The following is a 57,671-nucleotide window of genomic DNA, read 5'->3' as shown; positions in this document are numbered from 1 at the left end:
CTTTATCACGAATAGCAACAATTCCGTGCGAATTTAGGCTGCGAATATGACTACCAGCAATACCTGCATAAACAGTCCTCACCTCACATCCAGCCATAAGTTCCGCTTCTTGAACAGCGCGTTGGATGGAATTTACAGTAGCCTCTATATCAACCACAACCCCACGTTTTAGACCACGCGAAGGATGACGACCTATGCCAATAATTTCTATTGCGCCATCAGATGTCACTTCTCCAATTAATGCGATTATTTTTGAAGTTCCAATGTCCAATCCAGTGATAATATCTTTTTCTATTTTTTTTGCCATTATCGTTCCGTTTGTTGTTTCCACTGCACTGCCATACCACGTGGATAACGCAGGTCCACGCTAGACAATTGCTCAATTTTTTCAGCAAACACTGCAGGGTATGCTTTACAAAAACGCAGCAATCGTTCCTCTAACTCTTTCTTTCCTAAATATATTTTTATATCATTGCTCAAAAGCAATACCCAGGATTGGTTTTCTCGTAAATGCAGTCCAGTGGCGTTTACCCCATACATTGATAATATCTTACTCAATTTTTCGTAAACTTGTAAGACTTCTGTTTGTTGAGATAGAGGTCCTTTTAATTGAGGGATGTTTAAACCCGCTGGAACGGCACCCTCATTAAATAATCTACCATCCTCAGTCATCAATGCATTATCCCAAATTGCAACTGGTTTTTTTTCAACAAGTCTTATTTTCAATGTATCTGGCCAAACACGCTCCACGGTTGCAGTATCTATCCAGTTCATTTCGTTTAACTCTTTCTGTAACCCACTTACTGATATAGCAAAAAAACTAGCGCCTACATATTTCCCTAATACCGCTTCCAGCTCTTTATGGGTTACATGCTCGTAATTTGCAGCTACTTTGATTGTAGTAATTGGAAACCGTTCCGCATCAGATAAATAGTAATAACCCAGTCGAAAAGCTAAGAACACGGCACTTAAACTTAATACCAATAACCAAGAGATATAACGCAAATTTCCAGAGTCAACGTCCCTATTTTTATTCATGGCTCTCACAAATAATTGGTTACTAAATGTTGGCGGCAATGTTGATGTACCATCGCAATACGAATCAATTCATCCAATAATTCAGGATAGGATAAACCACTCGCCTGCCATAGCTTTGGATACATACTAATTGAAGTAAAACCAGGTAAGGTGTTTACTTCGTTAAAATAAATGATCTCGTCCTTGTCATTCACAAAAAAGTCTACGCGTGCCATACCCTTACATTTTAAGCGGATAAAAATATCTGCAGCCGCCTTTTTTAATTGCTCATACAACGTTTGACTCAGCGGAGCAGGTATAATCAGATCCGTTTGTCCGCTCTCTAAATATTTCGCTGAATAAGAATAAAAACCATCGGGATGATTAACACGTATTTCCCCAGCAATACTGACCCTAGGTTCTCCCGAAGGGACAACACTCTCCAGAACTGAGAGCTCAATTTCTCGTCCTGGAATAAATGATTCAACTAAAATCTCTTCGTCATAGCGTAAAGCATCATCCACAGCGACGAGCAGTTCAGCCATATTTTTTGCTTTATGGATACCTACACTCGATCCCATGGCACAAGGTTTGACAAATAATGGCCATCCAAACTCTTCTGCAACTTCCTGACAAAAGTGTTGTCTTTCAGATGCTGTGCTGTGCCAAGACAAGAGCTTGTAATTTGCTGACTTTAAACCATTGATACAAACTATGCGTCTTGCCATGTCTTTATCCATTCCAATGGATGAAGAAAGTACATCACAACCGACATAAGCAACACCTGATAATTCAAGCATTCCTTGCAAGCAACCGTCTTCATATAAAGGGCCATGAACTACAGGAAAAACCACATCTGCATCAACAGAGAACCGACCATTGATAAATAAACCTGCTAAAGGGGTGGCATGCTCCGTTACCACTGGAAGTTTTTCTTTATAAGCAAGTAAATCCTGATATTGATGAAGATAAAATAATCCATCTTTATCCATTGCTATAGGAATAATGTTATATTTTCCGGCATCTAAATGTGCAAGAACAGATGCAGCTGAAATCAACGAGATTTCATGCTCTCCAGATTTTCCACCATACAGAAGAACCAGGTTGAGAAGCTTGGACATTAACGGTCTCCGATTATATGAACTTCGCGCAACAACTCAATCGTTGTCTGCTCACGAACTTTAGTTTGTACCAAATGAATCAATGCTGCAATATCAGCTGCGGTTGCTGAACCTTGATGATTGATTATAAAATTTGCATGCTTTTGAGAAACCATCGGACCTCCTACACGCCAGGTAGTGTATTCAGCAAAAGGCTCATTATAAAGCAAAGTGCCCTGAATTTCACCGTCAAGATTGCAAGGATTCTCAGTTGGACTCATGTTGCTCTCACAATTCTTTCATCAGGTTCACAGCAATTTGACCAATACTCCCAGCACCTTGCATCAAGATTACATCACCATCTTTAACTAACTGATTCAGCTGTGCCTTAAGCGATTGCTCATTCACAAGCGTTACTTTTTTATCTTTATTTCTAATTTTTTGTGCCAGAGTCTCACTGGTTATCCCAGGAATCTCAGCTTCTCCTGCAGAGTAGATATCAAATAAAAACAATTCATCAGCAAGGCTCAATACATCCACAAATTGCTCTTGTAATGATTGAGTTCTTGTATAACGATGTGGTTGAAATACATGCACGAGTCGCTTGTTGGGCCAAACATGTCGAAAAGCATCGATAGTTGATAGGATTTCTTGAGGATGGTGGCCATAATCGTCAACAACAAGAGCGGAACCATTTTCAAATCTTTTCTCGCCCAGCATTTGAAAACGACGGCCAACACCTTGGAATTTTGCCAAAGCGCGTACAATAGAAGCATCGTCAACCCCTAATTGTGTCGCAATCGCAATGGCAGCCAATGCATTTAATACATTGTGACGCCCTGGATACTGAAATCGAATTCTTAATGCCGTATAAGGTACAGGACGAACCACAGTAAACTCACTAAGCAGTTCATTTTGCGTCCAATCAATCGCACGGTAGTGAGCCTCTTCGGCAAACCCATAAGTCAATGTAGGCCGTTCAATAGCTGGAATGATCTTACGTACTTCAGGGTCATCAATACAGACCACTGCTAAACCATAAAATGGCAAATGATGCAGAAACTCAAGGAAAGTTGTTCTTAATTTTTCAAAATCATTCTCATAGTTGTCCATATGATCTGCATCAATATTTGTCACTATGGCCATCATAGGTTTTAAGAATAGGAATGATGCATCACTTTCATCCGCTTCAACAACAAAATATGGGGATTGGCCGAGTTGCGCATTGATCCCCAGACTATTTAATTTTCCACCGATCACGAAACTTGGATCTAAGCCACCTTCCGCCAAGAGACTACTTACAAGACTTGTTGTGGTGGTTTTCCCGTGGGTACCAGCTACTGCAATACCATGGCGAAAGCGCATCAGTTCAGCAAGCATTGCAGCTCGTGGGATTACTGGAATCATTTGTTCACGAGCAGCCACAATTTCAGGATTATTCATGCCAACAGCCGAGGAACGAACTACAACATCTGCTCCTTTTATATGTTCTGCTTTATGTCCCATATAAACGGGAATGCCTAAGGATTTTAACCTTTGTACCGTACTTCCTTCACCCAAATCAGAACCAGTAATACGATACCCTTGGTAGTGTAATACCTCGGCGATACCACACATACCAACCCCACCAATTCCAACAAAATGTATTTGTTCTACACAGCCCATCCTTGAAGATATAAATTGTCCTGAATTACCCACAAATTCCCCCTTATGCTGACAGTGGCCTAATGGCCTGTCATAAAATAAACCTTACAGCGAGCGCCCGGATTAGCAAAGGGTTGCTCACTGTAAGGTTTATTTCGAGACAGGTCCTAATCCCAAAGCTTGCCAACGATTTTCATGATCGATGCGCAATAATAACGCAATTACAACACAATTGATAACCATACTTGCTCCGCCATAACTCATTAATGGTAAAGTTAACCCTTTTGTAGGTAGTAGACCCGAGTTAACCCCCATATTAATAGCGGCTTGCAGCCCTAACCAAAAAGTTAAACCATAAGCAGTATACGAAGCAAATAATCTTTCTTGTACATGGGCATTGTATGCAATAGTCAAACCTCTAATGACTAATATGGTGTATAAAACCATAACCATTAAAATACCGATTAAGCCCAACTCTTCAGCTAAAACAGCAAATAAAAAGTCAGTATGCGCTTCGGGTAAATATAATAATTTCTGAATACTCTCTCCCAAACCTGCACCAAACCAGCCTCCCCGTCCAAATGCAATCAAAGACTGAGTCAGTTGATAACCGCTATTATACTGATCTGCCCAAGGATCTAAAAACGCGGTTAAGCGAGCCACTCGATAAGGAGATGAAACCGCCAAAAAGGCGAGTGCGGCCATAACAACACACATCAAGCCTATATAATAGCGTAATTTTACACCAGCTAAAAATAGCATGGCCATAACTGTGCCCGAAATCACCACTGTAGCACCAAAATCAGGCTCAAGTAATAACAAAAAGGAAACAACCCCCAGAATCACCATAGGTTTAATAAAACCCAAGATGCTGTTACTGACCGCTTTTTGCTGACGTACTAAATATCCAGAGAGATAAAAAATCATAGTCAGTTTTGCCAGTTCGGATACTTGAATGCCTATCGGGCCCAAAGCTAACCATCGACGGCTGCCATTGACTGATCGACCTATTCCTGGAATTAATACAATAAGCAACATCAACAGGCAAATTAACAGCATTGGCATACTGATACGCTCCCAAACGCTGCTGTCGGTCCTGATCACAATCAGGGCAATCATTAAACCCGCAAATAAATAACATGCTTGGCGAATTAAGAAATGGAATGGTTGATGAAAATATTTTGTGGAGATCATGACCGAACTCGAAGCGACCATCATCAACCCAATGATTAGCAAACCAATAACTACGCTAATTAGCCATTTATCATAAAGTGAAATAGGCCGACTGACAGGTTTTCCCCTTTGATTTACATGTCTAGGCCGCATCGCTTATAATCCATTCACTAAAGCAGCAAACATTTCTCCGCGGTGATTAAAATCACGGAACATATCCAAACTAGCACACGCTGGAGACAACAAAACAACATCACCTGGTTTTGCCTTTGATTTAGCTACCTCTATGGCATTATCCAATGAAGAAGCACGTGCGATTGGAACTACATTAGCTAAAGCAGCTTCCATCTTATCTGCATCTTCACCAATTAAAATGATGGAGCGTACATAGTCAGCTATAGGTTGAGCCAATTCCCTAAAATCAGCACCCTTTCCTTGCCCACCTGCAATAAGTACAATTTTTCCTTGCATAGAACCTCCTATTCCATTAATCGCGGAGATGGTTGCACCAATATTTGTCCCTTTTGAATCATTAATCCAATCCACACCATCAAGAGTTCGTACCCATTGGCAACGGTGTGGTAAGCCCGCAAATGAGGTCAATACGCTCGTAATGTGGTGCTGCGAAATACCTGCCGCATCCGCCAAAGCAGAAGCCGCGAGCGCATTAAGCCAATTGTGAACTCCTTTGATCAATATAGAGTCAACAGCCAACATGCGGGTATCACCTTTTGCCAAGTATATTTTATCTTCTTGAGTGATCAAACCCCAGTTGTTTTTTTCAGGGGCATCAACACCAAAAGAAATACGGTTAACTTCAGTAGCTGGAACAGTAGAAGGATCATCACGATTGAATAGCGCAACCTGTGCTTGACGGTACACGCGTTGTTTGGCTTGGACATAAGCATCCATAGTATGATGGCGGTCTAAATGGTCAGGACTCACATTCAGAATAGTCGCAGCAATTGGCGCCAACGAATAAGTTAAGTCCAATTGAAAGCTAGATAATTCTAAAACCCATAAATCATACTGATGCTCATCATCAAGCATATCAAGAACAGGGGTTCCTATATTTCCGGCTACAGCAACCTTATACCCTGCAGCCTTCGCCATTTCGCCTACTAAAGTAGTCACTGTGGATTTTCCATTAGTTCCCGTAATTGCAATTACCGGAGCTTGAATCTCTCGAGCCAAACACTCAATATCACCATATACATCGACGCCCATCTGTATGGCTTTTTTTAAAAAAGGAGTATCTAACGGTAGGCCTGGACTTGCAATAATATCTGTCAACTGGGCAATGATTTCATCAGGAATATGTTGCGTATAAACAGGGACATCAGGAAACTCTTTCGTAAACTCAGCGACAGTTGGTACTTGGGCACGTGTATCAAAAGCAATAAATGGTTTCTTTTTTCTACGCAAATATCGTGCTACCGATACTCCTGTTTTACCCAAACCTGCAACTAAATACAAAGGAGGATTCATAAGTGTATCCTTTTATCGAAGTTTTAAAGTAGCTAACCCGCATAACACAAAAACAACCGTGATAATCCAGAATCGGACAATTATCTTAGGCTCAGACCATCCTTTTAATTCAAAATGATGATGTAAGGGTGCCATTCGGAATAAACGTTTACCATGGGTGTATTTAAAATAACCTACCTGTAAAATAACAGAAATCGTCTCAATAACAAATAAGCCGCCCATCATTAATAAAACCAATTCTTCTCGGATAACCACTGCAACAATACCCAAAGCAGCCCCTAAAGCTAAAGAGCCTACATCCCCCATAAATACCTGTGCGGGATAACTATTGTACCAAAGAAAGCCAAGGCCTGCGCCAACAATTGAGGAGCAAAAAATAGTTAATTCCCCTGTGTTAGGAACATAGGGTATTCCAAGGTACGGTGCATAGACTGAGTTACTGGAAGCATATGCAAAAATACCCAAGGCACCAGCAACCATGACTATAGGCATAATCGCTAAACCATCTAGACCATCGGTCAAGTTCACTGCATTGGAACTTCCAACAATAACGAAATAACCCAGAATAGGAAAGAGGATACCTAAACCTATAGTTAAGGATTTAAAAAAAGGTACTGTCAACTGTGTATGGACAGGTAGGTTAGCATGCATGTATAAATAAATTACCGCAATAAGCGCAATAAGTGACTGCCAAAAATATTTCCACCGGGCAGGTAATCCTTTACTGTTTTTTAATACTAATTTGCGGTAATCATCAACCCATCCGACTACTCCATTTGCGAGAGTCACTAAAAGAACAAGCCATAAGCTGGACTGTTGTAAATCCCCCCAAAGTAAACAGCTCACGGTTATAGCCAAGAGAATTAAGACCCCTCCCATGGTTGGAGTGCCTGCTTTTGATAAATGAGTTTGAGGGCCATCATCCCTTACCATCTGGCCAATTTGCAAACTACGTAACCAGCGAATCATCAAAGGACCACAGACTAATCCCACAATAAGGGCAGTCAATGAAGCTAAAATAGATCTAAAAGTTAGGTACTGAAAAACTCTTAACGCATGATACTGTCCTTGGAATAGCTGCGTTAGCCAGTAGAGCATAATTGTTCCTCTTGTTAACCCCAATTAAAGTTTGTTTACAATTCGACTGGCGCAAAGCCTGACGAGCGGTAGAATTATAAACAGGCCCCTATGGGTTTTGTGTTAAGTAACGCCCAACAGGATAATGGGCCAAAAAAGCGGCCAAGCATACCATAAACCTACATACCATTCAGCATCATATAAAAAAAATTTCTTGGATTCTTTAGCTTAATTGCTTGTTGTCAAGCGAGCCAGACATCACATGATCATTTAACCTAAATCAGTTGTTGCACAATCTTTTCCATTGCACTGGATCGGGACCCTTTTACCAAGACAACAGTATCTGGTGACAACTGCTCCACTAGGCTTTGTATTAATTGTTCTTGGGTAGTAAAATGCTCACCGCCAACGCCGAATGATTCAGCAGCTAATTTGCTGTGAGAGCCACAGCTGAGTAATTGATTAATACCCAACCGACGCGCTGCAAATCCGACTTCCTGATGATGCTGGGTGGCCCAAGTACCCAACTCACCCATATCCCCAAAAACGAAAATCTTTTTCCCTGGGCGTTCTGCCAAGACCTCTAAAGCAGCTAAGACAGAGCGTAAATTTGCATTATAAGTGTCATCGATTACAATGGATTGATTTTTCCCTTCAAGGACTGTCAAGCGTCCTTTTACACCACCAAATCGATTTAATCCCTGTTGAATTTCTTTTATGGAAATACCTACAGCATGGCAACACGCTGCAGCTGCTAGAGCATTACGAACATTATGCAGACCAGGAACTTGTAAATGAATATCTGCTTGTCCATTGGGTATGATCAAAGAAAAATGCCCACAACCTGAGGCATCCAGTTGCACATCTTGCGCATAAATATCAGCAGTGTGATCTAAAGAAAAACGGAGTACTTTTTTGTCATGCAATATTTCATCCCAAAAATGAGCATAAGCATCATCATCATTCACAACCGCTACACCAGCTAGAGACAAACCTTGATGTATTTCTCCTTTAGCACGGGCAACACCATCAATAGAACCAAAACCTTCTACATGTGCTGGGGCAATGTTATTAATTAATGTCACATCAGGATGAACAATGGCAACAGTATGTGCGATTTCACCTGGATGATTTGCACCTAATTCAAAAACTGCGTAATTGTGTTGGTTATTCAGTTGTAAAACGCTTAATGGTGCACCAATATGATTATTGAAGTTCCCTCGAGTAGCATGAGAGGGAGACGGTAAAATAGAAGCGATCATTTCTTTGGTTGTGGTTTTCCCATTGGATCCAGTCAACGCAATAACAGGGCAATGAATATCCTGTCGATGAGCAGCTGCTATTTTAGCCAAAGCTTGTATGGGATCCGGAACAACAAATTGTGGTATGCGCACGCCTTCTACAACATAATTAACTACCGCAGCTACTGCGCCACGCATTTCTGCATCCTTTATGAAATCATGCCCGTCAAAGCGTTCACCCCTTATGGCAATAAATAAACTTCCTGGTTTTAGTTCACGGCTATCAGTACTAATACCAGTAAGTTCAGCATTGATCTGACAGGGTTGGGCAAGTAATGCGGCAACAGTATTTAGGTTCATAATATTAAGGCTTGGCTAAAAGTCTAGTGTACTAACACTTGAGCGTAGAGTTCAAGGGGGTAACCACAGTAAAAGTAGTCTGAGCTCTTATTCTAGATAAATTGTAGCCTGTGTGCAGGACAGCGGAACACAAAATTTTTTGTTGTCTTCCCGGGCATTGCAGGGAGTCCCCCATCAAAACAAGGTGCTGTATTCTGGGAATCCCTCGCGTTGTTCAGAGGACGAGGAGCAGTATGCTGCTCCTTATCGATACATTTATACTGCAGCCGACTCCAAATGAGATGGATTGATGTGCAACAGACGATGATAACGAGCAATCCGTTCTTCCGTTAACGGCTTACGCTGATCATCAAGTAAATGAGCATCTAAGCCTTCGCTTAATTGGCGTGCAGTTTCCAGCATAACTGCAAATCGTTCTATATCGATACCAGGATTTTTTGACGAGTGCATGTATAAACAAAGGCCACGCACACTAAAAGCACCAATATTTTGCAAATCAAAAACTCCCGTCGCAGTTGCAGCAGCTAAACTGCACAAAACTGGACCTTGGCCGTTAGGAAATTGATGTCGATGAAATAAACTCCCTTCACCAAAACGTAAACCAGCCGCCAAAACAGTTTGTAATAACTCATATCCTGCAAATTGCCTGTTTTCTTTCGCAAGCAAAAACATCATTAAGGTCGTTGGAGTATCCATTTTTATTGAAGACTCTACCTCTACTTTTGGTGCGGATTTCGACTTCATCTCAACCTTTAATTCAATTTGCTCTTCATCATCCAGAGGCATTAGACGTGGTTGAGAGGTTTTTGGCGTATTTGTTTTAATTAGTTGTACCTCATTATCCCCTGCCATTTCATTATTGAAGTCCGTAGCATTGATTTTACGGACTGCGATAATGTCATCGTTATAATTCTGTGTGTTATCTGAACTTTTTCCTGATGTTCCCAGACTAGGTTGATAACGTTCTGGATTTAAGCTCTGTCTTCGAGCTTTCATTAAGCGCCCAATTGCTACAATAACGCCAATTAACAACAGGACATTAAGAATTAAGCTCCAATTTGCCTGCATCATTTACTCCATAGCCAAAGCTTGTGTTACATCAACCGCAACCAAGCGAGACACTCCAGGTTCACGCATAGTTACCCCAATCAAATGATCTGCTAATTCCATTGTAACTTTATTATGTGTAATAAAGAGAAACTGTACGAATTGTGACATTTCTTTCACCAAAGCGCAAAAACGCCCCACATTTACATCATCTAAAGGTGCATCCACTTCATCTAGCATACAAAATGGCGAAGGGTTTAACTGAAAAATAGCAAAAACCAATGCTACTGCAGTCATTGCCTTCTCTCCTCCGGATAACAAATGAATGGTACTATTTCGTTTTCCCGGGGGTTGTGCCATTACTACAATACCAGCTTCTAACAGATTATCACAAGTCAATTCGAGCTGTGCTCTTCCACCACCGAATAAACGTGGGAAAAGTGCCTTAAATGAAGAATTGACTTCGTTAAAAGTATTTTCCAGGCGTGAACGGGTTTCTTTATCCATTTTTTCAATGGCCGTTTCTAGAGTGGCCAATGCTTGAGTTAAATCATCATACTGCTCATCCAAATATACTTTACGTTGCTGTTCCGTAGTAAATTCTTCAATTGCAGCCAGGTTAATAGCTCCCAAACGTTTAATTTTTTCAGAAAGAGCAATTAATTCATCTTCACGCATCGCCTGAGTGACACCTGTAGGTATTTGCTCAAGTAATACTTGTGCCTGCAAGCCCGACTCATCAAGAGACTCTTGTACTGAACTGGCGCGTACCGCCAAAGCCTGCTCTTCCATGCGGGTATTGCTTATTTGCTCTTGGATACGCTTTACCTCAAAATCACAGTTTAAAATATTTTTCTCGCACTGTTCAAGCGCTATCCTCAGCTGTGATAATTGTTCTCTACTCAAAGTGAGCTGCAATTCTATTTCACCCTGTTTTTGCAATTGTTGGGCCAGTTGCTCTTTGAGTTCCTCTCCGGGACCTTCTGTTTGCAAACAAAGCATTGCGATATGTTCCAAACGCTCTTGCAATATATTTAAACGATCTTGTTCTCGCTCAATACGATCATTGAGTTGCTGTATTTTATTTTTTTCTCTATCGTATTCCAGTTCCGCATGATGCAGTAGTACTCGAGACTCTTCCAACTGCTTATTTTTTGATGCCAACGTTTGCACCCAGTTTTGCTTTTCTTGCAGGCAGCGTTCCTGTTGCTGCTCATACACTTGGCATTGCTCTTCTAAAAAATGTAATTTTTCTTTTATAGTACATTGTTCTGCTGCTGTTTCTTCCAAAGTAAGTTTCAATTCATCACATTCGAACGCTAAAGCAGTTGCCTGTTTTTCAGCCCGCACCATCGTTTGCTCGTTAGCACTCAATGCCACACTATTAGCTCTTAATGCTTCATTACTGGCATTGACATTCAACTGCTGTAATTCAATGTCTTTTAAACTTTTTTGTAACTGCTGATGTGTATCATCACGCTCCGTCCTGATGACCTCAATTTTCTCTTGTAACTCCTGAACCACACCAGCGAGTTCAGTAATTTTTTGTTGTCGAGCCAACAAACCCAACTCATCCTGAGTCTCTGGAGTAACAAATTTCACCCATCCTTGGCCTAACCAAAAGCCATCGGGCGTGATAATCGATTCATGCACCGCCAACGCAGGCAACCAGCTTAATGCTTCATCAAAATGTTCTGCAGCATAGATATGTTCCAATGGATGTGCATTTGCTGGAATGGTTCCTTTAATTTTATCAATAAGACGAGGATAAGAGCTGGGTTTAAGAGTGATGTTTCGGAGGGTAACTATATTTTCGCCTTGTCGTTCGCAAATGGCGCGTTGCGGCCATAATTCTTCAAAAGATTCCAGAACATACGCATGTAATGCTTCATTGAGTACCCGCTCACAAGCAGATTGCCATTTAGTTTCCACTTGTAGAATATCCATCAATCGAGGTTTTTCTGACCATTCTTTAATTACATTTTTGCTGCGTTGCATTCCTTGGCGCGCTGCCCGTTGTGCAGCCATTAATGCGGCATATTCGCTGTTTGCATGATGGAAATCATCCTGCAACCCATGCAGTTGTTGCTCGATATTCTGCAATTTACCACGTAATTGTTCTGTGTTTTCCTGACTTTGTTTGAGTTGCAACGCATCAAACTCATGATCAGCAATTAATTTAATGCGCTGTTCTTCTAAGTTATTTCGAGTCTGTTGTAAATCCGTTACTGAAATCGTTTCTTGCTCTAATTGAAGCTTTTCTAATCTTAAAAGTGTTTGTTGATATTTTTCTTCCAAATGGTGCGCATTAACCTCAGCCACCTGGAACTCTCTTTTCAAATTGCTTGTTTGAGTTTGGACTTCCTGCCAATGCAGATCCCATTCGGCCTGTTGCTTTTGGGTATCTTGCCAATCCACTTCCAGTTCTTTAAATTGAGCCCTTAATTGTTCAAGTCGCTTTTCGAGATCGTGCGCATTCTGCTGACAATGAAGTAACGCCTCTTTATCGTTTTTGAGTTGTTCTTCAGCAATCTGCCAATCATCTTGCATTTGCTGTTGATCCTGCTCCAAACGTTTCTTTTCACGCGTTTGCTGCTGTGTGGTTTCTTCCAAACGAGCAATTTCAGTGCCTAATTGATAGAAACTGGCCTGAATTTGCTGCGTTTGTTCTTCTACATCATGAAGGTTTTCATTCAATTCGACTCGTTCTTTATTGGCCTTAACGAGTGCGCTTTGTTGCTGTTCATAACTCACAGCTAATTCTTGTATTTGACGTTGTTTCACCTCTTGCTGAACAATAAAATCCTGCCATTTAAGTGCTAAAATTTCTGCTCGACACAATTGTTCTTCGTCTTTAAGAATGAGATAACGTTCAGCGGCTTTGGCTTGCCGTTCCAAACGTTGTAATTGTTTGTCCAACTCCTCTCGAATGTCAGCAACCCGAGTCAAATTTTCGCGTGTGTGATCAATGCGTTGCAAGGTCTCACGCCGACGTTCTTTGTATTTGGAAACACCTGCTGCCTCCTCAAGATATACCCTTAAGTCTTCCGGCCGGGCCTCAATAAGCTGCGAAATAGTACCCTGACCAATAATTGAATAACCACGAGCTCCAGCACCTGTCCCAAGAAAAATATCAGTGATGTCTTTACGTCGACAACGACTGCCATTCAAATAATAAGAAGAATCACCATCCCGAGTCACGACACGTTTTACTGCGATTTCACCATAACTCGCAAAAGGACCCGTGAGACGCCCAAGGCTGTTATCAAATACGAGTTCAACAGAAGCCTGGCCTACTGATTTACGATTAGAAGAGCCATTAAAAATGACATCGGTCATGGATTCACCACGCAAATTTCTTGCAGAGCTTTCCCCCATGACCCAACGTACTGCATCGATGATGTTCGATTTACCACAACCATTAGGTCCAACAACCGCAACCAACTGGCTAGGAAAATGAACGACGGTCGGATCAACAAACGATTTAAAACCGGCTAATTTTAATTGCTTCAAATGCATAGTATGGCAATTTTAAACAAAATAAGCAGGCATTATAACTGAGGATGGACAGGCTATCCACAGAACCGCTGATTAACAGAATGCTTGCGTAGAAATAAGATGGAGTTGAGGATTAATTTGACAAACAAATGAACAACGATATAATTCCCCCATTTAATAGAAAATGGATGGATAATGAAGCACTTATTCAATAAATCACTCAGCATAGTAACACTTAGTATCGCGTTTCTTTTTCCAAATCCTATTTTTTCAACACCACCGAACCTGACTTTAGTAAAAAACGAACTTAAAAATTATCATGACTCAGGACTTTATCAAAAAGAGTTAACCCAAGTTATTCAAAAAGCACAAAAATTTATCGATCAACAAGCCGAAATAAATCAAAAACAAAAACCACATAAAAAACTAGCGCTTGTTTTAGACATCGATGAAACCAGCCTCTCTAATTATAACTCCATGATTGAACGTGATTTTGGTGGAAATCGTAAACTATTTCACCAAGACATAATGGCTGCCAATGCTCCAGTAATTAAGCCCATGCTTCACTTATATCGTGATGCACGCAATCATGGCATCAAAGTGTTTTTTGTGACTGGAAGAAATGAATCGGAACGCAAAGCGACAGAGCTTAATTTGCATAAAGCAGGATATGATGGATGGTCTGGTCTCTACTTACGCCCTATGAATTATTCCTCTAAATCCATTATTCCATTTAAATCGCATGCACGAAAAATAATCACCCAAAAAGGCTATACCATTGTCGCATCGATAGGCGATCAATACAGTGACCTTAAGGGTGGATATGCCCAAAAAGTATTTAAATTGCCCAATCCTTTTTATTATCTACCCTAGGCTTTTTTAGGATCATCAGGAGCAGCTTCACTAACCGTTCAGGGGGATGAACTCTTACCCATTTGATGGGTATCCTGATGGACTAGATCGTTTAAAACAATGGACATCAACAATTCAATTTGTTGTTCATACATTTTGCGATCATATCCTCCTTCTAATCCCCAATAAATTTTTTCAATATGGTCTTTATTTTCTCGATACAGCTTAAAAATACTCTCATAAAAATAGGTTAAATCGGTGGTATTAAAGCGAGTTTTCCGTGCCTCAGTAGCCCCCATTAAATACCCATCAACATATTTCCCACAATAAGCGGTTTCTTCTTCATGGGAATCCCAACCCGTGGGTAAAAATAGAGCCACTTTCTGATGATTTATTTTGGCTTGTTGGATTTGCTCTTCCATTTTCTCGATTGCAAACACCAAAGCAGGATGTACTAAACCCGGTTTACGCGTTGTACGACTTAAATTGACGACAAAATATTCTAAGCCTCCTTGTTGCCAAGATTGAATGTTCTGTCCTGCATCTTTTCCACTCTTTTTAAATCGTTCAGTAATAAAATCTTCATCTTGGTGGGGATAAACTCTTGAATCAAAAACATCAATATGACATATATCCATATCTGAAGCAGAATTCATTAAAATATCACATAAACCATTGTCTCGATTTACATCAGTCCCAATAATAATATGTTTGAGCGGTTTAGTGTTTCGTTGCATGTGCTTCAGTAATACTGCTGATTTATTTAAAATACAAAAACCGCTGCCTTCATCTGCGAATGCATGATGAGTAGGTAATCCAAAAGAAAAATGCACTTTTTTAGAATGGAATAAAGTCATCGAAATATCTTTGATTAGCACTTCAAATGTACCTGGAGTAATAAGAATATCTGAGTTTAATTGCTTCCATCCTTTGGGGTGTGCTTGAATGCAATCACGAATAATTTGCTGCAAATATTTTGATGTATGTACCGCCAATAACGCTTGGAGAATCTGGTCTTTTTCAGGAAATTCAGCAAAGAGTGCTAAAGCAACGTCCTCATCCCCTTTTTTCATGGCAGCAAATAATTGATTCCAGTGCTCAGGTAATGCCACCCGATCAGTTGTAACAACAGGTAAGGAAGGATCTTTAGATTGAGTTGTCGTAATCACCTGAGTCATGTGCTTTAGACGCTCGAATTGGTCTTCATCAGCACCAGCCGGCATTCCATGCATTTGCTGTATGTCTTTGACTGAGGGAATTTGAATCAAACATTCTTGATTTTTTTCCTTGTGCGACTCGAGAGATGTCTTCTCTTTAAAGAAATATTTGTGCCTCATCTTCATTTCATCCTTGAAAGTAAAAGAGGAAAGGAGTTTTTTTGAAATCAAAAACTCCTGCCATTCTCTATTAGAGTATAAGGTATGGACACCTGATGCAATGAAGGCGGGATTAAATTAATTAATATACCACACCACTATAGGACGGTGGGGCATTGTAGTGTTCCAACTCTTCTTTAATATCCTTTAGTTCCAGGGCGAGGCCCTTACGTGCTCCCGATTCAATTGCTTTCGGTCCGGCAAAAAAGGTTAATCCAATACCCGTAACAGCCGCTAAAGAAGAGGCAACCCCGAAAACAAGCTCTGTTTCAAGCAAACCAAGTCCCAATGCAATACCCCACGCACTGAGTAGGGAACTCGAACCAAAAGTAGTAAAAAAACCAGCAACACTGGCACAAATCAGCAAGCAACCAGCTGCAATGAGAAGGCCGCCTAAAACTTTTTTACCAACAGCGTTGCTTCCTGATGCGTATTCAGCAATATCTCCTAAACATTTCGCAGCGTGCTGATCCGCAGGATTAACGAAAGCCGAGTTTAAAAGAGTCAGCATTCGTCCATAAAAGTGATAGTCAATTTTTTCTTTTCTTCGCTTTTTCATTTTAACTTCGGCGTCGATTAAATTGACTGTATTGAGGATGTGCTTTTGCAATGGTGTCTGCTGAGTGATTCTATTTTGTGTAATAAAAATCAATCCATTTTTAAAAATTTGCTCTTCTAGACTGGGTAAATCCTGTTCTTTGATTGCAAATAAACCTGGCATATTTTGTTTATTGCTTTCAAACCAAGCTTGCGCGCTATACCCCGTTTGCATGTGGTCGGGTAAATCGCCCTGCTGAACCATATGGGTACTTTCAACAAGATGTCCTAAAAGCTTTTCAAACTCAGGATCTTTCTTTTCTTGTTTTACCCTGGAATACATATCCCATAAGAAACCACACAAGCGCAGATAATTAGTCCGATGGAGTGAGTTCGTGTAAGCAGGATCGTATCCTTCAACGTAGGAAGTCAATGTATTTAGACCATATCGAGCAGTAAACAAGCTAATCCGTACTTGTGGAGCAAGATCGGTTAGATGAGTATCTTCGTAATGAGTGAATGCTTCCCAAATTTTATTTATCAAAGACTGCACGGACTCAAGAGGTCTTTCGTGCAAGGTCTGTAAAAATAGCTGTGCAGCTGGAATATGCTTTTGTAACCATTCTTGGCGAGAAAGCAATTGAGCCATACTCGCCTGAGCTTTATTAATTGCTTCTTCATAAGGCTTCATGCGTTTTTTGAGCGCTTCCCGTTGCTCTTGCAAACGATTTGACCTCCGTTCCGACGGAAAAGTTTCTACGGTATAGTTTCCATAATGACGAGGTCTTGAATCCATCATATCTTGGAAAGAAGCCATATTCACATCAAGCTGATAGCCTAGTGAATTTTGAGAAACCAACTCATTTTGCACTGATCTGAGGCGTTGCCTCTGGTCCTCAATGAATTGCAAATACTCTGTTATTTGCAGCTCAATTGCAGCTAATTCTGCTTGCCAAGATAGGAGACTCGTTCGATTATAAACAACAGGATTAACTGAGGGCATAATGATCCTTATCAGTAGATTACCTTAGAAATGTTCTCGATTATACATGGTGAAAACTATTGGTTCAATTATTGTATTTTATACTCAGAAATAAATATAAGTACCTGAATTAAAATATAAATTAGAGTCACCTCATTTTGCCCAAATCTAGCAAATTATCAAAGCCCCTCAAATACACATCAATACATAGATATGGCGCAGCACCTAAGCAAAGGGATACAATGGCCGCAGTTTCTAAAATTTTTTAAGGACAGGAGCCAATGACTACCAAGACAGCTTTTGAATCCTATTTTTTTCCAATTATTTTAATTGCAGCCATTCTGCTAGGCGGCCTAACGGGCTCCTTTTGGGGATCAATAACCCCATACTTAAAACCTTTTGGTGAGATTTTTCTCAACCTGATTTTTACCGCAATTGTGCCTTTGATTTTTTTTAGTATTACCTCGGCAATTGCACGGGTTGGTTCTATGGGTAAACTGGGTAAAATCGCTTTTTATATGACCCTTGTTTTTCTATTTACTGGTACAGTCGCAGCAGTGTACTCACTCTTGGTTGTCAGCCTTTTCCCTCCAGCCCAGGGTGTTATTTTACCGCTTAATGCCCCAGAAAAAACTTCAGCTATGAATGTTTTTAATCAAATTGCCGATATCTTTACGGTCCCAGAGTTTAGCAAACTGCTGTCGCATCAACATATTCTGGCACTCATTCTCTTTTCAATTCTGGTTGGAGTATCCGCATCAAAAGCCAATGAAAAAGGAAAAATATTCATCGATTTTTTACAGGCTGGAGAAGAAATTTTCATGCGTGTTTTTTCGTTGATTATGTATTATGCACCCATTGGTTTTTTTGCCTACTTCGCTGTTTTAGTTCATGATCTAGGCCCTCAATTAATGGCTAACTACCTGCGAGTCGGGGTTCTTTATTATACTTTTGGCGTCATTTATTTTATTCTAGTCTACACGCTGTTCGCTTATCTGGCTGGGAAAACCGAAGGTATAAAACGATTTTGGAGCAGCATTTTTCTCCCTGTAGTTACCTCACTTGCCACATGCAGCAGTGCTGCGACTATTCCTGCCAATTTAATGGCAGCAAAAAAAATGCAAGTCGCTCCTGAAATTTATGAAACAGTAATTCCTTTAGGTACTATTATTCATAAAGATGGTTCGGTAATAGGTGGCATGTTCAAGATTGCTTTTTTATTTGGAATCTTCCAATTAAATTTTTCCAGTCCCAGTGTACTGCTTACTGCTTTAGGAATTTCTATACTCGTTGGTACCGTAATGGGGGCAATCCCAAGTGGAGGAATGCTGGGTGAATTACTCATACTCAGCGCCTATGGATTTCCTCCTTCAGTCCTGATAATCATAGCCGCAATTAGTATTATCATTGATCCACTGGCGACTATGCTTAATGTGACATGCAACAGTGTAAGCAGTATGATGGTTGCCCGTCTTGTGGAAGGAAAAAAATGGTTAACACGCGCGTAATCTGTTGCTTAAGAGCAGCAATACGCTTTTATTGAAAAGGTAAATTATGAATAAACCTTATAAAAAATTATGGCGTTCCCGTAGAGATCGAAAAATCGCAGGAATATGTGGTGGTTTAGGCGTTTATTTTGGCGTAGATCCTGTATGGATAAGAATCATTTTTGTTGTTTTTTTCCTCCTTGGAGGCGCAGCATTTATTGCGTACATCCTGTTATGGCTGCTTATCCCTTTGGAGCCTGAAGACTGGCAAGATGCCTAAATGCATGGCATGCTCCGATTAACGCAGAAAGAAGTTGTGAGGATGCTATGTTTTCTGATTGGAACATTGTAAATTAGCTGACATACCCTAACGCGCCATCTGAGAGTGCTTTTTGAAATGAAACATTGAATAGTCTCCCGGGGCAAATCGTGCCCCAGATGACTAGCTACTGCTCTTTACTGTTCATCCTGTGATAGAACAAAAGACAATGCATTTAAAATTGCTGCTATTCTAAGCACTGATTGCACCGCGACTTTATTGACTTCATGTTCCAGCAATTGACTTACATGAGAATGGATGCACATTCCACAACCATTAATTGCAGACACTGCCAACGCGAATAATTCAAAGTCGACTTTAGGTACTCCAGGATTTAACATCCCATTCATGCGTAAATTTGCCGGCATTGACGCAAGTTCTTTATTTTCTGACAAATGAATTGCCCGATAATACACATTATTCATTGCCATCAAAGCAGCCGCTGTTTTTACCGCATCATCCAATTCAGCAGAGAGGTAGAGCGCTCCTTCCGTTTTAATCGCATCAATAATGCGCTTATTTTTCAAGGTGTACGCTACAGCCAATGCAGCCCCGTAAAATTGTGTTTCTGTTAACCCTGATTGTGGAATATTGCCAAATAAGCTACTGACATTAAGACGAATATCCTTAGCAAAATCAGGTATCGCTTGTTTCAATTGTTCTATAGACATAGGATTCTCCTGTTCAGAAGCCCCCATAAATACAGGAGCCTCCGCATTTTGCTGTAACTATAACGTTTCGCCACCAATAGGACGATTACATGGACATAATTCGTCAGTTTGCAAGGCATCCAAAATACGTAATATTTCTTGAGGATTACGACCCACATTTAAAGAATTGACACTGACATGTTGAATTACATTGTTTGGGTCAATAATAAAAGTTGCCCTTAGAGCACAACCACTTTCCTCTTCTCGAATGCCAAATCCATCAGTTAACTTCCCACGAACATCTGCAAAACTGTATTGATTTAACTTATCTAAGTCTTTGTGCTCTCTTCGCCATGCGAGTTTGACAAATTCATTATCAGTACTACCACCCAATACCACTGCATCCCTATCGTTAAATTCACCATTTAATTTTGCAAATTCAACAATTTCTGTTGGGCATACAAACGTAAAATCTTTAGGATAGAAAAAAAGTACTTTCCATTTTCCTGGAAAACTTTTTTCAGTAACTACTTCAAAAGCGCTCTCACCATGCTCTTCATGATGATTAAAACCAGGTTTTACTGCAATAACAGAAAATTCCGGAATTTTTTGACCAACAGTTAACATAAATTTCTCCTCAGTTCGTTTGTTTCAATTAAATTATAGTTATGGTGTATAATTATTTAAAATGAATAAAACAGATAACTTTAATCGGAAAAAACGATGAGCAGATTAGCAAGCCTTAAGCAGCTGCATTATTTGATTACACTCTACGACCATCAACATTTCGGGCGTGCTGCTGCGGCATGTTTTATTAGCCAATCAACCTTAAGTGCAGCGATTACAAACCTTGAAGAAACACTAGAGGCACAACTCCTCGAACGAGATCATAAAACATTTTTATTTACTCCGTTAGGAGAAGAAATTGTTCGACGCAGCCGATTGATTATTGAACAGAGCAACGACTTAGTAGATTATGCAAGAAATCAAGGAAAAGTAATGCAAGGGAATTTTTATCTGGGCGTGATCCCTACTATTGCACCATTTATAATCAGTGAATTACAAAATCTGTGTCAGAAGATTTATCCGAATCTTGCTTTATTTATTCGAGAGGACACCACAGACAATGTATTGCGTTATTTAGGGGAAGGTAAACTTGATCTGGTTATTTTGGCGCTTCCCTATCCAACCCAAGATTTTCAAACACAAATATTATGCAAAGATTATTTTAAACTGGTCCTACCTAAGACGTGGTTACATCAAGGTTTTGACAAAAAAATCAGTCAATTGCCCGAAAGCAGTATTTTTCTGCTTGAAAAAGAACACTGCTTGACCGGTCATGCATTACAAGCCTGTCAATTAAAAGAAAGCAAAAAAATCAATCACTTTTTTGCAACCAGTTTACATACTTTAATTCAAATGGTCAGTCATCAGCCTGGCATTACCTTCTTACCTAATCTTGCAATTAACAGCGGTATTCTTACAGGTACTGATTTAGTCTCCGTTCCTTTAAAAACCGATCATGCTTATCGAGAAATTGGTGTAGCTTGGCGAACTACCTCGCATAAGACTCAAAACTATACTTTATTAACTGAATTGATTCAGCAGATTGTTGTTGAGAAATGTGCCTAACTTATTTTGAAAAATAGAGGTGCTAAAAAAAGCGATCAAATTTTTTATTTCCCTTGGTCTGTATTCATCTTCGCCGATATATTATAGTGCTGCCAAAAATTCACGGAGAAAAACCATGAGGAAATGCACTACTTCAATCTTAGGTACTATTCTTTTTTTATCATCAATAAATTCTTACGCAGATGCCCAAAAAACCGTTCGAATTCCCCAACTATCAAATGAAAAAGTATCGGTCTGGACAACGGTAATTTATCCTAATAAAGAACACAGTTTAACAATGCATCGACATGAACAAGACCGAGTTGTTGTTGCTCTAGATAGTGGCTTACTCAAAGTGGTCAATAATAAAGGAAAAGAACATTTTTTAAAATTAGAAAAAGATAAGGCATATTATCTTAATAAAGATGTTCCCGGTGAACTCCACACCGATGAAAACATGAGTCAACACCCAATCCGGGTTGTTGTCATTGAATTGAAAAAATAAACGGTTTCGCAAAAAATGCGAAACCGTTCACAATGCCTTGTTTTATGATTTTTTTGCAAGATTTTTATTTTGAAAACGACAATGGTGACCGTGGTGAACAGGCAATAAAACACCCAATTTTTGATACGTTTGGAACTGGGTTTGTGTCCACAAAGTATTAATCTTCGCGTTCACCGCATTTCTTTTTTCCACCAAACGGGATATATCACTCCATTTTACATTAGGAGTGGCTAACTTACCTCTTATTTGCAGACTGAGCGCACGCTTTTCTTTCATTAAAGGAGCCATTTGCGCACGGAGGTTTTTCCTGATTTTTGCCAATTCAGAACGCTGTTCTGGAGTGAGTAACTTACCTACATGCTGGCGATACTGTCCCGTTTGATTGACAGAAGCTACTGTAGGCGTTGCTGAAGGTTGGGCTGTTGCAATAGAAGTACCTAAAACACCCAAGGCCAAGCTATTAATTAATAAAAAACGTTTCAAATTCATTTTATTTCTCCTATGAAGTTACCTTGTTAAGTGTAATCAGGCAATGTAATAGGAATATGACAAATGAACTGTTTATTGTAACAACACTGTTACAATGCTCAACATAGGACAGTTTATTGATATAATGTAGGAAGCATACCAACTTACGTCACCCCGACCACAGTGGGAGATGACGCGGTTGCACGCCAGCCACATTATTCTTATCAGGTGATTCATGAATACAAGAAAAAGTCACATATTGATTATTGATGATGACCAAGAAATTACGCACTTGATTAATGACTATTTAATCAAAAACGGTTTTCGAACCACTTGGACCTTGAATGGCTTAAACATCAAACAATTATTAAGAGAAAATAATTTTGATTTAATTATTTTAGATATTATGCTCCCGGGGATAGATGGACTTAATTTATGTCAAACAATTCGTCAATCCCATAGCATGCCTATTATTATGTTGAGCGCGGCGAACAGTATTGCTGATCGAGTGGCGGGATTAGAGCTCGGTGCAGATGATTATATTTCCAAACCTTTTAGTTCTCGTGAATTGCTCGCACGCATCAAAGCTCAATTAAGACGCACACAAGGCGAGCTAGAGCATGATCGTAAAAATCTTACTCCTTTACAACAAATTCATTTTGATAGTTGGATTCTCGATCGCAACACGCATTCGTTAATTGATAAAGAATCGGTTGCTATCCCTTTAAGCCAACGAGAATATGAATTGTTAGTTGTTTTTTTGGAACACCCTGGGCGCATTTTGAGCCGTGACCAATTAATGGATTTATTATATGACAAAGATTGCGACTCACAAGACAGAACCATTGATGTGCTTATTGGTCGTTTACGTAAAAAAATAGAGCTCGACCCACGTAATCCACGATTATTGTTAACGATTCGTGGTGGTGGCTATCAATTTAAAACCAAGGTTGACTTAGTATGAGTCAATTAACCAAAACAGCCAAAAAAACCTTAGTTGGATTAATACTAGGTAATTTATTAATCATTTTTTCACTCATGCAATTGGGGAAATATTATTATGAAAACATCCGCTCTCCATTGCCGCCTAAAGCCGTACGCTCATTGACTCATCTTGTGACCTTGTTACAGAAAAATCCGCAATCCATATGGCCTCTTATCCTAAGGAATCAAAGTATTTCCTGGGCGGAAATAACCCTATCACCCCAGCCTTTATACGATAAAAATGCACTACTCACTTTAAAAGCTCCCGTGCTCTTTAATTTAATAAAACAGAATAAAAAATTGGAATTTTCAGTTTTTATAAAGGAAAATAATTGGTTGAATATCAAAGTCATTTCCTTTTTTCCTAGACAAGCAAACTCCATAGTCAGCCTATTTGTTATCTTAATTGGCGCCTTGCTTTTTATTAATTATTGGGCAGTAAGAATGCTGAATCAACCAATACACACCTTAATTCAAAGTCTTCACTACAGTGAACATCAAGAAAATTGGTTACCCATCCCGCTCACTGGGAATCAGGATCAAAAAGCTATTTTTAAAAAAATTAATGATCTGCAGGAAAAAGTAAATAAGCTTTTAGCCAATCGAACCCGAGTAGTCACTGCGATTTCGCACGACTTACGCACCCCTTTAACTCGTTTAAAATTACGTGCCGAATATTTAGCAGAGGATCCCAATTACACTAAAATAATGGCCGACATCAACGAAATGGAACTGATGATCCGCGAGACTTTGGATTATTTCCGGGATGTGAATGTTGAAGAAAAACCCCAGCTCTTTGATTTAGTCGCTTTGCTTTCATCATTGAAGGATGACGCTGTCGAAATGAACTATGATGTTCGTTTTATCAGTGAAAGCTCGAAACTGGTTTATTACGGTACCGTCAATTTACTCAAACGGGCCTTTAATAATTTGATTAATAATGCGGTCCATTATGGCTATAAAGCCGTCATTCACCTAAATTGTTTGCAAAATAAGCTAGAAATTACAATTACCGATCAAGGCCCGGGATTACCAGAAGCCGATCTAGAACACGTTTTTTTACCTTTTTATCGAGGAGAAAATTCTCGTTCACGCAGTACAGGTGGCACCGGACTCGGATTAACCATAGCCAGAGAAATTATTCAAATGCATCAAGGTGATATCACATTGACAAATAATTTGCAGGGAGGGTTAAAAGTAATCATTACTTTACCCCTGAGGCCTTCTTAATGTAGAGAACTATGTAGGAGGCCAAAGATATAAATGTAGCCTACTCAAAGTTGAAGCTGAAAACAATTATTTAATCAGAATTTGATGCCGCAACTGTCTTGAAAATAAACATTCAAGACAGTTGCTAAGAGAGCGCTCATTGTCATACAACAAATCGCAGCCTTTAAAAGCAAGAACATTTTTTACGCCCCGTTGGTTCGGCCCACCTAAGTTTTTCCTGCAGTTCTGCAAGCTCTTCAGTTCTTACTTTATCAAGATGCATTAAGGCTTTCAAATCAATGTCTATGGCTTTTACTACCCTTAAAGGAGACAAGACATCAGGAGTGGAGCATCTGTCCGCAGCCACTCGTAGCAAAAAACATCTATCTGAGTTTTCATCAGTCCATGGAAACCAATATTTATACGGACCTCTTCTCATATCGTCAACATATAATTTTCGCGGCAAAGTCTCATCTTTAAATGTAGGGGTAGGGTAAAATGAACGATCAACGCGGCAATACTCATTCGCCACATGGACTGGTACATCACATTGTGCACGAACGACTGGAAGTTGATTTCTTTTTAAATTATTTAAGTTAAAGTCAAAGGCAAACTCATTCTGAAGATAATCCCTTAAATCTTTTAATGCATTTAGAAGTGGCGTGATGTCATAATGCTTTGAACCTTGAATAACGACCCCATGTCGTTCATAGGTCAATCCATTTTTTTCTATGGCTTCACAACGTTTGAGCATTGCCAATTTAGTCTCTCTATCCATATGTCGTTCCAGCATTCGACACATATGGGTGTCCTTTGCCCAATAGGCGTACTCATACGCCGTTATGTTTTTAAAGGTTCTACCCGAATAGTCTGTTATTGTACCGGGCTTCAGCTGCAACTCAGGATGCATATCGACTATCTTTTCTGCTTTATGTTGTTTGCCAGTTACCGTATTCCACAGCAACTGTGTGCTTAAATCACCAAGTCGTGTGGGTTGAAATAAAGTATGCATTCGTTTATGTGTCGCGACCAATGCGCTGATGGCTTTTTCTTCTTTGGCTCCATCCGTCTGGAGACGCAAGATTATTTCCTTAACAAGCTCTTCGGGAAGCTTATTAAAATAAGGAGTCCGACTCATCATATCAGAAAGTAAATAATAGAAACCCAACAGTTGTTTTTTAATTTTATTGGGTAAGGTGGAATCGGCATTGTTGTTAATCTGTTCGGCAGCAGTTTTAAAATGGGTATTAAGTGGTGAGCTTTCTATTTTTGATTCTGACATATCTCATAGGCTACAAGATTTAATTAATGCAGATTATACTGTATTTTCATCGATTTGGTCAAATTAAAGACAATTAACCAATGGATTTAAGCTGGGACTTCCTTGGATCTGGGTCAGACACAGAACCCTGTTTAATAAAAAATCCGGGTAATCTTTCATTCCATTTTATTTTATTTTATTTTATTTTATTTTATTAACTAAGATAGAGCCTTGGTCATAGCATTCAAGCGAAAACTGTCTTATCTAGTCTGAGATCGCTTTTATCTGTCCCCTAGTCATGGGGCTGCTGCGCAGGCTTCATTCTGTTACTACATTCGGGGTGCCGCGAGAATGTCGCGGCACTGAGTTAATCTAAACTTTAAATTAAATTTATCGAGCCTTCCAAACGAGTCTTAAGCAAGAAAAGAATCGCTTTTTTCTTCTCAGAAGCAAGATTATTTTCTTGAGCCCAATTCAAACAATATTCAACAAATGCAGTAAGCCTTTCTTGATCAGTTTGTGCCGCTTCATCATGAGCATGCATTTGTTGATAATTATTTTCCAATTCATTAGCAACCACATCCATCATTTTAGGATCAGGATTTTTGGTATTCTCTAACCCCTCTTGTTTGCTAATCGCGGTGATTTTTTCTAAAAGCTCATTCACTTGTTTTGCTGTCACTTCATTCGATGGAGCAGATTTTTTCGCTATCGCCTTAAAGTTATTTTGATTATTACTTTCCCAATACTCTCTATCTCCTTGGAAGGCAATAACAGTCATCAGCACACGAGAATCAATGTCTTTTTGCTTAAATAACGCTTTATTTGTAATATTAAAAGTCCAATCATTTTTCAGTCTAAAAAATGGTCGATATAAAGTTGCCATTTCTTTATCGGTTACTGGATCATAAATGGTAAAAGTAGTTCCCCAGAAGTTCATACTTGCCTTAGCCAATTTTGTGTACCCATCTGGACCATAGATATCGAAGGTTGGGAAAAAGGCAAATAGTTTTTCATCAGCCGCCCCGATAAAATTTTCAAAATTATCATAAACATCAAAATGAGCAGTCAGTGAAAAGAATTTTGAACGCGCATATGCCAATTTATTATCAAAAGGATCAAAAAATTCATAAGTCAGCAAAAGACTGAAAAATTTTCTATATAAAGTACCTAATTTTCGAGTTTTGGTTTCTATATCATAACTGGTGGTTAAACTGATCCAGTGTTCTTTGATGTACATCTCATCAGGGATTTCTGTATTGGAAAGGGCGAAACTGGTATTGATGCTTATAAATAATGAACATAAAATGGCAATTGCATTTCTCATAAAGACCTCATTCTTATTAATAAATATTCCTTAAATTAGGGGTCTGCATACTCTGATATTTCCCGTGGGATTGAGCAAATTAAAACAGTCCCTTTTTCTTTCAGCATGAATTGGAATGCACCCAAATTCATTCATGATAAAGAACAATGGCGATTATATTGATGTACTCTTAAGGGAGTATTAAGATAAACTCGAAATAAGAAAATAGGATTATCTTCTTATTTCGAGTTGGCTAATTAGAATGGAGCCAGTATGAAATACGGATAACATTCATTTAATGACCTTACGTTAATTTAGCGGGCAGGCTTTTAACATCAGGATTTTTTGAGTAAGCATCGAGAATTTCGTTAATTAGTTGTTCTACAATACTTTCTTTCAATTCATCCTCAATCAAACCCACTTTTTCTTTCATATTATTCAATCGAGTTTCTAACTCTTTGGCCACTGAACCATTGGGAAATAATGCTGCCAAAAGACGCCTTGCTTCTCCTGGGCCTAGATGGCGATACAAGTGGTTTCTCACTGTAGCATCCTCAGCTGTAGTACTAAAGGCCCATAATTCAACTGGGCCTAAAGTCAAGGTAAGCAGCTGTACGTTCACCCCACTCTTAGTGGCATACTGCGCCAGAAAAGTTCCTCCACCTTGCCGTGGACCATGTACTCGAGTACGTAAAGCTGCTTTTGCGGTATCCGATAGCCCAAATATGGCAGTAGTTTTTTCTATTGCCTGCGAGGGCCCTGCATCCATAATGTAAATCGCGGTAGCAAAATCGATCATTACCGGATCAAAGTCATCAACTGCTTGTGACAACAAGGCAATTTGTACTTTCCATTTACGCCCTTCACGCATATCAATAATAACTTGCTCACGCACCGCTGTAGATTTTGAAGTACGGTGAAACTCATCGTATACGATACGTTTATGATCTTCTCTAATTTCTTGCACTCGTTCTTTGTGATATTCCTTGTATTGTTCTGGAATATTATTGAGGCTTTCTTCAGTTAGATAATAGTGTCTTGCCAATACATAACGTGCCAGCATATACATGACAGCAGTTTGTCTGTCTGCGGCATCCCCTCCACTTTTAGCTACCTCATCAAGGTCTAGTGATACAACTCGCGCATCACCAATATCAAAACTGGTCACACGTGATAAAATTGGGTATTCACGAACTGCTGCAGAAATCATTCGCGAAAAAGCGTTAATTAATGATTCACCAGTTGGTGCTGTAATTCGTTCATAGAGATCTTCAATAGACGGAGTACGACAAATCGATGCGGCATCAGCCAATAAAGGCATTGCGTAACGTTGAGCCAACATCGCTTCATGCACAAAGCCTGCTGAATAAAGTGAATCGGTCACTTCCCACCAGGTTGATTTTGAATCACGAATAAACCCAATTTCTTCCAAAATGCTGTCGAGGAATTCCTCTACTCCAGGCGAATAGGGAGCTGGATTAAATTCATCAGCCAAACTTTTATATAGTTCATCAACCACCATACCTGCAAGATCGGGCATTCCATCGTAGGGTTTTTCTGCTCCCAGAGGAGTCGTTAACAAGGTAATAAAGTTAACTAAAAAGGCACGCTCTAATGCAGTAGGATAACGACATCCCAATTGGGTATCAAAAGGATTAATTGAGTATTCAGGAGTCATTCTTAAACGATGATAAGCCACGAGATGACGTTTTGATGCCGGGAGTGCTTCTTTCAGCAAAGAGATCAGTCCACTACTTGATGGTCCGATATCAATAATTGCAATACGGGGCAAACGTAACAAACCACCAGAGAGACATAGAGCAAGGTTAATCGCATTCGATAAAACGGATTTACCCGAACCTGGTCGCGCATAAACTAAATCAATCCACGTAGTTTGCTCTGTAGAGCCTGGCTGGAAGGGCCAAGGCTTACCATCGGGCGTTCTAAAAAGTAATGCCCCTTTGAGCCAAGGTGATGCCGGACGGGTAATAGGCAGTATAGAAACCACCGAACTTAGTGGAGCAACTGTGGGCACAGCGGTACTGTTCAGCGTAGCCGCTAGCATGCCGGAAACAAAACCACCGAATGGATCACCACAAATCTCAGAAACGTCGGTTGAGCCCCAGCCCTCAATTGCTTTGACTAACTCAGAGCTGCGTTGCCGCAATAATGGCAATCGGTCTTCAGGTGCCCAAGTGGTTGCTACAACCCGCAAACGGACTATCGACTCATCGGTATTTAGTTGTATATATTTCAATAAATTGACCGAATCACTGATCAAACGATTTTGTGCTGAACTAAATGTTAAAATTGCAGCCAATAGGCCTTTAAGTTTAATCGTGGCAAGCCCTTCGCTTTCGATCAAAAAGGAAATTCTCCAAGGAATATGTGCTGGCAATATACGTGTAAATAACTGAATAAAGGGTCTAATGTCTTTAGGGAATAAATCAATGTAGGTTGATGAGTAAATCTTGTCCCCGACCCTAACTGTACGCAAATCTAATACTTCCGCATCACGGGGAAATACTTGTTTTGCTAATGAAGGCCATAATAAATCGGAAGGATCGCCTTCGAAAGAATTCACTTCCCTAACTGTAACCTTATCTCCAGGTAAACTTGCCCGCCAATCATCAGCAGTATAATCAGGATCAGAAGTCATCCGAATTGCGTGTATTGCATCATGAACTTCTAGTAATTTAGCGAAAATATGAAGCGAGTCGAGATCATTCATTACGGAACGAACATACGCATCATGAGTATCACGTAATTCAGGAATGGCTGCATAGATAGTTTGGCTGTTTTTAAAAGGAGGAGCCTTCATATCTTTGATCATCTTAAATTTTGCTTTGGATGCAGCCTTTAATTGCTCCGAGGGTAAATTGAATGGCCGGGTTATCAGTACAAAATAGACACGCTCTTCTGCACAATACTGAGCCATATAGTTGATTCGTTCTTCAAACAAGTCGGTTAAATTCAGTTCAAGTCGTTTTGCCGTTGCTGTGGCAGGTTCATAGGTGTCTTGAATCAATTTCCTTATGTTTTGTTTATCATGACTAAAATAAACCTGTAAGGCATGTCCTGGACGCCCCATTGCCCCTTGAAATGAGTTGGTTATTCCGGCAATCAAATTTTCAAACTCTGCCGCACCTACAAGGGCAGATACCCCTTCAACTTTCAAAATTGATATTAAAGAACCATCATGATTGACCAACACAGTTGGACTATCTGCAGTTTCTAATTCGATATAAGATTCTGTTGTTTGCTTGAGCGATGTACTTAGCCAGGCAAAGAAGGTATCTATTCCTTCAAAAAAAGATTCTGACCAATGCGCCATTCCCTAACCTCACATTTAACTTGAAATTTCTTCTAGTGCACTCGCAGCCCATTTTTCAATTTGTTTGCGGAATTTGGCTCTTGAAGGCAATAGAAGTATGTTTTTAAATAATTGAGCTCTTCTCTCTTCGTCACTTACACCTGCATCAATCATTAACTGACCAAATATTGCAGGGTCACTCGTTCCTTCGCCAAATTTTTCCTCTACAAGTTGTGAGCGAAATTTGAATGCTCGATAAATATTCTGTGCACTCGATTTATAACCCGTATCATTTGTTATCGCACAAAACAACACATGGCATGTGCTATTTAATTCAGCTTGGGTAAGTTCGGGAAGATAAATTAGTGTACCCCCACCGTAACCACCAACGCCTACCGATTCAATAAAAAAGCACTGCGCACAGAAACAACAAGAAGTCACCAAATTTTCTAACTTGTTGTTCGCATAATTATTATCAAGATTAACTACTTCTTGAAATAAACGTGCTTGGAATCCACAAAATCTACAGGTATATCTATCTCTTTGAAAAACTTTTTGCTCAAACGCTTTAAATCGTTCGTCAACCTTTCTAGCAGAATATAAACGCCATGATCCAGGCGTAGCCATTAATTTTAATTTGTTTTGTTCTTGATTAACTGCCATATCCTCGGCTCACATTGAATAGAATAAACTTTATTGGCAATTATCCGTTTTAATACCCATTAAAAGATCCTCTTCCCCTAAGGGGGAGAGGATCAAAAATGAATTTTATCCTTATTATAAAAGCAACTGCTAAGTTATAGCCGGCACTTTCTTAATAAACTGTTCCAGTAGGACCAGCAGTTGTACCACCGCTACCTCCGAACATTGTTGCTCCAGTTACCCCTAAAATTGAAGGTAGGAACAATAAGGCCGCAGCGATAAAAACCAATGCAATTGGAGTACCTATTGGAATTTGGGTTGGGTTATCTTTGTGCTGTTTAAATTTCATAATAGCACCGATTGAAAATCCCAATCCAGCCAGATAAGAACCTGCAGTGATCAATTTGGTCAAGTTTGTAAATGACCCAGTAATGTTTGATGCCATCTGCCCTACGGATATTCCCGTCCCGGCAGCTGCCGCAGCATCTTGACTTACTAAAGCCAGTAAACTTAAGCAAATGAAACTGCTTAACCAATATTTGTAATTAGATTTGCTAATGAGTTTGCTCTTCACCATTTTCTCCTCAAATTTAAAATTACTAAAACTAATTGAATCAAAAAAATCGTACCTTCGGTTTGTTACGATGCCCCATATAAAGTATTGTTGATCATTTCTAGTGTACCTACGATGTTGATTGCTAATATTCCTCCAAACACATGAATTAAACCTTTTCCTGTCCCGCCTGGTGGTTGCCCTTGCGAAGCAGAACGTGCAATCAAAACCCATCCTCTTACGAAAGCGACTAAGCCAATGACCTGGATAATAATCGTTAAAGGTCTTCCAACGACACTTCCAGTACCGAACAAAGTATCAAGTGTCGGATTACTACTACTCACCGGTGCATAAGAAAGAACATTTTGGTAACCAAAAGTTGTTACCATCATTGATGAAAAAGCCGTTGGAAAATAAATAAATATCGCACCAACTAATAAATACATCACTGGTTCTTTGATACTTGTATTATTCGACATCATCGTACGAGCCTCGCCATACACCTTTAAACTATAGATGGCTTTAAACAAAAAGGCACATCCAATCAGATATGCACCTCCTGTAATCAAGCGCTCTACAGGAATCAACGAATTTGCGATGTTAGTTAATATATTTACCTGACCCGATATCCAGCACGCTACCGATCCGCCTGTACATGTATCAGCCATACAAACCTCAACTATCTTCTTGACTAAACCTAATTACTCGCCCGGAACTTGTTAAAACTCGACCTTGCATGGAATCGATTAGTTTAACAGTACCATATCCTGCGATTTTTGTTCCTTCTCTTACTGTAAGTGTAGAACCATTTGTGCCAATTAGCCAAGCCCGACCCGGAATTACTGCATTTATATAGTAAATTATTTGTGGCGTTAGGGTACGAACACGAACAACGCGCTTAACAGGCTTAGGTTTTGTTCGTTCCATTAACACATTAATTACTTCGGATTGCTTCACCACTTGCGTATTTAAATCAGCAATCATCTGATTGAGTTTTGTAATTTGAGCATTTAACGCATTGACATTATTATTGACATTCCCTACCTGCTGGCTCATTGAGCTGACTTCAGATTGAACCGTTTGCTGACTTGCTTCAATAGAGGCAACCTTTTGTTGTAAGGCTGAATTATTTTCTTGCGTAACCTGAGGTTGCGGTTGTGGCTGAACAGGTTCTGGTGGAATTACAGTTTGGGTAACCTGAGGTTGTGGTTGCGGTTGTGGTGAAGGAGTAATTTCCGCGATAGGAGCAGGATTTACATTCTCCTTAGGGGTAGTCGGAGTAGTTTTGGAGAACATCCCTCCGATAAATTTATACATCAACATAACAAAAACAATGATACCCACTGTAATTAAAGCATTACGCTTAACATTCTTTCCAGGCTCCATTCCTCCTGGTCTTGCAGGAGTAGAACTTTTGGTATCAAACTCTGAGGTCTCCAGAGGTTCATTCTCAAGAGAGTCTAACTCAGCGAACTTATACTCATCATTTTGATCATTATCTGCCATTTTTACCTGCCATCAAATTAAAAAGATTTCACATCCTGAGTAAATAAAACTCCTACTGGGGTTCCTGAATAGACCTCAACAGTTGTAGGTGTATTAAATAATACTTGTGCTTGCTGCCCCCAAGTCTTACCAACAGTTGCTAAGCCAATTACAGCATTTTCCAGGGTAGAACGGCCAACACCATTAGATACGGTTACGTTATTGCCGCCACCTGTTCCACCAATAGTAACTGTTGTATTAGCAGACTGGAATGCATTACCAAAACCCTCTAAAAATGAAGAAGCAAATAATGAACCGTATCTCAACAAGTAATGATGATTGGTTTTACTGGAAAGAGCGGTTCTTGCAGTATTGGGATCAATTGCGTATGCAGAAATTGGAATTGTTTTGGGTGCACCTGGAATTGACATGGTATTAAACGTAATAACCATTTTGTTTGCATTCGAAGGTAAATTAAAGCTACCAATTAATTTGGCTCCTTTAAGTCTTCCTGAAACAATGCTTGCAAGAATAGGGCCTGGTTCATCACTATTCACTGAAGTATCGATCACAGCGAAAAGCACATCTCCGGTTTTGATCATATTGACTTGAGTCACCGATGTATTAGTGGTTTCAGTCACAGTGGCTCCGCCAGGACCAGCCCCAGACGCTGCTGCTACAGCTGCTGCAGCGGGTTCTTTTTCTGCATCACCAGAGGTATAAGTCTGAGTTGGCACATTTTTCCATTCAGCAATTAATTGGTTTGCAGCCGCTAACATATCTGAACTTTTTTGTTGAATTTTTTGCTGATATTTTTGTTCTGCTTGTTGCTGATTTTGTCTATTTATAATCGCCTGCAACTGTTGGTTACTGGCAGCAGATCCTGGCATAACGGCTGTTCCTGCTGACCCTTGGCCTAGAGTTGGTACTCCTCCGATATTAAATGTACCGGGTTGTAAATTGGGAGCCCCCAAACCTGCTACCTGGGCCCCTTCGGGAGCAACGGCCAAGTTTTGTAATTCAGCAGGACTGAATCCAGCATTCTTTAAATCAGCGGCATTATATCCGGCATCAGCCAAATCTTTGGCACTAAAACCTGCTGCTTTCATTTCTGCTGCTGTAAATCCCGCATCCTTTAAATCTTTAGCACTAAAACCCGCTGCTTTTAAATCCTTAGCACTAAAACCTGCATCTTTTAGGTCCTTAGCACTAAAGCCTGCATCTTTTAGGTCCTTAGCACTAAAGCCCGCATCTTTTAGGTCTTTAGCACTAAAGCCCGCATCTTTTAGGTCTTTAGCACTAAAGCCCGCATCTTTTAATTCCTTAGCACTAAAGCCCGCATCTTTTAGGTCCTTAGCACTAAAGCCCGCATCTTTTAGGTCTTTAGCACTAAAGCCTGCATCTTTTAAGTCTTTAGCACTAAAACCCGCATCTTTTAATTCTTTTGCAGTAAACCCCGCGTCTTTTAAATCCTTGGCGCTAAAGCCCGCTGCTTTTAATTCAGCAGCTGTAAACCCCGCGTCTTTTAGCTCTTTTGCTGTATAACCAGCATCTTTTAATGCCTTTGCAGAACACCCTAGTGTTCTCTTGATAGTCAAAGCACTAACCCCTGCAGCTCTCGCTTTTTTCAATGATTCAACACTACAATCAGCGACACGTCCGCTTGCAATAGCATCTGCTGGAGTCAATCCTGCATTTTGCAAATCCTTGGGAGTAAATCCTGCAGCCAGAAGCTGTGCGGGGGTAAATCCTGCATCAAGTAATGATTTCGCATCATAACCTGCATTTTTTAATGCTTCAGCGCTACATCCATTTAATTCTTTGATTCGTTTGGCAGAAACACCTGCTGCAAAAAGTTTTTTCAGGTTATCCGGATTACAGCCCGCAGCTTTGATTTGTTCATCCGTCAAAGGAGTTGCCGCGCTAATTTGCGCTGGAGTGAAACCGGCATTAGCGAGTTCTGCATCAGTAAAGCCAGCCGCTTTTAATGCTTGTGCACTACATCCAGCATATTTTTTAATCAGAGTTGCGCTAACTCCTGCTGCTCTTTCCTTTTTTAACACGTCAACATCACAGCCCGCCTTTTTTACATCATCCGGAGTAATACCTGGCGGAAGTTCAGCCTCTGCAGCTTTTATATCGGCCGCAGAATAGCCTGCTTTGGCGAGATCCTCGGGTGTAAACCCAGCATTTAGTAGATCCCTTGCACTAAATCCTGCCGCTTTTAATTCCTCTGGAGTAAAACCGGCTCGCTTTAAATCAGCGGCGCTAAATCCTGCATCACGTAATTCTTTAGCAGTAAATCCGGCCGCTTTTAGTTGCTCTGCAGAGCATCCGCTAATTCTTCGAATTGCTGAAGCTGTAACTCCAGCTTTACGTAACTTAGTCAATGCTTCGACATTACATCCCGCTTTTAATACATCTGCGGCGGTCATTCCTGCCGGTAAACCGCTGGCTCTTGCTATCTCCTCTGGGGTATATCCAGCGCCCTTCAATTCATCATCGGAAAAACCTGCATCTTTAAGTTCTTGAGCAGTAAAACCCGCATTACGTAATTCACACGCATTAAAACCACAATCCCTTAACCTTGAAGCAGTATATCCCGCATCTTTAAGTTGTCGTGCATTATATCCTGCCGCTTTTAATTCTTTACAGGGACATACTGGACTCAACTCTTTTAAAGAATAACCATTGTCTCTTAACTGAGCACAGCTGCATGCGTCCTTGAGATCAGCTAACTGAGCTCCTTGGCCTACAACTTGTTGGACAACAGTTTTTGAACAACCACCGTTTTGTAATGTTTGCAGCCAAAGACTTTTTTGAGCTCCTTCTTCATTTTCACGTGCCAGTGTCGCAAATCCTACACCACTTTGCCCACCTTGAGAGCCGATCACTCCAACCCCCTCTCCCAGGGCTTGAGTGCGGATAATTGTTGGAATAGCACTCCCCCCAGTTTGCTCCGCTTTTTGTGCTTGGTTAATATTTTGCTCTTCCTGCAATTTGGCATATTGAGCTGTTGGGTTAAGAACACCAGGAATAGACTGTATGGCTCCGGGAGCATGTCCAAGAGTCGCCTCCGCCGCAGGTCCAGTACCTATTGATTTTAATTTTATATACCCTATCACTACAGCCATCAGTAATAATACTACTGTAAATATGATAATAACTCGGGTACGAGTGTTTGAAAAAAGTGATTTAATATTTTCTTTTCTGCCAGCCATTTATAACCCTTCTACCTTGAGCTGCATGACCTTCCCATGCCAGGAAACCAGTAACACCGGAGATTTGTGCATTTCATAAGCATGCGTCCCATCTGCGCTGGTCATACTTGCCAACCAGCCCGGTGATAATATCGTAAGATTTGTTCTAACATACATTCGATCATTAACTAACCAAGCACGTGCATCTCCTCCAGTAATACCCAGTCGTTTACTTCCAGGAGGTGGCACCCCATCTAATACATGCAGAAGTAATTCACTTGCTGAGGGTGGAATTCCCGTTTCTAATGGCATCGTTTTAGCATTCGGACCAAAACCTTGGACACGCAAGTCAACTCGATAATCAACAGCTTTTTGTCCTGGTATCAGCGTGAGCATTACTGGGGTATTTAAACCTCTCAGACGTACAGCCAAATTACCATAATTGTATAATTTCAATGCTTGAATCATTATGGTGTTGCTTGTTTTATCCCACTGAATATTGAATGAATTAGGGTCTCCCAAATCATAAGCGGCAATAGGCCATGGAGCTCCGGATGAATCAAGAAAAACTAATGAAGAAACAAACCCCTGTGCTAAACGAATAACAGGTGGAGTGGAGCCTGGAGACAAATTAACAAATTGAGAAGTTGCTGTAGGTTTTGGTGGTGTGCCTACAGGTGAAGCTTTAGCATACTCCATGGTTTCACTTAATTGTTTTAAATGAACCACTTGCTCTGTATTCATTGGATAGATGGTTCGAGTCATATCTTTAAAGGCCTTATTCTCAATGACTTCTTCATCACTTTCACTTACGATCTGCGCTGTATTTTGATTCCCAGGATTTGCAGCAGGAGATTCAGGCCTTTGGGGTGCGCTATAAATATTCCCAGCAAGAGGAATAGGAATATTTGGCCCCTGTTGTGCTGCAGGCGGATTTTGTGCCGGAGTTGGATTGTTTGCTGCTTGAGCTGGCCCCGCAGGGGGAATTTGTCCTGGTGGTTGATTTTGTGCTGCTGGCTGATTTTGTGATAAGCGCTGTTGCAATAAACGTAACTGCTGTAAGGCTTGCTGAGCACTATCTGTTGACTGATCCTGCGCGTACGTAGGATCAGGCAACGAATAGACAATGCCATACAACAAACAAAACTTTAAAAACCAGTTCAGCTTTTTCATTAAGACACTCCACCTGTGGCAGGTCCTACAACAAATTGCGATATACCTATTCCTCTAGGCGAATTTAAAGTAGAAACACGAGTAATTAACATAGTAACCACATTATTTTGTTGAGTAAACTCACTGGCACTCTGATAGGTTACTAATATAGGCATTTGTACTCGCCATGAAAAGTTTCCATTCAACACACCCTTTTGCAAAATAATCGGGGCTCGTGTTGCCACTGCTGAAACAATCAATTTTTTGGCCTTTACTGCATCCAGGTTGTTTGATTGTTGTAAAGCGCTTAAAAATTGGTCCCAACCCTCGGGGGTAAAGAATCCAGACGAAGCCTGTAATTCGTCCCGATAGTTAACAAAATTGTAAGTAAAGGCGGCAATAGCAGCCTGATTCGCCCATTGCAATACAGCAGAATCCGATTGGTTCGGTTCATTTAAGGGGAAAAGCGGTGTGATTCGACCATTAATGCTGGTTGCAAAATATTTAGGGGCTGGCGGATGTGTAATCATGTACACTACTAGCGCAGCTAAAACAATATTGATGATGAGAGCAATTAACAACGCAAGCATTACCTTACGTTGGCTGTCCTTATAAAATTTGTTTCTCAGTGCGACAACTGTCAAGGAATCTTCAGCCATAATATCCTCTATTTATTGCTTATTGTGGTATCAGTTTATCCTCATTTTCCGCGGGCGGATCAGGAGGAAGTAACGCGTTCGATGAATAATTTGGAGCCAAAAGAGGCTGCAATTGAATGGGAGGTGCTACGCCACTCGTTGCATAATAATCCCTTTCAGGCTCTGTTAAATGAATGTAAGCGATTAAAACGCAAAAAATGCAATTCAATATTAGAGAAAAAATCAACGCAATTAACCCGCGTCTGAATGAGTTAACATAGAAATTCTTACTTTTTTTTATCAAATACCATGTTTCTCGACTCATTATTTCCCCTACGCCACAGCTCGCCTGAAAGTAATTTCTACCCTGGCGTTTACTGAATTGTCACCACCTTGAGTGAATGAAATAATAGGTTTATCACTACCTAATCCCTGTGTAAAGATAAAACGACTATCTACCCCCTGGGACCATAGGTAATCACTAATAACTCTAGATCTGGCTAAAGTTAATGCATGCTCTCTTTGTGGCGATACATATTTGTTGCTGTAACTGGCTATATTAATTGCAATCTTGCGAAATTGTTTCAGGAACACAACAATTTCATTCAACAAAGGATAAGACTTCCATTTCAGGCGTGGGGTTTCTGGTTCAAATAAGTAACTGGCTGGAATACTAATCATATAATCCTGGCCTATTGTAATTACTTTGACCCCCTTCTTATTTAATTTTTTAGCCAGCTTCATAATGGTGGCATCACAGGCACCAAGAACCTTACATGGATATTTGGGTTCATCTTTTTCTAACGCCCAATAGTCACCCTTGCAGGCATTTAACATTAACAAGGCAATTAAACCCACAGCCCGAATTAGATTAATACGCACCGGTCTCACTCACTATCCTCATAGTTTAAAATAATTATTTTAAAATGATTCTGACTGTAGTCCTTTTGTGTGTTCCATTTTCAAAGAAAAACATACAAATCATTACGTTACAATGAATTCAATAAAATAGCTATTTTTTTAAAAATTTATTTATTTTTTTACACTTACTTGAGTAAAAACATGGCGCTAAGGATTATTTTTTTGCAACAATAAAAAAGAAAATTGACTTCATTCACAACCTTTCTTTAGTGTGAAAAAGAGAGATGGAGTGCAGAACCAGTAAGAATACCCCAACTCATGGAGATCTGAACCGATACAGGTCAACGAGGTCTAATCAATAAATGGCTTCGGTATAAAAGAGAGAACAGTGCCTGATACTGTAAAGCGAAAAACATAAGGTAAGAACTCACAGGATCAATTTTTCAGTAATCAATCACCATGTGCCTACCTTAGCTACATTAGCTCACTATTCTTCAGCTTTTTTATTTGCATTTTCACGTTCAGTAGCAATTTTCGCTGATAAAGTTCTTACTATGCCAGTTAACTCATCTGGAGCAATAACATCTCGTTCTTCCGGAGGATAGCTCGTTGCCAATTGGAAATCCTTAATCAGTTCATTCGCAACCGTACCCGCATATTTATCCTTCGCACCAGACAAGCGTTCAATATTCATCATTTGATTGCGTGTTTCATTAATGGGCAGTAAAGGCTCAGAGAATGTAGCCTTATCACTCACTAAGATTGGAGGAGCACCTGGATTTTCTCTTAAACCACTGAATATTGTTAATGCACCCTCGACTTCTTCCTCAATCAAATCTTCAACGGGTTCTGGTTCATTATGACCATGAAACGCAATTAAAGCCGAGACGCCTCTCTCAATGGGCTCTTCGATAGGTGATTCGCGTAACAACTTGGAAATCAGGGTAATTTCCTCATTTTCCACAGTCTTATTAATTGACAAATCGCCACTCTCCAAGATGGCCTGGAATGAGACTAATTGCTTTTGTAGTCTCATTAAATAATCGTCTGGAGGCGCTTCTACCTTTAAAAATTGATTTAATTTTAACTGCTTAACCGGTTTAGGATTCGCATAAAACATTCGAGCACGGACAATTTTTGACTTGAAGAATATATGTGCCTCACCTTCTGTTTGCTCTTTTAAATCCAATAGATCAACACGAGCCCGCTTTTCAAATGAAGAACTTTTACTGTCCATGTAAGTATTTGCAATACTGGTGTCTTTGGCTTGGAATGAATCCACTTTGGTTACATAAGCCTCGCCAGCTGTTTTAGTGAAGAAATCCCAGGTTTCAGTTGGGTCTTCCAATTTCATACATATTTTAATGTTTGTGTTTGCACCGATAGATGCAGCCTCTTCTTTAGATGCCTTTTGGAATGCTGGTAAATCTTGTCCTGCAAAAATTGCGGAGAATCCCAAAGAACGCGCTTGTGCAGGCACCACTGCAAACCCTTGAACAGCATAATATCCATACTCATCAAGGATACACATATAAGGAGTCGGCGCATTAGTTGGTTTTCTCAAGATTACGTCTCGATAATCCCCTTCAACGTCTTCTCCCAAACCTGCAGCCATCATCGCTTTTAAAGAAGAGACAATAATCTTCCCTAAGTTGGATAACTCGTCCGGAGATTTTTCCAAAGCGGGCAATAGTACAACGAGAATTCTTCGATTCAATACCACGTCCTTGAAATCTACCTCTGCAAGATTGGTACGAACAATATGTCCATAAGTATCGGCCAAAGATGAAAACGCTCTTACCAACTGCATGGTAATAAAACCATGTTGCTCGAGGACCTGTGATACTTGCTTGCCTTTTTTCTCTTTATTATACCCTGGCAAAGTACCTAAGTAGTTACGTAATGGGTCGGTAACTAATTTTGGAATTTGTTCGATATTGACACTTTCCTGATTATCTCTGGGGAAGATTTTATCAACGACTATAGTTTCTAATCGGGTTAAATCAAAGTAGTTACGGATGGTATCAGCATCCAAAAGTATCGCACCCTCATCACGCATATAAACCAAAAGACGCATTAAGGCCTCGACGAAGGCAATCGCACGGCCTTTCCACATATCCCCATCTCCGCCTCCTTTTGAGTCGCCCATCAAACTGACAACAAGTTGGGTTAACATGCTGGAGGACCCTTGAGAGAAAGGGTTAAACGTATTCGACAGTCTTTTTTCTTGTGGACCAATAATATCTCGTGCACCTGTCATGAAGTTAATCAGCAGTAAATCATCCTCGCGTCCCATGCTTCGAACCATGGAAAAAACTTTAGCATAGAGCGAGTTATCTCCTTTTCCATCGACATAAATGAAACCACTGCCTTGTACTAAAGCATTAAAAGCCAGTGAGACCAAACATTCTGTTTTACCGCTACCGGTGGAGCCGAAAATTAACGCGTGAGTACGCATGTCATCATTAGCAAACCATAATTCATGTCCCGTTTTACGATCGTTTCCAAAAAACGCGATCCCTCGAGCTATATTGGGTTTATTCACACCCGGCTTCATGTCATTATAATCTTTGACTCGAGAAATTTGAGGGAGACGGAAAGGCAGTTTTTGTTTTCGTGTATAGCTGTATAGAAAGCAGGCACCGCCTACTAGCATGAGTAAGGTTGCTGCTTCCGAGAAATAATACGCCATGGCTGACAAAGTAAACAGAACAATCGAAATGTTCGTAGGATCTGAAAAGAAATCCCCCACCCGTTGGCCAAAAGTCCGTGTATCCCTAAGTAGGAGGGTGGGATCTAACTCATGACGTGATTCAATACCGCGCATCATGGCTCTAACTCCTGCATTTGTCGAGGGGTTAACTTAACTTCTTTTATGGCAATTTCCAAGGCTTTAATTGCTTCATCAACCATAGGCACTAAAGAACGACGGCCCATTTCCTTCTCCGCTTTCCAATGAGAGAAAGCGCCTGCAACCTCTGTAAAGGGAGTTTGTCTACCAACACAATTGAGCATGTACCATAAACGCCTATCAACGGGTCTTAACCATAAAAACTCAGAACTCGGAACAACCCCATCATCCCGAGACTTCTCAAGTAATGATGCCATTACAGTTAAAGTATAGGCATGTTTTGCAACAACTTCCTGGATAATTTCTGTATTTTTATATTTTTCTATTGTGGGTCTGGCAACTGAATAATCGGGCTTACCTGCCACATAAGTTCTATCTAACACCGCTAAGATATTGTTTGCAGCATCTCTATCCCGATTGATACGTGCAATAAAAACAGCAGCTAATGCATAAGCTTGTGGCGAGCAATGCTCAAATCCATCCCAATAAGGGCCTAATTGTAAAGTAAAAACTCGTTTTGCATCGCCTCTTCGGATTCCTGCCGTCATCTCCTGACCAGGTACAGGATTGTCTAACAGAACATCTTCTTTTTTTAATAGATTGTATTTACGTGCAAACTCCATTGGAGTCAAAGCCATAGCCCAAGGACCTTTATTTATATCTTGAGCGACTAAATCTTCTTTGACTATAGGCATAATCGCGGGCCAGTTAAATTGCTCTTGCTCCCGTAATTTTTTCATATCGTAAATTTTGCGGAATTTTAACGTGATGTTTGATTGATACAGAAACACCGCTAAAACAAGGAGGACAAGAACTACGGGATAGCGCATGAAATCGCCAACAGCTCGCGTCGTTTCTACCAGTTGATCCCAGTTTACCGCATTGGGATCTATTGTTTGCATGATCTGAATTAAGCTTGCCAACTGATCATTATGAACAAAAAAGTTAACGAGTTTTGCTTGCCAAATATTAATTTGAAAAACAACCATCACAATATACTGATGTCCCATTTTCCAAATAAGAAACACTGTAATAAACACGAGTACCATGACCCATATTGGACCCATGCCACTATCTTGACCTTGTTGTTGCGGTTGTTGTGCCATTAGTGATTACTTCATAGTTTATTTCTTTATAAGTATATACCGCTCCAGGATAATTTTGCGAGCGATTCATAAGCATATGGGTTCTTTATATAACCGCAGGGAAACATATTAAATCTCACGATTCTTTAGTCAAGCGACCCCGTGAATATTTATAAATACCGCTGATATGAACAAACTGCGTGATATTCTCTAAGTCTAAAGATCTATCTTTTAATGTTAATAAAGGACTTCCTAACCTATCGTATAAAATCTTATCTGGAGCAAGAGGAATAATATCCGTTTTATTGATATAGATACCTACATAAGCCTCATTCTGTTTGTTTTCTTTTGATTTGATGAGTGCTTTTACCTGGTCTTCCTGTTCGTAGATGGGGCGAGAAATCATTTGACGTGGTAAATTAAAAATTATTCTTTCCCAAGATTGTAGGTTAGAACCATCCGAAGTATATAAAGAAATAAAAACTTCTTGCTGATTACCTCTAAGAGCAAGGCGATTGGCTAGATTAGTATCCGATTGAATTTGAGCTTGGCTGCGCGCATTAATTTTTTTGGAAAAATTATCGCGAATTCCGACTAAACGATTACCAATTGACCGTAGAAAATTCGACTTATCCCAGGGCCCATTTTGAATTGCATAATCCAATGCTTTAAGAATCGCATCATTATGCTCTTTTGTGAACTTTTCTTTTGTCATAAAACCAGATGTATGTTTAAAAGAGAAATCAATGCAGTATTATGGAGTATAACAGTAATTTCGATTATATAAACAAGATAAAATCCACAAAGGAAAATGAAATCCTTTGTGGACAAGCAAAAAGTTATTCAATTTTACTAGATAGTTCTGAACTCAACTTCATGAACCCATAGTAAGACCACGCTCATCAGCAACCTGTTCCTCTTGAGTACTCTCTTCAGAGTGCTGCTTAAGTGCTTGAAGTTGTTCCTTAGCGCTTGGGGTTTGTTGTTGCACTTCTTGATTGTTCAAAGCCTCTTTTGGCAATGCATCAGGTCCGTTGGTTATGACTTGAGTTATAATATCCAATATCTTAGTTCCCTCTTGAAGAGGGCCTATGTCGCGACCGCTTGTAGCCATTACTGTAGCCATTTTTTTAATAGGCTCTTTTAATTCAGTTTCAATCTGGGTCTTCAGCTCACCTTCACCACTCTCATGCTTAAAAAATCCCATAACATTACCCCTAAAACATAAAAATCTTTAATTACCTAGTTTATCAAAATCATTTATAAATGCATCCAAAATTACCAAAGCTTACGATTTATTTACAATATATTTTAATAAAACACACCTAGTCGTACATTAACTCGTCTAAAGGGGTATAGTCACGACTTGGTCCGCCTTGAATCAACTCATTTAGCACATCAGTCATACACAATAAGCGTAACACATTAGGTGTTACCTCATCAAAAACAACCCTAAGTCCAAGCAAAGCACCTTCTGCTTCATCAAATGTAGCCCCTAATCCATATCCAAGGCATAGGGAACACAATTGATCTGCTCGCTTCGCAATCGCAGGTAACAAACCTGTATCGGCAAAAACCTCCTCATAACTTACAAATCTATCATTAAGATAGAATTTTGCATTTAAACTTGCAGCAATAACTGACATGCTTTTGCTAATATCTCGCTCCATATATCATCGCCACCATGGTTTTGAAGACTTAAGTGATCCCGCTAAAGTACTTCTTATCCACCTTAAAAAAACCGGCACAGTAAAACCATAATGCTCAATGATCCCAAAAAAAACTGCTGAGATTAAAACCAGTATGCCTGTCCATATTCTAATGTGCATTAGAAATAAAAATATAGGAAATGCAGCTCGAGCATCAACTATAAAAAACCGAGCGCTACGAGCAGAATCTCTCCAATGTGCTGTCTCAGCAAACCCTGCCATATTTTTACCTCAAATAAAAAATAAACCTGTTAAAAAAAGTATATACCTAAATAAAAGCTTTGGCACCTTTGTCGCAGAATATTAATATTATTTTTACAACAAGTCGTGCTTTAAATGAATACTCTCGGGTGAATATTTATGATTTTAATGGTCAAAAAAAAACCTCTCTGGTTAGGAGAGGGTTTTGTAGTTACGGATGATTGCTTTTTTTATACGGATAACTGTTACAAAATAAATTATTTTTTATCCATTGGGGAATAGCCTTTTGAAAATGAGGGCCCTAGGATATTATTTAGGACTTTTTTCATTTCTAATTCCTCAGATGGTTTTGCAGAGGGCGTTAATTGAGGTTTAGCAAGTTCTTCCCCAATTTTTTCATCCTGCAGACCTTCTTCAAACCGGGGTTTGTTTTGTCCAGCAGCCAGTTTCCCTAACATTTTAGAAGTACTGAATTGACTCATCTAAACTCCTGCTATTACACCCATACTAATAACTTAGCATAAACAACTTAAGGAATTATTAACAATAAATTATTTTTTTATAAAAAATACTATTGAGTAGTGAGTCTGTTTTACGTTATGTTAAAACAACCTATTAGAAAAAATAGGTTCAATTGTCATTTATGGATGAATGCGATTGCTCAATTGACAAAAAAAGTCAGGGCAATTGGGAACCAGTAGAGTCTAAGCAAAAAGACTCTGGAAAAGGAGGAAATATGGCTAAGGGTGAAGTGAAATGGTTTAATAATGCCAAAGGTTGGGGTTTTATTATTCCAGAAAATGGTGGGGATGATATTTTTGTTCATTTCTCGTCAATTCATGGCACAGGGTATAAAACATTAGTTCCAGGACAAGTAGTCAACTACGATGTAGAAACCGGTGAAAAAGGCCTACACGCAGCTAATGTGATTGTGCTCAATGAGAATGCTGATGCTGAAATGGCTTGATTAAGTTAGCGCAGTATCATAGTGGTGCTGCGTCCATAAGCCAAAAAGATTAAGTTTTGAGCAAAATACTGAATTACAAACTGTCTTCCTGTATCATGACCTTATTCTATTCAAGGTCAATGAATTGCTCATGAAGCGTGGTTTATTACTTATTAATCTTGGCACCCCTAACAGTCCAGAAATCTCGTCTGTCAGGAGTTATTTACGCGAATTTCTTACCGACAAGCGGGTTATTGATCTGCCTGTTTTGCTTCGCTATATATTGGTGTATGCGCTCATTTTACCGTTCCGAACAAAACGTTCTGCTCATGCCTACCAATCCATATGGACTGAGCAAGGTTCTCCATTACTATTCCATAGCCAGAATTTAGTAGACCAAATACAAAAAGAAGTTGGACCAGAAAATAGGGTGGTTCTTGGCATGCGCTACGGAAAACCATCGATTGAAACCGCTTTAGATCAGTTAAAATCTTGTGAGTCCATTACTATTTTGCCCTTATACCCACAATACTCATCAGCGGCTAATGGATCATCTATTGCAGAAGTGCTACGCATCATCGGCACCTGGGATCTCATCCCATCAATCAGCATTATAAGTGATTTTTTTCAACATCCAGCGTACCTGAAAGCACAAGCTCAAGTCATTAACCCTTTTCTTCAGGAACAAACCCATGTTCTCTTTAGCTATCATGGGATCCCGGAACGGCAAATCACTAAAAGCAGTTGTAAATCAATTTGTACCCAATCTTGCCCTGCATTAACGGACGATATCCACAGATGTTACAGAGCCCAATGTTATGAAACAAGTCGTTTATTGGCAACTGAACTGGGTTTGTCTGCAGATAACTACAGTACTGCTTTTCAATCAAGACTGGGTAAAACACCCTGGGTAAAACCTTATACCGATCTAGTTCTTGCTGAGTTGATTGCGAAGGGAATAAAAAAATTAATTATTTGTTGTCCCTCATTTGTTGCTGACTGTTTAGAAACTCTTGAAGAAATAGGAATTCGTCTCCAAGAACAATGGACAGCACTTGGAGGTGAAGAATTAATTATCATTCCGAGTATGAATACGGACCGTTCCTGGATAAAAGCCATAATCACAATGACCAATATACAATCTGATTCTCAATTCAGGAGCATCTTGTGAATCTGCAATTAATCATCCAACGGATATGGAGCATCTTCTATACCAAATATAAGATGATTGGATTATCGTGTATCGTAATCATTGGCTTAAGCATGTACTTTCTACTTTATTATCATGCGAGAATAGCTCCCCCCCCTCCCACTAAAATAGTCGAAGTCATTACTGTAGCACCCTCCTCAATTGAAAAAACCATAAAACTTATAGGAACCATACGACCAAAACATGCGACAGTGCTTGTTGCCAAAGGGTCTGGAACGCTGGATACCCTCATGAGTTCGGGACAAACCGTTAAAAAAGGTGATTTAATTGCCAAAATAACCAATCCAGACATTGAAAAAAGTTACCTGCTTTCCAAAGAAACAGAAGAGCTGGAAAGTACACAATACCAACGCCTCAAAAGCTTGCAAAAAACAGGTTTTGTCAGCGCACGCGAAGTAGAGGAAAAAAAAAGAATCTGGATTGATTCACAAAAAGAAAAATCCAGAACCAAAATAGAACTCAAAAACATGCGTTTTTATGCTCCCTTTGATGGAGTAATCGGTGCTTTTAAAATTAAAGAAGGGGCACAGGTAACAGAAGGCGCTCCGGTTGTGACGATTTATGATCCTCATTCATTAACCGTAGAAATTGATATCCCTTGCACCAATAATCACTCAATTGAAGAAAACCAACCTATTTATATATTTGATCGACTGTATCATTTAAGTCATGTACAAAAAATGATAGATGATGAAACCCATATGTGTCCCGCTGATGTTGATATACAATGTACTCATTGCTTGATTGGCACCAGTGTATCAAGCCGACTAATAGTGAATAAAAAAACAAAGACATTGATCATTCCAACACAAGCTCTATTTCTCAAACAAGGTAAAACCCATGTTTATAAGGTAGTTGATAAAAAAATAGAACTTGTTGCTGTTCAAACAGGGATACAAGAAAAAGATAAAGTAGAAATTATTTCGGGATTAAAATCTGGGGACCAAATAGTGCACAAAAACCCCGAACGACTCTATCCAGGACTGGAAGTCTCAATTTATAAAGGTTAACCATCCCGTTATGAAATTTACGAGCTATTTTTTAAAACATCCCGTGATTTCAATTATTCTGAATTGCATGATTCTGCTCTTAGGAATATTGTGTTTTCATTCATTACCTTTGAGAGAATATCCTAACATCAGTTTTCCAATCATTACGGTCAATACCCATTATCCCAATGCCAGCCCCGAATTAGTCGAGTCTGTAGTCACTAATGTGTTAGAGGACCAACTTGCTGGGGTCGAAGGATTGGAGATGATGACTTCGCGTTCTAATGCAGGAAGTTCCTACATTAGCTTGCGCTTTCGTCCAGGAACTCCCATGGAGAAAGCTTTGAATGCCACCCATGAGGCAGCACGGCTAGCACAACTTCCTTCATCAGTAAAAGCGCCTCTAATTGAACGGCAAAGGCAAGCCAATGGTTTACCTTTTATCGGGATTGCCCTGGAATCCTCTTCTTTAAATTTCGGAGAGCTCACACATTTTGCCAATTTGAACCTGAAAAATGTGTTCCGAAGCCTTAAAGGTGTCGCCTCAGTGGAGGTCTGGGGACAACCCTTTACTTATGCTGTCCAGATTGATCAAAAGAAATTATATTCATTTGGCATTAATGTGGATGAGATTGCGAATGCAATTGCCACTAACCGCTTATCTCTACCCGCAGGTAATTATCAAAACAGCATCCCTACGACACTGGATTTTGAATTAAAAACGCCAGAAGATTATGAAAACCTGGTAATTAAAACTCAAAACCATCATCCTGTTTTTCTTAAATCATTAGCTCGAGTCCAATTAACTACGGATAACAACCAATTCCGGGTCAAAGTCAATGGTCATCCAGGTTTAGTGCTTGCTATTCATCGCGCTAATGATGCAAATCCGGTTGAAGTATCGCAAGCCGTTCGCAAGGAACTATTTGCCTTGCAAAAAGGTTTGCCCGATGATGTCAAAACAAAAATTATTATTGATCAATCCGAATTCATTAAAGCATCTTTGAAAAACATCCAATCCTCTATTCTTGAATCCATTTTCTTGGTCTTAATCATCATTTTTATTTTTTTGCGAAATGTACGCGCTACAATAATTCCATTAATTGCAATCCCCATTTCACTTTTTGGCTCATTATTATTTTTGAAAATCGCAGGCTTTACTATAAACCAAATGACCCTTCTTGCGATGGTGTTGGCTGTTGGTTTGGTTGTAGATGACGCCATTATTGTTCTTGAGAATATCTGGCGTCATATTGAAGAAGATCTCCCCCCCATGGACGCAGCGCTTAAAGGATCAAAGCAAATCGGTTTTGCTATTATCGCCATGACACTCACTTTAACCAGTGTTTATGCACCAATTGCTTTGCTTGATGGTATGATTGGTCAGCTATTCATTGAATTTGCTGTTGCATTGGCTGGAAGTGTGTTCATCTCAGGAATCGTCGCACTAACACTTTCGCCTTTAATGTGTGCCACATTTTTACATCAAAATACGCACCATTTATGGCCTTCTATCGATAAATTCCTGAGTAAACTGGCACAAAACTATTATAAATTACTTAGCATAATTATTTACCGAAGAAAAACGATGCTGTTTGTACTCTTCCTGTCACTATGCTTAAGCATCCTCTTTTATAAAATAATGCCTGGTGAAACTGCGCCAAAAGAGGATCGTAGTTTAATAGGAATCTACACCCCTCCTCTATCTGGAGATAACTTAGATACGTTAGAAACCAATACAAAACGCATACAACAATCGATAGGTAACATCCCTGAAGCAAGCAATACGTTAACTTTTCTGGGAAATTGGGGGAGCAGCATCGTCATGCCTTTAAAACCCCACAAGCAAAGAGATCGTTCTGCCGAACAAATTGTTGACTCATTAAAACCGAAAACAGAACAATTACCTTCGGTAGATGCTTCCGTCTGGAGTTGGGATTCTGGCTTACCTGGAATCGATGATGCACGTAACAATTCGGAATTGGAACTGGTTATTTCCACTACCGAAAATTTTCGACAATTATTCAATGCCACAGAACACTTTAAAAAGATGTTGGATCAAAGTAAGGAGTTTGCTTCTACTCGCTATGATTTACGTCTTGATTCGATGGGATACTCGGTACATATCGACAAAAATGCTTTAGCTCAATTGGGCTTGACCCCTGGGCAACTGGCTAAAACCGTAGAAGTGTTTTTCAGCGGCGATAAGTCCATATCTTTTCAAAAAGATGGTGTGTCCTATAACTTAACCTTACAAGGTTCATCTAAACCCTGGACTTTAGATGAACTGTATCTTACCTCCCCATCTGGAAAACGGGTTTCTTTAGGGGCAGTGGCTCAAATGAAAAGACAGGCACAACCCACTGCATTAGAACATGTCAACCAAATGCGCTCGACAACTTTATATGCGCAACTGCCAAAACAACAATCCTTTAAAAAAGGAATGGATATATTGATGAAATTAGCGAAAGAGAATCTCCCCAACCAATATAAATTGAGTTGGGCAGGCGCTGCCAAAGCCTATAATGAATCATCGCATACTATGGTGTTGTTATTTGCTTTATCTATTCTCTTTATTTATGCCATTCTTGCAGCACAATTTGAAAACTTTATTTATCCCTTCATTATTCTGTTCACAGTCCCTTTAGCATGTTTTGGCGCTTTATTGTTTGCTTATTTATTTGACCAATCTCTAAATATTTTCACTCAAGTCGGACTGATCACTTTAGTAGGACTCATCAGTAAACACGGAATTTTGATTGTAGAATTTGCCAACCAATTACAAAAAGAAGGCCTTAGCTTAGCCGATGCAATAAAAAAATCATGTGCACTCAGGTTACGTCCTATTCTTATGACTACTGGTGCTATGGTTTTTGGTGCCATCCCCTTAGTCCTATCACACGATGCTGGAGCTGAAGCCAGGCATGCTATAGGTACCGTCCTTATTGGAGGTTTATGCATAGGCACGATTTTTACTCTATTTGTACTGCCTGCAGTTTATTTCATGATCTCAAAATTAATAAAAATACCTGCAAAAAAACAATCCAAATTAATTTAACACTCTAAAAGCCCCACTTAGTCTAGCGCTCAGGATAAAACATTTGGGTCATACGCTCACAATAACTCAGAAAACAGGGATGTGATTGAGCATACTCCTGTAATGGAGAAGGGATAGGTGGCTGAATGATACTTTTTAGAAATGCGTAAACACAAGCATCGATACTCGTAGGCTCATTTCCCATAAAAAAATCACTTTCTTCCAATAGAATGCTCAGAGCGTGCAGATCAGCGATACCTAATTGATATACTTCTGTGGTTGTATGTCGACCTAAGCCCTGTCGATAAAGATCCTGGCGAATTTTTCTTTGAATTAATTTAGGAACAAAGTAATAAAGTGGTTGTTTCAGATGACCAAAAAAAGTCTCTTTAGTGGTTGGCCAATATCGATCATCAATCCAGCGCGAATAAACAATCACCCAGTATAAATGTTCTTCAAGCATACGCCTTACTGCCAGTGCTTCTGCTTTTTGAGCCGCGGTTAAATGACCATCCAAAGGATCACCATATTTGTGTTGCAAATAATCGATAATAAAACCACTATCTGCTATTTTTCTTCCATCATCACTAATGACTGGTAATTTCTTCTTTGGCGCTCTTCGCGGATCAATAACGGATACCGTTTCAAAAGGAAGTTTCGCCATTCGCAAATAGGTTTCCAATTTCATACAAAATGGGCTGGGGTTTGGAAGCGACCACGCAGAGGGAAATTGATAGAGTTTTATCATTTGTTATTCCTATCGATTTATAGGGGGCATCATTGATTATGACGTCCATTTGGGAAGTAAGCAAAATGAAACCCACAAAAAAACCGAGGACAAACCCGAAAATTGTTTACAAGCACTCTTTTTTTCTTCATTAAATCAAGCCATTATTGTTCTTAAAATAACACCTGAAAAAGACATAAGGATATAAAAAATGCCAAATATTCTAGTGATTGGTGGTGGAACAGGGCTAACAACAGCTTATATGTTAGAAAATGTAATGGGGTTTAACGTCACTTTAGCAGAAAAAAGTGAACGTTATGGCGGTCATATTAACAGTCTAGATTTTGGTGACCACGGAATAGCAGAAGGTGGCGCGGAGTTCATAGGTGCGCCAGAAAGCTATCCTAATGTTCATAAATTATTTTCTATATTAGGTGTTAAGCTAAAACGTTTTGAGCTTAATGCGGATCTGCATAAGGTCAGTATTGAGCATGGCAAAGATGATCACCTCGTTTTACCTCCTGTGTACCATTCTGCAGAAAAAAACAAGCATTCCTTTTCTGAGTTTTTTAGTTGTTTTTCCGCTGATGATGAATCACAAAAAGAAATCCGCATTGATTTTGGCACTCTATTAAATAAATTTTCTGACCTATTGAAATTGGAATGGGAAATTCTGCGTGCAGAACATGAAAGGGAGCCCGATGATATTCATGAGGTTCAAACACTCGAAGAGTTTATGGAAGGATTTAAGAAAAAAAACATGGGCTTTAAAGAAGAGGAGATTGATGATTTTAGTAATCGAATACTGTATCCCATAGTAGGAGCAGCTTGGGGTATTCCTATCTCTGAAGCCAAGAAATTTTGCGCTTTTTATGCAATGAATTATTTAGCCTTGAGTAAAGACTGGTATGACGCACCAAGTGGTCTAAGTAGTTATATGGAGGCCATGACAACCCAATGTAAAAATCTAGACATGCGTCTCAACACAGAGGTTACAAAACTAATTGCCATTACTGACTCAAATAGTATTAAATATCAAGCCATGCTTCGTGATGGCACGCTAATGAGGACCGAGAATGGCGAGCCCATGTTATTTGATGATGTGGTTATTTCTACTCCTGCTTACGCAACAGCAGCGATACTACCTGATCTAGATGCTCAAGACATGCAAGACCTTAAAAAGGCGCTTAAAAAGGTTCGGTATTACGATACGACTCTTGCTTTTCATCTAGATCCTCTTTACGCCCCTCCGCGCGGAACTGTAGTTCATACACGCGTTGAAGGAGACTTAGCAGCCAATACCGCGCAAAAAGACTGGAAAGCAAAAAATGGAGCGACTCCAGTGAAAAAAACATGGGTATTACCTGGACAACCAATGCCCAATAATGTTCTTAAAACAGAACATTATAAACATCCTTTTATGGATAAAAATTATTTTATAGCCCAGCAAAAACTTCATACGATGCAAAAAAAATATGGACTCTACTTTGGAGGAATTTTAGGCTGGAAAGGTGATTCCCATGAAGATGGAACCATTGCAGCACTTCAAGCAGCACGCTCCATACATCTAAAACATGATCGAGCCCCAGCTGCGAATTGGCGTTTACAAAATTTCCTTGATGAAAACAGTTATGTTATGGAGCGAAATAACCAACTCAGTGTCGATGAAGTCAATAGGAGAACGTGTACGCTGTTCTAACAACAAATGAGTAATCGGGGAGCATTGAGTGATTAAAAAATGATGCTCTTCCACCCTATGATGAAATAATGTACTGCAACAAAGCGGGAGCCGAAAATAATATTCCTCGGATTCCGCTGCGTTATTCCCCTGTCATTTATCTTGTTGAATAACCCTATACTCTGCACAGTTATTTTAATGTACTATGAAATCGTTCATTTTTTTATAGGAGATTACGTTGAAAAGGATCTTTTTTTTATTAATATTTTTTGTTTCTCAAGCAATAAGTTCTGTATTTAGTGCAGAGGATATCCAAAAACTGAGACAGAATTTTTTTGCAAATATTCAATCTAATGGAGCAATAATCGCCGCCCCCTCAAAACAAAATCCAAACTACTATTATGATTGGGTTCGTGATTCAGCAATTGCTATGAACTTGATTGAAACATGGTATGAATCCTCACATGCCTTTGGTTATAAAGAGCGTTTATATAACTATGTTTCCTGGACCCAAAGACTTCAACATCAGGACGATCCATTACCAGGACAAGATATATTGGGAGAACCTAAGTTTTATATTGATGGTTATCCTTTTGATGGCCCCTGGGGCAGACCACAAAATGACGGACCGGCTTTAAGAGCTTCCGTTTTAATTCATTTTGCCGAGGAGCTGTTAGATGATAATGAAATAGAATATGTAAAAACCAATCTTTATAATAATAACTTGGACCCCTATTCTATGGGCGTAATTAAAATGGATTTGGAATACACCGCTCATCACTGGTCTGACAAAAATTTTGATCTTTGGGAAGAAGTGCTAGGACATCATTTTTTTACTGCTATGGTACAACAAAAAGCACTTCAAGAAGGAGCGGTTCTTGCGCGCCGTCTGAATGATGATAAAGCGGCCGTTTACTATGAGCAGCAAGCAGAAATGATAAATGCTCGTCTGATGCAGCATTTAGATCGGGAGCATAAAACCATTCAAGCAACGCTGTTACCCCATCCAGGGCCACAAAAAACTTTAGAACTTGATTCATCAGTTATTTTGGGCATTTTATTTAACTCACATGAAGGGGATGCTTTATCTCCCAATAGCACTTATGTACAAAATACAGTTCATGCTTTATATGAGCAGTTTGATTCAATGTTTCCTATTAATAAGAATCATTCAGGTGAAATTTTATTCGGTCGTTATCCCGGTGATACCTACGATGGATATCAAACTGATAGTATAGGAAATCCATGGTTTATATTAACAGCAACGATGGCTGAATATTATTATACGCTTGCCGATAGCCTGCCCTTAGATAAAATAAATGAATCACAAATAGCAAAGCACATTCAGGTTGGCGATAATTATCTGAAACTTATAAAAAAATATGCCCCCAGCATGAAGTTAAGTGAACAAATTAATTTAAATACGGGAATTCAACAAGGAGCTCCTTCACTCACCTGGAGCTATGTAGCCGTTTTACGTGCTATTGAGTTAAGAGATAAACTCACAGGCAAAATTAAAATAGCTTCTTAAAAGACTTACTTCGCTAGCCAGCGATGTCTTACAAATCTTCTGGCTAGCTGTTTGATTTGTTCCTTGGGTAAAATCCACCTTAATCTTATTCTCGACCATTCTTTCCTAAGCAACCCCTCCCTATTCATAGAACGATTACCCTCATTCTGGACGTTTACGACGAAGGAGCTCTGATTTTATCATCATGCTCATACGTCCTCCTAGAGATCGCTCACCAAGCTCAGGAAGACGTATCACAGAGAATGCTTATAATTTACCGCAACACGTTTAAGTAGATGCTGCATAAGAGGGTTCTTTTTTACCGATATCTTCGGTAGAAACTAACTCCTTACGACCTAATAAACGTAAGGGCTTACCAGAAATAATGTAATTCTCAATTTGTTCCAAGCTAATATTTTTTGTCTCAGGCATATAAAAATATGTATAGATAAGCCCCAAAAGACAAATCACCGCATACAAAGCAAAGGTATATTCAATACCCATCATTTTTTCCAAAATAGGGAAACTAAAAATGACAACTGTATTAAAAGTCCAGTTGCTCATGGCAGAGAAACCCATACCAGCGCCTCGTACGTGCAAGGGAAATATTTCAGCCATCGCAATATGCGGTATTGGCCCGACACTCACTGCAAAAGAAAAAATATAAAGAATGAGACACGCAACGGACAAATAAGAAAGCCAGGCGACTTGATTTAAAGAAAATACACATAAAGCCAGCAGACTGATGAACATGCCGGAAAAACCAAACAACAGTAGTTTACGACGACCGATTCTATCGACACTAAGCATCGCAATGATTGTCACCAATAAATTAACCAGACCAATCCCTATGGTCGCCAATATTTGTCCAGTAGTGCTGTTCATACCTAAATTTTTAAAAATTTCAGGTGCAAAATAAATCACCACATTGATCCCACTTAATTGTTGCAAACAAAACAACATGGTGCCCAGCATCAAAACAGGTAATAGAGGATTTTGAAACAACAGCAACCAATTCCCTTTTTTCGGTTCATTAGCTAAGGTCATTTCAATATCGGTCAACTCGTGCTCGATAGAATGACTGTTACGTAATTTTTTTAAGGCCTTAGATGCTGCCTGACGTCGGCCAACACTGCACAGCCATCTTGGAGATTCGGGCATGAGTAAAATGCCAATACTTAAAACCAGAGCGGGAAAAGCACTTGAAGCAAACATAGCCCGCCAATCATGGTTTTCCAACAGCAGGTAATTGACTGAATAAGAGCAAACAATTCCCAAGGTCATTGCTAATTGATAAATGGCAACTACTGCTCCTCTTGTTTCACAGGTTGCAGTTTCAGCCAAATACAAAGGTGCCATCACCGAGGCCATTCCAATGGCCAAACCAAGCACCAGTCGAGAGATAATGAGCACTGTAATGGAGTCAGCGAATCCAGCACCCAATGCCCCTAAAAAAAACAACATGCCTGCAAAGGCTAATAACGTGCGGCGCCCAAAACGTTTTACTGCTTTTGATGCAGTAATTGCACCAATGAGCATTGAGCCAAATAAAGCACCAAAGGGTAAAGCCGAGGCCATTATGCCGATATGCGTTGCATTTAATTCAAAATGATTTTTGACTAACTCTAAAGAGCCCGCAATGATTCCCTCATCGTAACCGAACAAAAAACCTGCGACCGAACCGATAATTGCAACAACCCATGTCATATTTAACTCCTTGAATTGATAATTCCAAAATTCGGCTAGGGTCTGTTTACAATTCCATCATCTCAAACAAAGCGAAGGATCTCCTAGCATAATGCGGTACTAAAGGATGGAGCTTCTTCATTGTGCTTGGGATAAACGGTTTACAAACAAACTCTAAAAAGAACGTTCTGCAAAATAGCTAATCCCATCCTCTAACACTTTGACGAACAGCATAGGCCAACTCAGTAATTAATAACCAGTTGCCTTTTTTAATTGCTTCTTCAGGTACTAACCAAGAGCCTCCAACACAAGAAACATTGTCTAGGGCTAAGAAGTCCACAAAATTTGTTTCATTAATGCCACCAGTTGGGCAAAATTTTGCTTGTGGAAATGGACCTTGCATTGCACGCAACATATTGACTCCTCCGGCAGCTATCGCAGGAAAAAATTTAAAATGCGTATATCCCATAATAAGGCCTTCCATCAATTCGGAAACACTGGATATACCAGGAATTAAAGGAATAGTAGAATGACATCCAGCAGCCAATAGTTCTTGTGTTTTCCCAGGACTTAGTGCAAATTTTGCACCTAAATTCGCTACTTGTTCTAATTGTTCTGGGGTGGTTACAGTACCGGCACCAATTAAAGCATCTGGGAACGTTTCGGTGAGTACTTTAATCGCATCCAAAGCGATCGGTGTTCTCAGTGTAACCTCAAGAACCTGAATACCGCCAGAAAATAACGCTGTAGCCAAAGGCACCGCATGCTCTATTTCTTTAATTACAACAACAGGGATTACAGGTGATGAACAGAATACAATTTCCGGTTGCACCATCCAATTTGGAAACGACATGAACCCTCTCCTTGCAGTCAGATAGCCTAGATAAAGTAACAGTGTAACTCGGGATTATAGCAAATGGCTTTCCGATTACGCTCATTGTCACTCACCATTAAAGTAATAAAAAAATCCCCTCCCCACCTGTGGGAGGGGCTGGGGTGAGAGCAC

50 protein-coding genes and 1 pseudogene (1 of these 51 only partly in view) are annotated in these 57,671 nt (G+C 39.7%); 13 read left to right on the top strand and 38 right to left on the bottom strand.

Annotation, left to right across the window (positions count from 1 at the left end):
- The 11 genes and pseudogenes from ftsA to smc form a co-directional block, all read right to left on the bottom strand.
- Positions 1 to 307 carry the 5' portion of a cell division protein FtsA gene (gene ftsA / locus ACF8MK_RS08405; RefSeq protein WP_028380959.1) on the bottom strand. The gene continues 932 nt to the left of window position 1, outside the view, so 307 of the gene's 1,239 nt are visible here — the first part of the coding sequence; it begins with the start codon at positions 305 to 307; its stop codon lies beyond the left edge, outside the window.
- Entirely contained in the window at positions 307 to 1,038 is a 732-nt protein-coding gene (locus tag ACF8MK_RS08400) for a cell division protein FtsQ/DivIB (protein ID WP_392536286.1), read from the bottom strand. Before ACF8MK_RS08400 ends, ftsA begins: the two co-directional genes overlap by 1 nt.
- 5 nt (positions 1,039 to 1,043) lie before the next feature.
- Positions 1,044 to 2,138 (bottom strand): D-alanine--D-alanine ligase family protein, encoded by a 1,095-nt coding sequence (locus ACF8MK_RS08395; protein ID WP_265703359.1) that lies wholly within the window; start codon positions 2,136 to 2,138, stop codon positions 1,044 to 1,046.
- Positions 2,138 to 2,305, bottom strand: a pseudogene (locus ACF8MK_RS08390) (UDP-N-acetylenolpyruvoylglucosamine reductase); the annotation flags it as partial. The gene ACF8MK_RS08395 and the pseudogene ACF8MK_RS08390, both read right to left, overlap by 1 nt.
- 100 nt (positions 2,306 to 2,405) lie before the next feature.
- A complete protein-coding gene (gene murC, locus ACF8MK_RS08385; protein WP_392536285.1) occupies positions 2,406 to 3,815 on the bottom strand; it encodes a UDP-N-acetylmuramate--L-alanine ligase in 1,410 nt (469 codons plus the stop codon).
- Positions 3,816 to 3,911: 96 nt separating this feature from the next.
- A complete protein-coding gene (gene ftsW / locus ACF8MK_RS08380; protein ID WP_392536284.1) occupies positions 3,912 to 5,087 on the bottom strand; it encodes a putative lipid II flippase FtsW in 1,176 nt (391 codons plus the stop codon).
- 3 nt (positions 5,088 to 5,090) lie between these two features.
- Complete coding sequence (gene murD / locus ACF8MK_RS08375; RefSeq protein ID WP_392536283.1) at positions 5,091 to 6,422, bottom strand: UDP-N-acetylmuramoyl-L-alanine--D-glutamate ligase; 1,332 nt, start codon at positions 6,420 to 6,422, stop codon at positions 5,091 to 5,093.
- 12 nt (positions 6,423 to 6,434) lie between these two features.
- Entirely contained in the window at positions 6,435 to 7,520 is a 1,086-nt protein-coding gene (mraY, locus tag ACF8MK_RS08370; protein ID WP_265703355.1) for a phospho-N-acetylmuramoyl-pentapeptide-transferase, read from the bottom strand.
- Positions 7,521 to 7,774: 254 nt separating this feature from the next.
- The gene (gene murF, locus ACF8MK_RS08365; protein ID WP_392538908.1) at positions 7,775 to 9,100 is read right to left on the bottom strand and encodes a UDP-N-acetylmuramoyl-tripeptide--D-alanyl-D-alanine ligase; all 1,326 of its coding nucleotides are present in this window, start codon (positions 9,098 to 9,100) and stop codon (positions 7,775 to 7,777) included.
- Positions 9,101 to 9,355: 255 nt separating this feature from the next.
- Positions 9,356 to 10,168: a cell division protein ZipA C-terminal FtsZ-binding domain-containing protein gene (locus ACF8MK_RS08360; protein ID WP_392538939.1), complete on the bottom strand. Its 813-nt coding sequence runs from the start codon at positions 10,166 to 10,168 to the stop codon at positions 9,356 to 9,358.
- A gap of 3 nt (positions 10,169 to 10,171) precedes the next feature.
- A complete protein-coding gene (gene smc, locus ACF8MK_RS08355) occupies positions 10,172 to 13,666 on the bottom strand; it encodes a chromosome segregation protein SMC (RefSeq protein WP_392538907.1) in 3,495 nt (1,164 codons plus the stop codon).
- A gap of 174 nt (positions 13,667 to 13,840) precedes the next feature.
- Between smc and ACF8MK_RS08350 the strand changes: the two genes are divergently transcribed.
- The gene (locus ACF8MK_RS08350; protein ID WP_392538906.1) at positions 13,841 to 14,518 is read left to right on the top strand and encodes an HAD family acid phosphatase; all 678 of its coding nucleotides are present in this window, start codon (positions 13,841 to 13,843) and stop codon (positions 14,516 to 14,518) included.
- Positions 14,519 to 14,556: 38 nt separating this feature from the next.
- On the opposite strand, the gene ACF8MK_RS08345 is transcribed toward ACF8MK_RS08350, so the two are convergent.
- Both ACF8MK_RS08345 and ACF8MK_RS08340 read right to left on the bottom strand, forming a co-directional pair.
- Positions 14,557 to 15,834, bottom strand: a complete 1,278-nt coding sequence (locus ACF8MK_RS08345; RefSeq protein WP_392538905.1) for an acetylpolyamine aminohydrolase — start codon at positions 15,832 to 15,834, stop codon at positions 14,557 to 14,559.
- Positions 15,835 to 15,955: 121 nt separating this feature from the next.
- Complete coding sequence (locus ACF8MK_RS08340; RefSeq protein ID WP_392538904.1) at positions 15,956 to 17,413, bottom strand: hypothetical protein; 1,458 nt, start codon at positions 17,411 to 17,413, stop codon at positions 15,956 to 15,958.
- 260 nt (positions 17,414 to 17,673) lie between these two features.
- Here ACF8MK_RS08340 and ACF8MK_RS08335 point away from each other — a divergent pair, with 260 nt between their 5' ends.
- Together ACF8MK_RS08335 and ACF8MK_RS08330 are read left to right on the top strand one after the other, a co-directional pair.
- Positions 17,674 to 18,900 carry a dicarboxylate/amino acid:cation symporter gene (locus ACF8MK_RS08335; protein ID WP_392538903.1) on the top strand — a complete coding sequence of 409 codons (1,227 nt, stop codon included), beginning with the start codon at positions 17,674 to 17,676 and terminating at the stop codon, positions 18,898 to 18,900.
- A 46-nt stretch (positions 18,901 to 18,946) separates the two neighbouring features.
- Complete coding sequence (locus ACF8MK_RS08330) at positions 18,947 to 19,159, top strand: PspC domain-containing protein (RefSeq protein WP_392538902.1); 213 nt, start codon at positions 18,947 to 18,949, stop codon at positions 19,157 to 19,159.
- A gap of 176 nt (positions 19,160 to 19,335) precedes the next feature.
- On the opposite strand, the gene ACF8MK_RS08325 is transcribed toward ACF8MK_RS08330, so the two are convergent.
- Both ACF8MK_RS08325 and ACF8MK_RS08320 read right to left on the bottom strand, forming a co-directional pair.
- The gene (locus ACF8MK_RS08325; protein WP_392538901.1) at positions 19,336 to 19,869 is read right to left on the bottom strand and encodes a carboxymuconolactone decarboxylase family protein; all 534 of its coding nucleotides are present in this window, start codon (positions 19,867 to 19,869) and stop codon (positions 19,336 to 19,338) included.
- Positions 19,870 to 19,926: 57 nt separating this feature from the next.
- The gene (locus ACF8MK_RS08320; protein WP_392538900.1) at positions 19,927 to 20,475 is read right to left on the bottom strand and encodes a peroxiredoxin; all 549 of its coding nucleotides are present in this window, start codon (positions 20,473 to 20,475) and stop codon (positions 19,927 to 19,929) included.
- Positions 20,476 to 20,571: 96 nt separating this feature from the next.
- Here ACF8MK_RS08320 and ACF8MK_RS08315 point away from each other — a divergent pair, with 96 nt between their 5' ends.
- Positions 20,572 to 21,480, top strand: coding sequence for a hydrogen peroxide-inducible genes activator (locus ACF8MK_RS08315; RefSeq protein WP_392538899.1), 909 nt, complete (start codon positions 20,572 to 20,574; stop codon positions 21,478 to 21,480).
- 115 nt (positions 21,481 to 21,595) lie between these two features.
- Positions 21,596 to 21,964: a hypothetical protein gene (locus tag ACF8MK_RS08310; RefSeq protein WP_392538898.1), complete on the top strand. Its 369-nt coding sequence runs from the start codon at positions 21,596 to 21,598 to the stop codon at positions 21,962 to 21,964.
- Between the two features lie 42 nt (positions 21,965 to 22,006).
- Here ACF8MK_RS08310 and ACF8MK_RS08305 read toward each other — a convergent pair whose 3' ends face one another.
- Positions 22,007 to 22,453 (bottom strand): hypothetical protein, encoded by a 447-nt coding sequence (locus ACF8MK_RS08305; protein ID WP_265703343.1) that lies wholly within the window; start codon positions 22,451 to 22,453, stop codon positions 22,007 to 22,009.
- Positions 22,454 to 22,667: 214 nt separating this feature from the next.
- Between ACF8MK_RS08305 and ACF8MK_RS08300 the strand changes: the two genes are divergently transcribed.
- Together ACF8MK_RS08300 and ACF8MK_RS08295 are read left to right on the top strand one after the other, a co-directional pair.
- A complete protein-coding gene (locus tag ACF8MK_RS08300) occupies positions 22,668 to 23,396 on the top strand; it encodes a response regulator transcription factor (protein ID WP_265703342.1) in 729 nt (242 codons plus the stop codon).
- Positions 23,393 to 24,646: a sensor histidine kinase gene (locus tag ACF8MK_RS08295; protein WP_392538897.1), complete on the top strand. Its 1,254-nt coding sequence runs from the start codon at positions 23,393 to 23,395 to the stop codon at positions 24,644 to 24,646. Before ACF8MK_RS08300 ends, ACF8MK_RS08295 begins: the two co-directional genes overlap by 4 nt.
- Before the next feature lie 163 nt (positions 24,647 to 24,809).
- On the opposite strand, the gene ACF8MK_RS08290 is transcribed toward ACF8MK_RS08295, so the two are convergent.
- The 19 genes from ACF8MK_RS08290 to ACF8MK_RS08200 form a co-directional block, all read right to left on the bottom strand.
- Complete coding sequence (locus ACF8MK_RS08290) at positions 24,810 to 25,907, bottom strand: hypothetical protein (RefSeq protein ID WP_392538896.1); 1,098 nt, start codon at positions 25,905 to 25,907, stop codon at positions 24,810 to 24,812.
- Positions 25,908 to 26,265: 358 nt separating this feature from the next.
- Positions 26,266 to 27,213 (bottom strand): hypothetical protein, encoded by a 948-nt coding sequence (locus ACF8MK_RS08285; RefSeq protein WP_392538895.1) that lies wholly within the window; start codon positions 27,211 to 27,213, stop codon positions 26,266 to 26,268.
- A gap of 283 nt (positions 27,214 to 27,496) precedes the next feature.
- A complete protein-coding gene (locus ACF8MK_RS08280; protein ID WP_392538894.1) occupies positions 27,497 to 30,526 on the bottom strand; it encodes a type IV secretion protein IcmB in 3,030 nt (1,009 codons plus the stop codon).
- Between the two features lie 15 nt (positions 30,527 to 30,541).
- Positions 30,542 to 31,168, bottom strand: coding sequence for a type IVB secretion system protein IcmJDotN (gene icmJ, locus ACF8MK_RS08275; RefSeq protein WP_392538893.1), 627 nt, complete (start codon positions 31,166 to 31,168; stop codon positions 30,542 to 30,544).
- A 151-nt stretch (positions 31,169 to 31,319) separates the two neighbouring features.
- Positions 31,320 to 31,724 carry a type IV secretion protein IcmD gene (locus tag ACF8MK_RS08270; protein ID WP_392538892.1) on the bottom strand — a complete coding sequence of 135 codons (405 nt, stop codon included), beginning with the start codon at positions 31,722 to 31,724 and terminating at the stop codon, positions 31,320 to 31,322.
- 62 nt (positions 31,725 to 31,786) lie between these two features.
- Entirely contained in the window at positions 31,787 to 32,368 is a 582-nt protein-coding gene (locus tag ACF8MK_RS08265) for a type IV secretion protein IcmC (RefSeq protein ID WP_265703336.1), read from the bottom strand.
- A 7-nt stretch (positions 32,369 to 32,375) separates the two neighbouring features.
- Positions 32,376 to 33,206 carry a type IVB secretion system protein IcmG/DotF gene (gene icmG, locus ACF8MK_RS08260; protein WP_392538891.1) on the bottom strand — a complete coding sequence of 277 codons (831 nt, stop codon included), beginning with the start codon at positions 33,204 to 33,206 and terminating at the stop codon, positions 32,376 to 32,378.
- Positions 33,207 to 33,223: 17 nt separating this feature from the next.
- Complete coding sequence (gene dotG, locus ACF8MK_RS08255; RefSeq protein WP_392538890.1) at positions 33,224 to 36,406, bottom strand: type IVB secretion system protein DotG/IcmE; 3,183 nt, start codon at positions 36,404 to 36,406, stop codon at positions 33,224 to 33,226.
- Positions 36,407 to 37,558 (bottom strand): DotH/IcmK family type IV secretion protein, encoded by a 1,152-nt coding sequence (locus tag ACF8MK_RS08250; RefSeq protein ID WP_392538889.1) that lies wholly within the window; start codon positions 37,556 to 37,558, stop codon positions 36,407 to 36,409.
- Positions 37,558 to 38,196, bottom strand: coding sequence for a type IVB secretion system apparatus protein IcmL/DotI (locus ACF8MK_RS08245; RefSeq protein WP_265703332.1), 639 nt, complete (start codon positions 38,194 to 38,196; stop codon positions 37,558 to 37,560). The genes ACF8MK_RS08250 and ACF8MK_RS08245 overlap by 1 nt, the downstream gene beginning before the upstream one ends.
- 19 nt (positions 38,197 to 38,215) lie before the next feature.
- Entirely contained in the window at positions 38,216 to 38,500 is a 285-nt protein-coding gene (gene icmM / locus ACF8MK_RS08240; protein WP_265703331.1) for a type IVB secretion system protein IcmM/DotJ, read from the bottom strand.
- A gap of 8 nt (positions 38,501 to 38,508) precedes the next feature.
- Positions 38,509 to 39,066 (bottom strand): type IVB secretion system protein IcmN/DotK, encoded by a 558-nt coding sequence (icmN, locus tag ACF8MK_RS08235; RefSeq protein ID WP_265703330.1) that lies wholly within the window; start codon positions 39,064 to 39,066, stop codon positions 38,509 to 38,511.
- Between the two features lie 457 nt (positions 39,067 to 39,523).
- Entirely contained in the window at positions 39,524 to 41,866 is a 2,343-nt protein-coding gene (locus ACF8MK_RS08230; protein ID WP_265703329.1) for a TraM recognition domain-containing protein, read from the bottom strand.
- Positions 41,863 to 42,993 (bottom strand): type IVB secretion system coupling complex protein DotM/IcmP, encoded by a 1,131-nt coding sequence (gene icmP / locus ACF8MK_RS08225; protein WP_392538888.1) that lies wholly within the window; start codon positions 42,991 to 42,993, stop codon positions 41,863 to 41,865. Before icmP ends, ACF8MK_RS08230 begins: the two co-directional genes overlap by 4 nt.
- A gap of 115 nt (positions 42,994 to 43,108) precedes the next feature.
- Positions 43,109 to 43,687: a Dot/Icm secretion system protein IcmQ gene (gene icmQ, locus ACF8MK_RS08220; protein ID WP_265703327.1), complete on the bottom strand. Its 579-nt coding sequence runs from the start codon at positions 43,685 to 43,687 to the stop codon at positions 43,109 to 43,111.
- A 159-nt stretch (positions 43,688 to 43,846) separates the two neighbouring features.
- Positions 43,847 to 44,179, bottom strand: coding sequence for a hypothetical protein (locus ACF8MK_RS08215; RefSeq protein ID WP_392538887.1), 333 nt, complete (start codon positions 44,177 to 44,179; stop codon positions 43,847 to 43,849).
- Between the two features lie 118 nt (positions 44,180 to 44,297).
- Positions 44,298 to 44,642 carry a type IV secretion IcmS family protein gene (locus tag ACF8MK_RS08210; protein ID WP_028380919.1) on the bottom strand — a complete coding sequence of 115 codons (345 nt, stop codon included), beginning with the start codon at positions 44,640 to 44,642 and terminating at the stop codon, positions 44,298 to 44,300.
- A 3-nt stretch (positions 44,643 to 44,645) separates the two neighbouring features.
- Positions 44,646 to 44,903, bottom strand: a complete 258-nt coding sequence (gene icmT, locus ACF8MK_RS08205; protein WP_081776875.1) for an IcmT/TraK family protein — start codon at positions 44,901 to 44,903, stop codon at positions 44,646 to 44,648.
- Between the two features lie 236 nt (positions 44,904 to 45,139).
- Positions 45,140 to 45,364 (bottom strand): hypothetical protein, encoded by a 225-nt coding sequence (locus tag ACF8MK_RS08200; protein ID WP_392538886.1) that lies wholly within the window; start codon positions 45,362 to 45,364, stop codon positions 45,140 to 45,142.
- A 254-nt stretch (positions 45,365 to 45,618) separates the two neighbouring features.
- Between ACF8MK_RS08200 and ACF8MK_RS08195 the strand changes: the two genes are divergently transcribed.
- The 4 genes from ACF8MK_RS08195 to ACF8MK_RS08180 all read left to right on the top strand — a co-directional run bounded on the left by ACF8MK_RS08195 (position 45,619) and on the right by ACF8MK_RS08180 (position 51,085).
- The gene (locus ACF8MK_RS08195; RefSeq protein WP_028380916.1) at positions 45,619 to 45,849 is read left to right on the top strand and encodes a cold-shock protein; all 231 of its coding nucleotides are present in this window, start codon (positions 45,619 to 45,621) and stop codon (positions 45,847 to 45,849) included.
- 130 nt (positions 45,850 to 45,979) lie between these two features.
- Positions 45,980 to 46,999 carry a ferrochelatase gene (hemH, locus tag ACF8MK_RS08190; protein WP_392538885.1) on the top strand — a complete coding sequence of 340 codons (1,020 nt, stop codon included), beginning with the start codon at positions 45,980 to 45,982 and terminating at the stop codon, positions 46,997 to 46,999.
- Positions 46,996 to 48,048, top strand: coding sequence for an efflux RND transporter periplasmic adaptor subunit (locus ACF8MK_RS08185; protein WP_392538884.1), 1,053 nt, complete (start codon positions 46,996 to 46,998; stop codon positions 48,046 to 48,048). The genes hemH and ACF8MK_RS08185 overlap by 4 nt, the downstream gene beginning before the upstream one ends.
- Positions 48,049 to 48,058: 10 nt before the next feature.
- Positions 48,059 to 51,085, top strand: a complete 3,027-nt coding sequence (locus ACF8MK_RS08180; RefSeq protein ID WP_392538883.1) for an efflux RND transporter permease subunit — start codon at positions 48,059 to 48,061, stop codon at positions 51,083 to 51,085.
- Between the two features lie 22 nt (positions 51,086 to 51,107).
- Here ACF8MK_RS08180 and ACF8MK_RS08175 read toward each other — a convergent pair whose 3' ends face one another.
- Positions 51,108 to 51,812 carry a glutathione S-transferase family protein gene (locus ACF8MK_RS08175; protein ID WP_392538882.1) on the bottom strand — a complete coding sequence of 235 codons (705 nt, stop codon included), beginning with the start codon at positions 51,810 to 51,812 and terminating at the stop codon, positions 51,108 to 51,110.
- Positions 51,813 to 52,002: 190 nt separating this feature from the next.
- Here ACF8MK_RS08175 and ACF8MK_RS08170 point away from each other — a divergent pair, with 190 nt between their 5' ends.
- Both ACF8MK_RS08170 and ACF8MK_RS08165 read left to right on the top strand, forming a co-directional pair.
- A complete protein-coding gene (locus ACF8MK_RS08170) occupies positions 52,003 to 53,490 on the top strand; it encodes an FAD-dependent oxidoreductase (protein ID WP_392538881.1) in 1,488 nt (495 codons plus the stop codon).
- Between the two features lie 217 nt (positions 53,491 to 53,707).
- Positions 53,708 to 55,000: a glycoside hydrolase family 15 protein gene (locus ACF8MK_RS08165; protein WP_392538880.1), complete on the top strand. Its 1,293-nt coding sequence runs from the start codon at positions 53,708 to 53,710 to the stop codon at positions 54,998 to 55,000.
- 267 nt (positions 55,001 to 55,267) lie between these two features.
- Here ACF8MK_RS08165 and ACF8MK_RS08160 read toward each other — a convergent pair whose 3' ends face one another.
- Both ACF8MK_RS08160 and ACF8MK_RS08155 read right to left on the bottom strand, forming a co-directional pair.
- Positions 55,268 to 56,686, bottom strand: a complete 1,419-nt coding sequence (locus ACF8MK_RS08160) for a sugar porter family MFS transporter (protein WP_392538879.1) — start codon at positions 56,684 to 56,686, stop codon at positions 55,268 to 55,270.
- Between the two features lie 178 nt (positions 56,687 to 56,864).
- Positions 56,865 to 57,518 carry a bifunctional 4-hydroxy-2-oxoglutarate aldolase/2-dehydro-3-deoxy-phosphogluconate aldolase gene (locus tag ACF8MK_RS08155; protein ID WP_392538878.1) on the bottom strand — a complete coding sequence of 218 codons (654 nt, stop codon included), beginning with the start codon at positions 57,516 to 57,518 and terminating at the stop codon, positions 56,865 to 56,867.
- Between the last annotated feature and the right edge of the window lie 153 nt (positions 57,519 to 57,671).

It is taken from the genome of Legionella sp. 227, assembly GCF_043161935.1.
GTDB lineage: Bacteria > Pseudomonadota > Gammaproteobacteria > Legionellales > Legionellaceae > Legionella > Legionella sheltonii.
The sequence above is the reverse complement of the archived record's forward strand: the minus strand, read 5'-3'. Positions and strand labels throughout refer to the sequence as shown.

Excerpts from the sequence above, each read along its gene's own strand:
- ACF8MK_RS08400 (WP_392536286.1), bottom strand. The coding sequence starts at position 1,038 with ATGAATAAAAATAGGGACGTTGACTCTGGAAATTTGCGTTATATCTCT.
- ACF8MK_RS08395 (WP_265703359.1), bottom strand. The coding sequence starts at position 2,138 with ATGTCCAAGCTTCTCAACCTGGTTCTTCTGTATGGTGGAAAATCTGGA.
- ftsW (WP_392536284.1), bottom strand. The coding sequence starts at position 5,087 with ATGCGGCCTAGACATGTAAATCAAAGGGGAAAACCTGTCAGTCGGCCT.
- murD (WP_392536283.1), bottom strand. The coding sequence starts at position 6,422 with ATGAATCCTCCTTTGTATTTAGTTGCAGGTTTGGGTAAAACAGGAGTA.
- mraY (WP_265703355.1), bottom strand. The coding sequence starts at position 7,520 with ATGCTCTACTGGCTAACGCAGCTATTCCAAGGACAGTATCATGCGTTA.
- murF (WP_392538908.1), bottom strand. The coding sequence starts at position 9,100 with ATGAACCTAAATACTGTTGCCGCATTACTTGCCCAACCCTGTCAGATC.
- ACF8MK_RS08360 (WP_392538939.1), bottom strand. The coding sequence starts at position 10,168 with ATGCAGGCAAATTGGAGCTTAATTCTTAATGTCCTGTTGTTAATTGGC.
- smc (WP_392538907.1), bottom strand. The coding sequence starts at position 13,666 with ATGCATTTGAAGCAATTAAAATTAGCCGGTTTTAAATCGTTTGTTGAT.
- ACF8MK_RS08350 (WP_392538906.1), top strand. The coding sequence starts at position 13,841 with ATGAAGCACTTATTCAATAAATCACTCAGCATAGTAACACTTAGTATC.
- ACF8MK_RS08345 (WP_392538905.1), bottom strand. The coding sequence starts at position 15,834 with ATGAGGCACAAATATTTCTTTAAAGAGAAGACATCTCTCGAGTCGCAC.
- ACF8MK_RS08340 (WP_392538904.1), bottom strand. The coding sequence starts at position 17,413 with ATGCCCTCAGTTAATCCTGTTGTTTATAATCGAACGAGTCTCCTATCT.
- ACF8MK_RS08335 (WP_392538903.1), top strand. The coding sequence starts at position 17,674 with ATGACTACCAAGACAGCTTTTGAATCCTATTTTTTTCCAATTATTTTA.
- ACF8MK_RS08330 (WP_392538902.1), top strand. The coding sequence starts at position 18,947 with ATGAATAAACCTTATAAAAAATTATGGCGTTCCCGTAGAGATCGAAAA.
- ACF8MK_RS08325 (WP_392538901.1), bottom strand. The coding sequence starts at position 19,869 with ATGTCTATAGAACAATTGAAACAAGCGATACCTGATTTTGCTAAGGAT.
- ACF8MK_RS08320 (WP_392538900.1), bottom strand. The coding sequence starts at position 20,475 with ATGTTAACTGTTGGTCAAAAAATTCCGGAATTTTCTGTTATTGCAGTA.
- ACF8MK_RS08315 (WP_392538899.1), top strand. The coding sequence starts at position 20,572 with ATGAGCAGATTAGCAAGCCTTAAGCAGCTGCATTATTTGATTACACTC.
- ACF8MK_RS08310 (WP_392538898.1), top strand. The coding sequence starts at position 21,596 with ATGAGGAAATGCACTACTTCAATCTTAGGTACTATTCTTTTTTTATCA.
- ACF8MK_RS08305 (WP_265703343.1), bottom strand. The coding sequence starts at position 22,453 with ATGAATTTGAAACGTTTTTTATTAATTAATAGCTTGGCCTTGGGTGTT.
- ACF8MK_RS08300 (WP_265703342.1), top strand. The coding sequence starts at position 22,668 with ATGAATACAAGAAAAAGTCACATATTGATTATTGATGATGACCAAGAA.
- ACF8MK_RS08295 (WP_392538897.1), top strand. The coding sequence starts at position 23,393 with ATGAGTCAATTAACCAAAACAGCCAAAAAAACCTTAGTTGGATTAATA.
- ACF8MK_RS08290 (WP_392538896.1), bottom strand. The coding sequence starts at position 25,907 with ATGTCAGAATCAAAAATAGAAAGCTCACCACTTAATACCCATTTTAAA.
- ACF8MK_RS08285 (WP_392538895.1), bottom strand. The coding sequence starts at position 27,213 with ATGAGAAATGCAATTGCCATTTTATGTTCATTATTTATAAGCATCAAT.
- ACF8MK_RS08280 (WP_392538894.1), bottom strand. The coding sequence starts at position 30,526 with ATGGCGCATTGGTCAGAATCTTTTTTTGAAGGAATAGATACCTTCTTT.
- icmJ (WP_392538893.1), bottom strand. The coding sequence starts at position 31,168 with ATGGCAGTTAATCAAGAACAAAACAAATTAAAATTAATGGCTACGCCT.
- ACF8MK_RS08270 (WP_392538892.1), bottom strand. The coding sequence starts at position 31,724 with ATGGTGAAGAGCAAACTCATTAGCAAATCTAATTACAAATATTGGTTA.
- ACF8MK_RS08265 (WP_265703336.1), bottom strand. The coding sequence starts at position 32,368 with ATGGCTGATACATGTACAGGCGGATCGGTAGCGTGCTGGATATCGGGT.
- icmG (WP_392538891.1), bottom strand. The coding sequence starts at position 33,206 with ATGGCAGATAATGATCAAAATGATGAGTATAAGTTCGCTGAGTTAGAC.
- dotG (WP_392538890.1), bottom strand. The coding sequence starts at position 36,406 with ATGGCTGGCAGAAAAGAAAATATTAAATCACTTTTTTCAAACACTCGT.
- ACF8MK_RS08250 (WP_392538889.1), bottom strand. The coding sequence starts at position 37,558 with ATGAAAAAGCTGAACTGGTTTTTAAAGTTTTGTTTGTTGTATGGCATT.
- ACF8MK_RS08245 (WP_265703332.1), bottom strand. The coding sequence starts at position 38,196 with ATGGCTGAAGATTCCTTGACAGTTGTCGCACTGAGAAACAAATTTTAT.
- icmM (WP_265703331.1), bottom strand. The coding sequence starts at position 38,500 with ATGAGTCGAGAAACATGGTATTTGATAAAAAAAAGTAAGAATTTCTAT.
- ACF8MK_RS08230 (WP_265703329.1), bottom strand. The coding sequence starts at position 41,866 with ATGATGCGCGGTATTGAATCACGTCATGAGTTAGATCCCACCCTCCTA.
- icmP (WP_392538888.1), bottom strand. The coding sequence starts at position 42,993 with ATGGCACAACAACCGCAACAACAAGGTCAAGATAGTGGCATGGGTCCA.
- icmQ (WP_265703327.1), bottom strand. The coding sequence starts at position 43,687 with ATGACAAAAGAAAAGTTCACAAAAGAGCATAATGATGCGATTCTTAAA.
- ACF8MK_RS08215 (WP_392538887.1), bottom strand. The coding sequence starts at position 44,179 with ATGGGATTTTTTAAGCATGAGAGTGGTGAAGGTGAGCTGAAGACCCAG.
- ACF8MK_RS08210 (WP_028380919.1), bottom strand. The coding sequence starts at position 44,642 with ATGGAGCGAGATATTAGCAAAAGCATGTCAGTTATTGCTGCAAGTTTA.
- icmT (WP_081776875.1), bottom strand. The coding sequence starts at position 44,903 with ATGGCAGGGTTTGCTGAGACAGCACATTGGAGAGATTCTGCTCGTAGC.
- ACF8MK_RS08200 (WP_392538886.1), bottom strand. The coding sequence starts at position 45,364 with ATGAGTCAATTCAGTACTTCTAAAATGTTAGGGAAACTGGCTGCTGGA.
- ACF8MK_RS08195 (WP_028380916.1), top strand. The coding sequence starts at position 45,619 with ATGGCTAAGGGTGAAGTGAAATGGTTTAATAATGCCAAAGGTTGGGGT.
- hemH (WP_392538885.1), top strand. The coding sequence starts at position 45,980 with ATGAAGCGTGGTTTATTACTTATTAATCTTGGCACCCCTAACAGTCCA.
- ACF8MK_RS08180 (WP_392538883.1), top strand. The coding sequence starts at position 48,059 with ATGAAATTTACGAGCTATTTTTTAAAACATCCCGTGATTTCAATTATT.
- ACF8MK_RS08175 (WP_392538882.1), bottom strand. The coding sequence starts at position 51,812 with ATGATAAAACTCTATCAATTTCCCTCTGCGTGGTCGCTTCCAAACCCC.
- ACF8MK_RS08170 (WP_392538881.1), top strand. The coding sequence starts at position 52,003 with ATGCCAAATATTCTAGTGATTGGTGGTGGAACAGGGCTAACAACAGCT.
- ACF8MK_RS08160 (WP_392538879.1), bottom strand. The coding sequence starts at position 56,686 with ATGACATGGGTTGTTGCAATTATCGGTTCGGTCGCAGGTTTTTTGTTC.
- ACF8MK_RS08155 (WP_392538878.1), bottom strand. The coding sequence starts at position 57,518 with ATGTCGTTTCCAAATTGGATGGTGCAACCGGAAATTGTATTCTGTTCA.